At 46.1% G+C, this 57,671-nt stretch carries 43 protein-coding genes and 1 tRNA gene; 29 read left to right on the top strand and 15 right to left on the bottom strand.

Annotated elements, in window-relative coordinates:
* The first annotated feature begins 195 nt into the window (after positions 1-195).
* The gene (gene gltS, locus Xenpb_RS15180; RefSeq protein WP_187655089.1) at positions 196-1,410 is read left to right on the top strand and encodes a sodium/glutamate symporter; all 1,215 of its coding nucleotides are present in this window, start codon (positions 196-198) and stop codon (positions 1,408-1,410) included.
* Between the two features lie 101 nt (positions 1,411-1,511).
* Here the strand turns inward: gltS and recG are convergent, their stop codons facing one another.
* The 5 genes from recG to gmk form a co-directional block, all read right to left on the bottom strand.
* The gene (gene recG, locus Xenpb_RS15175) at positions 1,512-3,593 is read right to left on the bottom strand and encodes an ATP-dependent DNA helicase RecG (protein ID WP_187655088.1); all 2,082 of its coding nucleotides are present in this window, start codon (positions 3,591-3,593) and stop codon (positions 1,512-1,514) included.
* A gap of 210 nt (positions 3,594-3,803) precedes the next feature.
* The gene (gene trmH / locus Xenpb_RS15170) at positions 3,804-4,517 is read right to left on the bottom strand and encodes a tRNA (guanosine(18)-2'-O)-methyltransferase TrmH (RefSeq protein ID WP_187655087.1); all 714 of its coding nucleotides are present in this window, start codon (positions 4,515-4,517) and stop codon (positions 3,804-3,806) included.
* Positions 4,518-4,522: 5 nt separating this feature from the next.
* A complete protein-coding gene (gene spoT, locus Xenpb_RS15165; protein ID WP_099112922.1) occupies positions 4,523-6,637 on the bottom strand; it encodes a bifunctional GTP diphosphokinase/guanosine-3',5'-bis pyrophosphate 3'-pyrophosphohydrolase in 2,115 nt (704 codons plus the stop codon).
* Positions 6,638-6,655: 18 nt separating this feature from the next.
* Positions 6,656-6,931: a DNA-directed RNA polymerase subunit omega gene (gene rpoZ, locus Xenpb_RS15160; protein WP_074020086.1), complete on the bottom strand. Its 276-nt coding sequence runs from the start codon at positions 6,929-6,931 to the stop codon at positions 6,656-6,658.
* Between the two features lie 54 nt (positions 6,932-6,985).
* Complete coding sequence (gene gmk, locus Xenpb_RS15155) at positions 6,986-7,609, bottom strand: guanylate kinase (RefSeq protein ID WP_047963910.1); 624 nt, start codon at positions 7,607-7,609, stop codon at positions 6,986-6,988.
* A 359-nt stretch (positions 7,610-7,968) separates the two neighbouring features.
* On the opposite strand from gmk, the gene ligB reads away from it, so the two are divergent.
* Positions 7,969-9,681, top strand: coding sequence for an NAD-dependent DNA ligase LigB (ligB, locus tag Xenpb_RS15150; protein ID WP_255523155.1), 1,713 nt, complete (start codon positions 7,969-7,971; stop codon positions 9,679-9,681).
* 75 nt (positions 9,682-9,756) lie between these two features.
* On the opposite strand, the gene Xenpb_RS15145 is transcribed toward ligB, so the two are convergent.
* A complete protein-coding gene (locus tag Xenpb_RS15145) occupies positions 9,757-10,374 on the bottom strand; it encodes a trimeric intracellular cation channel family protein (protein WP_187655085.1) in 618 nt (205 codons plus the stop codon).
* Between the two features lie 133 nt (positions 10,375-10,507).
* On the opposite strand from Xenpb_RS15145, the gene Xenpb_RS15140 reads away from it, so the two are divergent.
* Positions 10,508-11,797, top strand: coding sequence for a DUF3748 domain-containing protein (locus Xenpb_RS15140; protein ID WP_187655084.1), 1,290 nt, complete (start codon positions 10,508-10,510; stop codon positions 11,795-11,797).
* Between the two features lie 59 nt (positions 11,798-11,856).
* On the opposite strand, the gene Xenpb_RS15135 is transcribed toward Xenpb_RS15140, so the two are convergent.
* Entirely contained in the window at positions 11,857-12,204 is a 348-nt protein-coding gene (locus Xenpb_RS15135) for a YceK/YidQ family lipoprotein (RefSeq protein WP_187655083.1), read from the bottom strand.
* A 501-nt stretch (positions 12,205-12,705) separates the two neighbouring features.
* Between Xenpb_RS15135 and Xenpb_RS15130 the strand changes: the two genes are divergently transcribed.
* Positions 12,706-14,364, top strand: coding sequence for a putative transporter (locus Xenpb_RS15130; protein WP_187655082.1), 1,659 nt, complete (start codon positions 12,706-12,708; stop codon positions 14,362-14,364).
* A gap of 358 nt (positions 14,365-14,722) precedes the next feature.
* Here Xenpb_RS15130 and Xenpb_RS15125 read toward each other — a convergent pair whose 3' ends face one another.
* Both Xenpb_RS15125 and Xenpb_RS15120 read right to left on the bottom strand, forming a co-directional pair.
* The gene (locus tag Xenpb_RS15125) at positions 14,723-15,979 is read right to left on the bottom strand and encodes a valine--pyruvate transaminase (protein ID WP_187655081.1); all 1,257 of its coding nucleotides are present in this window, start codon (positions 15,977-15,979) and stop codon (positions 14,723-14,725) included.
* A gap of 104 nt (positions 15,980-16,083) precedes the next feature.
* Positions 16,084-16,650 carry a DNA-3-methyladenine glycosylase I gene (locus Xenpb_RS15120; protein WP_187655099.1) on the bottom strand — a complete coding sequence of 189 codons (567 nt, stop codon included), beginning with the start codon at positions 16,648-16,650 and terminating at the stop codon, positions 16,084-16,086.
* Between the two features lie 207 nt (positions 16,651-16,857).
* Here Xenpb_RS15120 and glyQ point away from each other — a divergent pair, with 207 nt between their 5' ends.
* The 4 genes from glyQ to Xenpb_RS15100 all read left to right on the top strand — a co-directional run bounded on the left by glyQ (position 16,858) and on the right by Xenpb_RS15100 (position 20,909).
* Positions 16,858-17,766 carry a glycine--tRNA ligase subunit alpha gene (gene glyQ, locus Xenpb_RS15115; protein WP_047963903.1) on the top strand — a complete coding sequence of 303 codons (909 nt, stop codon included), beginning with the start codon at positions 16,858-16,860 and terminating at the stop codon, positions 17,764-17,766.
* A 9-nt stretch (positions 17,767-17,775) separates the two neighbouring features.
* Positions 17,776-19,845: a glycine--tRNA ligase subunit beta gene (gene glyS / locus Xenpb_RS15110; RefSeq protein ID WP_187655080.1), complete on the top strand. Its 2,070-nt coding sequence runs from the start codon at positions 17,776-17,778 to the stop codon at positions 19,843-19,845.
* A gap of 182 nt (positions 19,846-20,027) precedes the next feature.
* Positions 20,028-20,104, top strand: a tRNA-Pro gene (locus tag Xenpb_RS15105).
* A 430-nt stretch (positions 20,105-20,534) separates the two neighbouring features.
* Entirely contained in the window at positions 20,535-20,909 is a 375-nt protein-coding gene (locus Xenpb_RS15100; RefSeq protein ID WP_187655079.1) for a hypothetical protein, read from the top strand.
* 77 nt (positions 20,910-20,986) lie between these two features.
* Here the strand turns inward: Xenpb_RS15100 and Xenpb_RS15095 are convergent, their stop codons facing one another.
* Complete coding sequence (locus Xenpb_RS15095) at positions 20,987-21,265, bottom strand: colicin Z C-terminal domain-related protein (protein WP_187655078.1); 279 nt, start codon at positions 21,263-21,265, stop codon at positions 20,987-20,989.
* Between the two features lie 1,084 nt (positions 21,266-22,349).
* On the opposite strand from Xenpb_RS15095, the gene dppA reads away from it, so the two are divergent.
* The 7 genes from dppA (at position 22,350) to Xenpb_RS15060 (ending at position 30,554) form a co-directional block, all read left to right on the top strand.
* Positions 22,350-23,960 (top strand): dipeptide ABC transporter periplasmic-binding protein DppA, encoded by a 1,611-nt coding sequence (gene dppA, locus Xenpb_RS15090; protein WP_187655077.1) that lies wholly within the window; start codon positions 22,350-22,352, stop codon positions 23,958-23,960.
* Between the two features lie 145 nt (positions 23,961-24,105).
* Positions 24,106-25,125 (top strand): dipeptide ABC transporter permease DppB, encoded by a 1,020-nt coding sequence (dppB, locus tag Xenpb_RS15085; RefSeq protein ID WP_187655076.1) that lies wholly within the window; start codon positions 24,106-24,108, stop codon positions 25,123-25,125.
* 10 nt (positions 25,126-25,135) lie between these two features.
* Entirely contained in the window at positions 25,136-26,038 is a 903-nt protein-coding gene (gene dppC / locus Xenpb_RS15080; RefSeq protein ID WP_187655098.1) for a dipeptide ABC transporter permease DppC, read from the top strand.
* A gap of 12 nt (positions 26,039-26,050) precedes the next feature.
* Positions 26,051-27,031 (top strand): dipeptide ABC transporter ATP-binding protein, encoded by a 981-nt coding sequence (gene dppD, locus Xenpb_RS15075; RefSeq protein WP_187655075.1) that lies wholly within the window; start codon positions 26,051-26,053, stop codon positions 27,029-27,031.
* Entirely contained in the window at positions 27,028-28,104 is a 1,077-nt protein-coding gene (dppF, locus tag Xenpb_RS15070) for a dipeptide ABC transporter ATP-binding subunit DppF (RefSeq protein WP_222943002.1), read from the top strand. Before dppD ends, dppF begins: the two co-directional genes overlap by 4 nt.
* Positions 28,105-28,300: 196 nt before the next feature.
* On the top strand, positions 28,301-29,008 hold the full coding sequence (locus Xenpb_RS15065) for a HAMP domain-containing protein (protein WP_187655074.1): 708 nt from the start codon (positions 28,301-28,303) through the stop codon (positions 29,006-29,008).
* A 106-nt stretch (positions 29,009-29,114) separates the two neighbouring features.
* The gene (locus Xenpb_RS15060; RefSeq protein ID WP_187655073.1) at positions 29,115-30,554 is read left to right on the top strand and encodes a pitrilysin family protein; all 1,440 of its coding nucleotides are present in this window, start codon (positions 29,115-29,117) and stop codon (positions 30,552-30,554) included.
* A 138-nt stretch (positions 30,555-30,692) separates the two neighbouring features.
* Here the strand turns inward: Xenpb_RS15060 and Xenpb_RS15055 are convergent, their stop codons facing one another.
* From Xenpb_RS15055 to Xenpb_RS15035, 5 genes are all read right to left on the bottom strand, one after another.
* Positions 30,693-30,959 carry a 2-hydroxymuconate tautomerase family protein gene (locus Xenpb_RS15055; protein ID WP_187655096.1) on the bottom strand — a complete coding sequence of 89 codons (267 nt, stop codon included), beginning with the start codon at positions 30,957-30,959 and terminating at the stop codon, positions 30,693-30,695.
* A 61-nt stretch (positions 30,960-31,020) separates the two neighbouring features.
* Positions 31,021-32,001 carry an inner membrane protein YhjD gene (gene yhjD, locus Xenpb_RS15050; RefSeq protein WP_187655072.1) on the bottom strand — a complete coding sequence of 327 codons (981 nt, stop codon included), beginning with the start codon at positions 31,999-32,001 and terminating at the stop codon, positions 31,021-31,023.
* 249 nt (positions 32,002-32,250) lie between these two features.
* Positions 32,251-36,708 (bottom strand): hemagglutinin repeat-containing protein, encoded by a 4,458-nt coding sequence (locus Xenpb_RS15045; RefSeq protein ID WP_187655071.1) that lies wholly within the window; start codon positions 36,706-36,708, stop codon positions 32,251-32,253.
* 103 nt (positions 36,709-36,811) lie between these two features.
* Complete coding sequence (locus tag Xenpb_RS15040) at positions 36,812-38,503, bottom strand: ShlB/FhaC/HecB family hemolysin secretion/activation protein (RefSeq protein WP_187655070.1); 1,692 nt, start codon at positions 38,501-38,503, stop codon at positions 36,812-36,814.
* A gap of 599 nt (positions 38,504-39,102) precedes the next feature.
* Positions 39,103-39,621 (bottom strand): Hcp family type VI secretion system effector, encoded by a 519-nt coding sequence (locus Xenpb_RS15035; protein WP_092519770.1) that lies wholly within the window; start codon positions 39,619-39,621, stop codon positions 39,103-39,105.
* 918 nt (positions 39,622-40,539) lie between these two features.
* On the opposite strand from Xenpb_RS15035, the gene tssB reads away from it, so the two are divergent.
* From tssB to tssM, 14 genes are all read left to right on the top strand, one after another.
* On the top strand, positions 40,540-41,037 hold the full coding sequence (tssB, locus tag Xenpb_RS15030; RefSeq protein WP_047964027.1) for a type VI secretion system contractile sheath small subunit: 498 nt from the start codon (positions 40,540-40,542) through the stop codon (positions 41,035-41,037).
* A gap of 20 nt (positions 41,038-41,057) precedes the next feature.
* A complete protein-coding gene (tssC, locus tag Xenpb_RS15025) occupies positions 41,058-42,536 on the top strand; it encodes a type VI secretion system contractile sheath large subunit (RefSeq protein ID WP_187655069.1) in 1,479 nt (492 codons plus the stop codon).
* A gap of 2 nt (positions 42,537-42,538) precedes the next feature.
* Positions 42,539-42,979, top strand: a complete 441-nt coding sequence (gene tssE, locus Xenpb_RS15020; protein ID WP_187655068.1) for a type VI secretion system baseplate subunit TssE — start codon at positions 42,539-42,541, stop codon at positions 42,977-42,979.
* A complete protein-coding gene (gene tssF / locus Xenpb_RS15015; RefSeq protein WP_187655067.1) occupies positions 42,980-44,812 on the top strand; it encodes a type VI secretion system baseplate subunit TssF in 1,833 nt (610 codons plus the stop codon).
* The gene (tssG, locus tag Xenpb_RS15010) at positions 44,776-45,828 is read left to right on the top strand and encodes a type VI secretion system baseplate subunit TssG (protein ID WP_187655066.1); all 1,053 of its coding nucleotides are present in this window, start codon (positions 44,776-44,778) and stop codon (positions 45,826-45,828) included. The genes tssF and tssG overlap by 37 nt, the downstream gene beginning before the upstream one ends.
* A 5-nt stretch (positions 45,829-45,833) precedes the next feature.
* Positions 45,834-47,129: a type VI secretion system-associated FHA domain protein TagH gene (tagH, locus tag Xenpb_RS15005; RefSeq protein ID WP_099112950.1), complete on the top strand. Its 1,296-nt coding sequence runs from the start codon at positions 45,834-45,836 to the stop codon at positions 47,127-47,129.
* Positions 47,113-47,667, top strand: a complete 555-nt coding sequence (gene tssJ / locus Xenpb_RS15000; RefSeq protein ID WP_187655065.1) for a type VI secretion system lipoprotein TssJ — start codon at positions 47,113-47,115, stop codon at positions 47,665-47,667. Before tagH ends, tssJ begins: the two co-directional genes overlap by 17 nt.
* Positions 47,668-47,669: 2 nt before the next feature.
* Positions 47,670-49,022 (top strand): type VI secretion system baseplate subunit TssK, encoded by a 1,353-nt coding sequence (gene tssK, locus Xenpb_RS14995; RefSeq protein WP_099112952.1) that lies wholly within the window; start codon positions 47,670-47,672, stop codon positions 49,020-49,022.
* A 2-nt stretch (positions 49,023-49,024) separates the two neighbouring features.
* Complete coding sequence (gene icmH, locus Xenpb_RS14990; protein WP_255523154.1) at positions 49,025-49,792, top strand: type IVB secretion system protein IcmH/DotU; 768 nt, start codon at positions 49,025-49,027, stop codon at positions 49,790-49,792.
* A gap of 9 nt (positions 49,793-49,801) precedes the next feature.
* Positions 49,802-52,540 carry a type VI secretion system ATPase TssH gene (gene tssH / locus Xenpb_RS14985; protein ID WP_187655064.1) on the top strand — a complete coding sequence of 913 codons (2,739 nt, stop codon included), beginning with the start codon at positions 49,802-49,804 and terminating at the stop codon, positions 52,538-52,540.
* Positions 52,540-53,346, top strand: a complete 807-nt coding sequence (locus Xenpb_RS14980; protein WP_099112954.1) for a Fis family transcriptional regulator — start codon at positions 52,540-52,542, stop codon at positions 53,344-53,346. Before tssH ends, Xenpb_RS14980 begins: the two co-directional genes overlap by 1 nt.
* On the top strand, positions 53,343-54,011 hold the full coding sequence (gene vasI, locus Xenpb_RS14975) for a type VI secretion system-associated protein VasI (protein WP_187655063.1): 669 nt from the start codon (positions 53,343-53,345) through the stop codon (positions 54,009-54,011). Before Xenpb_RS14980 ends, vasI begins: the two co-directional genes overlap by 4 nt.
* A 5-nt stretch (positions 54,012-54,016) precedes the next feature.
* Positions 54,017-55,462, top strand: coding sequence for a type VI secretion system protein TssA (tssA, locus tag Xenpb_RS14970; protein ID WP_187655062.1), 1,446 nt, complete (start codon positions 54,017-54,019; stop codon positions 55,460-55,462).
* An 89-nt stretch (positions 55,463-55,551) separates the two neighbouring features.
* A partial coding sequence (gene tssM / locus Xenpb_RS14965) for a type VI secretion system membrane subunit TssM (RefSeq protein WP_255523156.1) occupies positions 55,552-57,671 on the top strand: 2,120 nt, incomplete at its 3' end.

The raw sequence follows: 57,671 nt of genomic DNA, 5'->3' as shown, positions 1-57,671 counted from the left end.
CTATGAAAGCAATCGTTTGCCTAAAGTTTTCATTGTGAGATACGGCTTAATTTCGTCACATTTTTAAATATTTTAACTTGTGTTTATTAATAATTTTCTTTCTAATCCAACCCTTACCTGCTCTTGGCGTTTTTATAGGATGATTATAACGTCACATTAAGTTCACATAATTTTAACAATAGATGGGGTACATAAATGTATCATCTGGATATTTATGGCACGCTCGTTGCTGCCACACTTGTTTTGTTACTAGGAAGAAAACTCGTACAATCAGTCTCATTCCTTGAGAAATATACAATCCCTGAACCTGTCGCAGGTGGGTTATTGGTCGCTTTAGTATTACTGGCGGTTAAACAAACCACGGGTTGGGAAGTCGGTTTTGATTTATCACTCCAAGAACCCCTCATGTTGACGTTCTTTGCCACAATCGGCTTGAACGCTAACCTTGCCAGCCTGAGAGCGGGCGGAAAACTTTTGATCCTTTTTATCTTCGTAGTTGTTGGCCTGTTATTGGTACAAAACACGGTGGGTATCGTATTGGCGAAAATGCTTGGCCTTGATCCACTCATGGGATTGCTGGCGGGATCTATTACGCTTTCCGGCGGGCACGGAACGGGTGCTGCGTGGGGTAAAGTCTTCACAGAACGCTACGGCTTTGAGAATGCGACTGAAGTCGCTATGGCCTGTGCGACATTCGGCCTGGTTTTGGGCGGTTTGATCGGTGGCCCGGTTGCTCGTTTTTTGGTGAGAAATACCAAAACGCCGGGTTTGGGTACAGAAGATACAGAGCTTCCGACGGCATTTGAGAAACCCTATACGGGTCGGCTTATCACGCCATTAGTGATGGTGGAAACCATTGCCATGATTTCCATTTGCTTATTGGCAGGCAGTTTTATTGAAAAGCAATTGCAAGGTACGGCCTTTGAATTGCCAACATTTGTATGTGTACTGTTTATTGGGGTTATTCTCAGTAATGGCCTGTCTTGGCTTGGTTTTTATCGGGTATTTGACCGAGCGGTTTCAGTATTGGGTAACGTGAGTTTGTCACTGTTCCTTGCAATGGCGCTGATGAGCCTGAAATTGTGGCAGTTGGCTTCCCTTGCGCTACCGATGCTGGTTATTCTCGCTGTACAGACAGTCGTAATGGCTCTGTATGCTGTTTTCGTCACTTATCGTGTGATGGGCAAAAATTATGATGCAGCAATATTATCAGCGGGTCATTGTGGTTTTGGTTTGGGCGCAACGCCAACGGCTATCGCGAATATGCAGGCGATTACTGACCGCTTTGGGCCATCACATGTGGCATTCTTGCTTGTGCCGATGGCAGGGGCATTCTTTATTGATATCGTTAATGCTGCTGTTATCAAACTGTATCTGTTGTTACCGGTGTTCCCATCTGTTGCAGGTTAATTTGACACGTTTGTGATATGGCCTGGTATTTTGGCTAAAATATGCCGCTGAAATATATTCAGCGGCATTTTTTTACTGTTTATTGGATAGAATAGATTACGTTAGGCATGGCTGTATTGTGAGCGATCCGGCAGCCAGCGTTCAATTAACGCTTTGGCATGTTCAGGGTGGTGCTGGTGGATGTAACGGGCAATGCGTTGAACTTCAGGCAACATATTTTGGTCCCGCAATAAATCTGCGATCCTGAATTCAGCATTACCCGTTTGGCGCGTACCGAGTAATTCACCCGGCCCCCGAATCTCTAAGTCTTTCTGGGCAATCACAAAACCATCATTACTATCCCGTAAAACTTGCAGGCGTATTTTAGCTGTGTTGGTCAGTGGGGTTTTATAGAGCAGAACACAGTGTGAAGCAACGGCTCCACGCCCGACACGCCCACGAAGCTGATGTAATTGAGCCAAGCCCAAACGTTCGGGGTTGTCGATGATCATCAGGCTGGCATTCGGCACATCAACACCGACTTCAATGACGGTAGTGGCAACCAGCAATTGCAATTCCCCCTGTTTGAAAGATTCCATGATGCTTTGTTTTTCTGCGGGTTTCATTCGCCCATGCACTAAGCCAATTTTCAGTTCCGGTAATGCCTGTGCCAGTTCTTCACTGGTTGCTTGTGCTGCTTGTGCTTCCAAAACGTCAGAATCTTCAATCAGCGTACATACCCAGTAGGCTTGGCGTCCTTCATCCAGGCAGGCGCTTTTTATGCGTTGGATAATGTCGTTTCGGCGGGTATCAGGAATGGCAACTGTTGTTACAGGCGTTCGCCCTGGCGGGAGTTCGTCAATAATGGATGTATCCAGATCCGCATAGGCAGTCATTGCCAACGTGCGTGGAATAGGGGTTGCGGTCATGATCAACTGATGAGGGTGGAAGCCTTGCTCGCGGCCTTTTTCCCATAATGCAAGGCGTTGATGAACGCCAAACCGGTGCTGTTCATCAATGATAACCAGTGCCAATCCCGCGAATTTAACTTGCTCCTGAAACATTGCGTGAGTACCAACAACCATGCTGACTTGACCACTTGCAATCGCCTCTTGCTGTGCCTGACGAGCCTTGCCTTTCTGCTTGCCCGCCAGCCAGCCGACTTGAATACCGAGGGGTTCAAGCCATTGGCGGAAAGTATTGGCATGTTGTTCTGCTAACAGTTCTGTGGGAGCCATTAACGCAACCTGCTTGCCGTGAACAATGGCGCGAACGGCCGCCAGTGCCGCCACCAGCGTTTTCCCCGATCCTACATCGCCTTGTATCAAACGCATCATAGGGACGTTTTTTTCCAGATCGTATTCTATCTCTGCAACGACACGGGTTTGTGCCCCTGTGGGTGAGAACGGCAATTGGCTGAGAAGCTGTTGTTTCAGTGAATTATCCGCTGTGAGCGGCTGGGCGTGAAAGCGCTGAGTTCCCGCCCTGACTGCCAGCATACTTAAATGATGTGCCAGCAATTCTTCCAGAATTAACCGACGTTGAGCCGGATGTCGGCCATTTTCCAAATCAGTCAGGGAGATATCCGGTGGAGGACGATGCAACGTATACAACGCATCGGGCAGGCTGATCATCTTCCGGCTGAATTCTTCCGGCAGCAATTCATTAATGGCACAGGTCTTCAATATCTCTAATGCCTGATCGATCAACTTGCGCAGTGCTGTTTGGCGCACTCCCTCTGTTGTGGGATAGATAGGCGTTAATGTATCTTGCAACTGGACACGATTGGCGTGTTGCTGAACTTTATATTCAGGATGAATGATCTCCGGCCCTTGATTCCCACGACGGATTTCACCATAGGCAACCACGTGCTTTCCTTCGGCCAGATTATTTTTCATGGCGGCGGTGAAATTGAAGAAACGCAGGGTCAATATGCCGGTGCCATCACTGATTTGGCAGGTCATGATGCGCCGGCGTCCAAAAACGACATTGGTATGCAATACTTTACCCGTTACCGTAGCATAAATGCCAGGTAGTAACTCATTAATAGTGTACAGACGGGTTTGATCTTCATAACGTAGGGGGAGGTGCAGCAGTAAATCCTGTAGATTGACCAACCCTAATTTGGCGAGCTTAGTGACCTGATTGGCTCCAACACCATGTAAAGTGGTTAAGGGGATGGCATCAAGTAGTTGGCCTTTCATGTGATGTCTCCGTCGGTGTGAGTTATTTCCTTGTATACCTGTCGTCTTTCACGTTGCCGCTTTGTTGGCGGCGTTCATTCACCCCAGTTACATAGTGAGCTATGCTCCTGGGGATGACTGAAAGGCTCCTGCCTCTCACCGGAGGCCAGCCTTTGGCTGGGCAAATTCGTTCCCGACGAATTTGTCATTTCCCTGCCGCCGTGCTGCATCTCAAAATCCATTGGGTATAGATGATGCAGCCGTTGCCTGCATTGCTGCCCACCACGATTCACTTGCGATGATTTGCCCTTGTTTATCAATCAATGGTTGTTCCAGGCCCTTGCGCCGGGAAACCGCAGCCAAAACGGGATATCCTCCTTCGAACAGCAGTTTTTGCTGTTCCTCTTCGGGCAGAGTGCTTTCTTCTCTCTGATACATGCCAGCCAGTTGGCGTTGCCGTTGTGCTTCATACAGGATCAGGGCAGATGCGACGGAAACATTCAGTGATTGCACCATGCCTGCCATCGGGATGATAATGTCATGATCTGCCAACGCGATAGCTTGTTTTGAAATACCTTTCTTTTCCTGCCCCATAATAATGCAGGTAGGTTTAGTGTAATCAATTTGGCGGAAATCGACGGCTTTATCAGAAAGATGAGTTGCCAGCACCTGCATGCCATCGGATTTAAATTGCTGAATGGCTTGCTCGACAGTGGAATGTGTCTTGACTTGAACCCAACTGTTGCTGCCCGCCGCAGAAGCGAGCTGAGTTCTTAATTGCTCTGTGGGCCAAATGGCATGGATTTGGTGGATGCCAACCGCATCCGCAGTACGGATGACGGCGGATACGTTATGGGGTTTGTGAACTTCTTCTAAACAAATCGTCAGGTCAGGTTGACGCATTGCCATCATCTGGCAAATGCGAGCGTAACGTTTAGGATTCATAACCTCTAGTTTCGATTACGGCTGACTCGCATTACATCTGGCATTACACGTATCTTACGCATGATATTCGCCAACTGGATACGGTCTTTGGTCGTCAGCCTGATGAAAGCACAATAAACGCGGCCATCTTTTTCCTCCGTATTCATGCTTTGAATGCTGGAGTTTGCATCATTGATAGCAGCGGTCAGATTTGCCAAAGCGCCTTGATGGTTAAACATATCAACTTTAATTTCGGCAATAAAATCGCTATTGATATCTTTATCCCACTCCACGTGCATGAATTTTTCCGGTTCTTTCTGATATCCACGGATATTGCGGCAGGATTCGTGATGGATTACTAACCCTTTTCCCGGGCTGATGTGAGCGATAATCGGATCACCCGGAATTGGGCGGCAACATTTAGCAAAGGTAATCAGGATGCCATCAGCGCCTTTGATAGGTAGCTTACGAGCTGTATTGCCGTTGTTGTTTGACTCTTTATCCGATGTACCGAGTAATAAATTACGAGCGACAACCACACTCATGGCATTGCCTAACCCGATCTCCGCCAGTAAATCATCCAAAGTCGCAAGCTTCATTCTTGCCAGCTCTTTGTCGATATTTTCCTGTGGTATATCGGTGATTTTTGTTCCGTTACCCAGTGCATGGTTGAGCAAACGGCGACCCAACCCAACAGAATCATCCCGTTTCAGATTTTTCAATAACTGACGGATCTTGGCGCGCGCCTTGGAACTGACGACAAAGTTCAGCCATGCAGCATTAGGACGTGCACCGGGTGCTGTGATGATTTCGACAGTTTGCCCACTGCTCAGCGTCTGTGAAAGAGGATATGGCAGACGATCAACACGTGCGCCTACGCAGGCATGGCCGATATCTGTATGGACGGCATAGGCAAAATCGACAGGGGTCGCTCCCGCAGGTAATTCAACAATTCGCCCTTCAGGGGTAAAAACGTAAATCTCATCGGGGAACAAATCAGATTTCACGCTTTCAATAAATTCAAAAGAACTGCCGGCACTTTGTTGAAGCTCCAACAAGCTTTGCATCCAGCGTTGAGCACGAACTTGTGCGGTTGTACCGGATTCTCCCTGTTCTTTATAAGCCCAGTGTGCCGCAACCCCCATTTCCGCCATTTGATCCATATCTTCAGTACGAATCTGGACTTCAACAGGAACCCCATGCGGGCCAATAAGGGAAGTATGCAGAGATTGGTAGCCGTTGGCCTTAGGGATTGCAATATAATCTTTTACTCTGCCGGGGCGGGGCTTATATAAGCTGTGCATTTGCCCCAGTACGCGGTAGCAGGTATCAAGATTATTGACGATGACCCGAAAAGCGTAAATATCCATGATGGAATGGAAACGCTGTTCTTTCAGGTGCATCTTACGATAGATAGAGTAGAGATGTTTCTCGCGACCACTGACAGTACACTCAATGCCAGCATCCGTTAACCTGCCTTCAATTTCCGACAAGATTTTTTGGATCATCTCCTTACGATTACCGCGGGCGGCTTTGACGACCTCTTTAATGACGCGGTAACGATTGGGATACAGGGCTTCAAACCCAAGCTCTTCCAGTTCCGTTTTCAGGTGATGGATACCCAGACGGTGGGCCAAAGGGCTATAAATTTCCAGCGTTTCCCTCGCAATGCGCCGCCGTTTATCGGGGCGCAGGGAGCCAAGGGTTCGCATATTGTGTGTGCGGTCTGCCAGCTTGATCAAAATGACGCGGATGTCCTGCACCATTGCCATGATCATTTTGCGGAAGTTTTCGGCCTGAGCTTCCTTTTTGTCTCGGAAGTTCAGTTTATCCAGTTTGGATACCCCTTCCACCAATCCGGCGACGGCCGTGCCAAATAACTGTTCTATATCCTGAAACGTCGTTGGCGTATCTTCAATAACATCGTGCAGAAGTGCTGCCATGAGTGTTTCATGGTCAAGGCGCATTTCGGCCAAAATACAGGAAACAGCGACAGGATGAGTAATGTATGGCTCACCGCTGGAACGGGTTTGCCCTTCGTGGGCATCCCGTGCAACAACATAGGCCTGTTTTAGCAGATCGATTTGATCTTCAGGCAAATATTTCAGAACCAGCTGATTCAGGCTTTCAAACAGATACAAGGCAGACCTACCGTAAAATTAACGACGACCTTCAGCGATGGCAGAAACGGCTTTGATTTCTGCGGCTTCTTGTTCTTGCTGTTCCTGACGCTCACGAACATCAAGAATTTTATTGTTGATAAGGCCTTGCTCGATTTCACGCAGAGCGATAACAGTCATCTTATCGTTTTCTTCTGGAACGAGAGGATCTTTGCCGCCTACTTGCAATTGGCGTGCTCGGCGAGCAGCGACCAACACCAGGTCAAAACGGTTACCAATTTTTTCTACTGCGTCTTGAACAGTTACGCGTGCCATATGTGTGCTACTCCACAGATAAATAAATGACTGGGCATCATACTGAAACTTGGTTCAGTCTGCCAATAATTTGCTGATTAAGGCATCATGCCGCTGCGCCTGACGATCTAATCGTAGACGCTCAGAACGAATAACAGATTGTAAATCGGCGAGTGCCGTATTGAAATCATCGTTGATGATGACGTAATCATATTCGTTGTAATGTTCCATTTCCGCGACAGCTTGAGCCATTCGCTTGGCAATAACTTCTTCGCTGTCCTGGCCACGCCCCCGTAAGCGACGGAGCAACTCTTCCTTAGAAGGTGGAAGAATGAAAACGCTGCGGGCGGCGGGCATTTTCTGACGGATTTGCTGTGCACCTTGCCAGTCAATATCAAGAAAAACATCAACCCCGCTGGCGAGCGTTTCTTCGATAACTTTCCGGGATGTACCGTAATAGTTACCGAAAACACAGGCATATTCCAAAAATTCATCATGCGTGATCATATTTTGGAATTCATCTACTGCGACGAAAAAATAATGTTCACCATGATTTTCGCCTGAACGAGCCTGGCGCGTCGTATGTGAAACAGAAACCTGAGTGTCATACAAAGGCTGAGTTTTTAATAAAGCCTGAATAAGGCTTGATTTGCCTGCTCCACTCGGCGCAGAAACAATATACAACGTTCCTTGGTTCATGATGAATTCTTGACTGATTGGGTATAAATAAATGCAAGCGCAGGAATATAAAATCCCACATAGTATACACGGATACGTCAATCCATGCAGCGTTACAATACATGCCAACGGACATTTCAACAAAATTTTTTCTTAACAAACTGATGTTACGAGTTAATTTTGCGGAACAATTTCAGAAAAAATAAATGGTTGCAGAAATTAGATATTTATTTTTCGAAATGCTTCGCAAACCTGTCTTTTCCATCTTGGTAAAAATCGTCCTGTTTTTTATTCTTTGCTCGTTTTCAGGAACCTATGGAGCAAGGATGCTTAACTTTCTTATCAATTTTTTCATAACAGTAGGGATACTACTATTTAGCATGCCTATGGCATTTGCCAATCAGGCAGATTGCGCGATATGGGCACAGGAAAAAAGGTGGTCACAAGAAAAGCTGCAACTTGAAATAGAACATCTGACACAGCAGGTGGCGAAATGGGATTATCTCTATCGCCAAAAGGGTGTGAGCGAAATAGATGATGAAATTTATGATCAATTACTGGAAACCCTCGCGTTTTGGCAGGGTTGTTTAAATCAGGTAACGGACAACTCTCTTACTGTTTCTGCTTTTAGTACTTCCACGGCCAGAACTTCCACGGTTGCCGATTTACAAGAGGAAAAACAGTCTCATCCTGTCCAGCACACAGGTTTAAATAAGCTGAAAGAATTACACAAGATTCGCCAGTGGTTGCAGGGGAGAGAGGGGGTTTGGCTGCAACCCAAAGTCGATGGGGTTGCGGTTACTCTGGTTTACGAAAAAGGCGACTTAGTGCGATTAATCAGCCGTGGGGATGGCATAGAAGGAACAGACTGGATGGATAAAAGCCCATTTATTTCCAGTATCCCTAAGCAGATAAAAAATGCACCAGAACGCGTGGTATTGCAAGGTGAGCTTTTTTGGCAGCAGGTGCAGCACCAGCAATCTGTTGCGGGCAGCCAAGGAGCACGCAGCAAAGTTGCGGGGTTAATGATGCGAAAGACACCGACACCGGAACTTGAGCAAATAGGCGTCTTTATCTGGGGCTGGCCGGACGGGCCAAATGAAATGCCGGTCAAGCTGGAACGATTGGCAGCAATGGGATTTCCCCTTACACAACAATATAGCCACCCCGTTGCTACCGCAGAAGAGGCCGAAAGGCGGTGGAAAGATTATTTTGTGCAGCCTCTCCCTTTTGCTACCGATGGCGTTGTCTTGCGACAGGAAGTTGAACCTACAGGCCGACAATGGCGAGCAGGTTCAAGTAGCTGGGCTATTGCATGGAAATACCCACTAAGGCAGCAAATGACAACGGTAAAAAATGTTGATTTCACAATAGGCCGGACAGGAAGAATCTCCGTTGTATTAGAGTTGGAGACAGTCAGGTTAGATGATCGGCAAGTCAGCCGTGTCAATATCGGATCTGTCAGGCGTTGGAAACAGTGGAATGTTCATCCGGGCGACAAAATCACGGTGGCGCTGGCCGGGCATGGTATCCCAAAACTCGATAAGGTGGTGTGGCGCATTGCGGAACACTCTGATATCCAACCGCCTGATGAGCAAAATTACCATTCTCTCAGTTGCCTTGCGTTAAACCAGACGAACGATACGAATGATATGAACCAACAATATTGTCAACAACAGTTTATTGCCCGTCTGACATGGCTTGGGGAAAAGTTGAAAATGAAAGGTATTGGACAAGGAACGTGGTCTGCTTTGGTAAAAAGTGGATTGGTGACGAACTTATCGGATTGGTTGGTGCTGGATAGAAAACAACTTGAGGACGTGCCGAATATTGGCGTTAAGCGTGCGGAATTGCTCTTCTCCCAATTCCAGCAGGCAAAATTACAGCCACTTTCATTATGGCGTGAAGCCATCGGTCTGCCTTATGCTAATCGTTTTACGGATAAAATGGGTTGGCAGTGGGAAGAGCCGTTATTACATCCGAATGGGAAAAAATCGTTAACGGCAAAACAAAGAGAAAAGGTCGTGGCTTTTCTACAATACCCAGAGATTAAGGCGCTGATTCACACTTTAGCTTTACAGGGGATTAAATAGAAAGGCGATTAGGTCGGAAAGGGGATTAAGCAGGGGCAAAGGGGTTGCCCCAAACGTGCATGACGCTATTTATTACTAGTGGTCTGTCCCATCATAATTGAAGATAGGTAAACCAAGGCGATAACGAATAGCAACTAACCGGGCCGTTAATCCTGCAATCAGTGTAATCAGGATCACGCTATTCGGATGCAGTGGAGTATGCAATAAGGCGATATAGAGCCAGGCAGCGGCAAAAGAGACGCCTGCGTAGATCTCTTTTTGAAATACCAACGGAATGGTATTGCAAAACATGTCGCGCAGTACACCGCCGAAAACTCCGGTAATTACGGCAGCAATGGCGGCGATAATAGGGCTGTAGTGCATCTCCAACGCAATTTGTGCACCAATGATGGAGAAGACAATTAAACCAATCGCATCAAGAATGAGAAATAAACGGCGTAGGTGTTTCATCATGGGCGCAACCCAGATAGTCAAAACAGCAGCACAAGCAACGGTCACAATATACTCTGGATTTTTTACCCAGCCGAGAGGGTAATGGCCCAGAATAATATCGCGAACGGTACCACCACCGATGGCCGTCACAGAAGCAATAATGATAACGCCGAATACATCCATCTTTCGACGACCTGCGGCTAATGCGCCTGTCATGGCTTCAGCCGTAATACCAATGATATAAAGGACACTTAGTAGCATAAATTTAATCAACTGGAATAACGTAGAGGTAAAGAGTACTGTTGAAACAATAACGTCTCGACTGAAATTTTTTAGTCGAATCTGAATAAAATTAGTTTTTATTATCCGAAACCTCGCAAGATAAGGCAGGAAAATGGTCTTAAAGGAACGTCAGATTACATTCGACAATCGTAGCCATCAGATAACTAATATAAATATCTGGACTCCTGATAGCCAATGGCTGGTATATGATGTTCGCCCTGATGGTGCATCTTTTACAGGCTTAACGATAGAAAAAATTCATGTTGATAACGGGCAGACTGAAATTATCTATCAGGCACAGGATGGAGCTCATGTCGGTGTGGTGACTGTAACCCCTCAGGAGCCAACTCGTTATGCTTTTATTCATGGCCCAGAAAAACCTGATGCACATTGGCAGTATGACTTTCACCATCGTCGTGGTGTGATTGTCTCAGATACTCTGCCGAACGTAGCAGTTAACATTGATGCGATGGACATTACCCCACCTTATACTGCGGGGGCTTTGCGTGGCGGTACGCATGTTCATGTTTTCAGCCCAGATGGCAGCCGTTTGAGTTTCACCTATAACGATCATGTAATGCGTGAATTAGATCCCGCTCTCGATTTGCGTAATGTTGCGGTGGCAGTTCCATTAGGTGCCGTTATTTCAGCAAAAAAACATCCGAGAGAATATGACGGTAACTATTTTTCAGTTGTTGTTAGCCAGACTACCGCGCACCCGCGTCCCGGAAGTGATGACATCAATCGGGCTTATGAAGAGGGATGGATTGGGCAGCAGGGATATCTCAAAGATAATGGTCAACAGCAGCGCTGGGCATTAGCGTTTATTGGGGATACATGCGCCGAAAATGGTGAAAAAATAGCTGAAATTTATCTCGCTGATCTGCCTGAAAATGATGGTGATTACGCCATTGCAGGTCATCAGCCTTTGACCGGAACTGAAACAACATTACCTGCTCCGCCAGCGGGGGTGAAACAGCGACGTTTGACCTTCACGCATGATAAACGTTGGCCGGGTGTTGTGAATGTGCCCCGTCACTGGCTAAGGTCATCGCCGGATGGCAGCAAAATCGGTTTTCTGATGAAAGATGAACAAGGAATTATTCAGCTATGGCATATTTCCCCAAATGGTGGCGAGCCAATGCAGATAACCCACAGTCATAACAGCATACAATCTGCATTTAGCTGGGATAGCCGTGGGCGGTTTATTGCCTGTGTCTGTGACAATAGTGTTATGCTTTGTGATAGTCAGAATGGCGAAATGCGGCGTTTGACGGAGCGTACTGACGAAGCTCCCTCCGCAGATGCAATAGTGATATCACCGAATGATCGCTATGTTGCTTTTATGCGTGATATTGATGGTTACCGGCAAATATTTGTGGTTGAAACCAACATTTGTTGAAACAGATATGGTAGCGATCGCATTGCTGGTTAATGGTTATTAAGGAAAATAAATCGCACCTATGTTCCATTAATCACGATCTTGGGATCTAACAGAATAGAAGTTGAATTTTCCTCCAGTTGCTCGATACGATGCTTAGGCGATTGTTCAGCGCTATTTTGATCGGAACGGGCATAATCATAAGGAAGCAGGAACGTATCCAGAAAGGCCGAAAATGGAAGATCAATCGCGACCAGAGGTTTCATGACCCACCCGCTTTTGTCATCTTTTAACATGTCAATGTTGGCTTTCGCTCCAGAATAATAACCTTGATAGGGGCCACTATGTGTCATAATGCTGGAACAGCCTGTGACAAGCAGTAATCCCAATGTGGTACATAATAATGGAAGCATCTTACGGTTTTTCATCGTTTCCATGATCTCAATGAGTTAATTTGCCAATGTTTAAATACTATTTGCTCTTTAACGCCACTTTTCCAAAGCATGAAGATAAACCTTGAATACTGTTTACCTCTGAATACTATTTACTATAGTCAGGTAATATTCAGTTTGCTATAGCATTTGTCATTAAATTTAATGATTTTTTGTGACGGAAATTTTAATTCTGTTTTATAACTGCCCTTCAGGGGCGGGAAAATATTTATCTCCTCTAATTTGTCAGCAATAAATAAAAGCTATTTAGTGCAATGTTTATTGAATAATGAGGTCTGAGTGACTCATTGGAAAATAAAAACTCGCCCTGAATGAAACGTGGCCAATAAAGATAAAAAAACATGTAATATGTGGTTTAAGACACATACCTTCCTGTTAATTCATGCCAACATTTAATTGATAATGCTGGTATTTATAAAGCATAAGGGAAAATCGACAAACTTCCCAAATGTTAACCTTTGGTAAAGGAAGCGAGTCATGAGTGATATTGCACTGACAATGAGCTTGTTGGCACTGGCTGCCGCATTAGGGTTGTGGATAGGTAATTGGCGAATATATGGTGTTGGTCTTGGGATTGGCGGCGTTTTGTTTGGTGGGATTATTGTCGGCCATTTTGCCCAGACATATTCGCTGTCACTTAGCAATGATATGCTGCACTTCATTCAGGAATTTGGCTTAATTCTATTTGTTTATACTATTGGTATTCAGGTCGGGCCGGGATTCTTTTCTTCCCTACGGGTTTCTGGCCTTAAATTAAATGGGTTTGCTCTCCTGATTGTCATTATTGGCGGTTTGGTTGCGGCTATTATTCATAAATTGTTTGATGTGCCTTTGCCGATTATTTTAGGGATTTTTTCCGGGGCAGTGACAAATACCCCATCGTTGGGAGCGGGTCAGCAAATTCTGGTGGATTTGGGGTCAGAACCTTCACTTATCAGTCAAATGGGCATGGGCTATGCCATGGCTTATCCAATGGGAATTTGCGGTATTTTATTGGTTATGTGGCTGATACGTCTTTTTTTCAGAATTAGTGTTGAACGGGAAGCCAAAGCATTTGATATCCAAAGCAACCACAGTCGGGAAATGCTCCAGACAATGAATATTGCTGTGCGTAATCCGAATTTGGATGGGTTAATGATGCAGGATATCCCTTTGCTCAACAGTGATGACGTTGTGTGCTCCCGCTTGAAACGCGGTGAATTATTGATGGTGCCTCAGCCGACGACGGTGATCCAGAATGGAGATTTGCTTTATCTGGTAGGGCAGCGGGAAGAATTGAACCAAGTCCGTCTGGTGATTGGGGAAGAAGTTGATGTGTCGTTGTCTACCTCAAACAGCATTCTCCAATCGGTCAGAGTGGTAGTGACGAATGATGAGGTACTGAGTCAACGAATTGGGTCGCTCAATCTAAAACAGAAATATGATGTTGTTGTTACTCGCCTCAATCGTGCAGGTATTGAACTGGTTGCCAGTAATAATGCCAGCTTACAGTTTGGCGATATCCTGAATATTGTCGGGCGTCCTGAATCTGTAGAAGCCGTCACAAGGCTATTGGGTAACTCGCAGCAAAAACTCCAGCAAGTGCAGATGTTGCCCGTATTTATTGGAATAGGGTTGGGAATTTTGCTGGGCTCCATTCCGTTGTTTATTCCTGGTTTCCCCGCCGCCTTACGTCTTGGATTAGCAGGTGGGCCTTTGGTGATTGCACTGATTTTGGGACGGATTGGCACGATTGGTAAACTCTATTGGTTTATGCCTCCCAGTGCGAATTTGGCACTGCGTGAATTGGGGATTGTCATGTTTCTTGCGGTTGTCGGGCTGAAATCCGGTGGCAATTTCATTAATACACTGGTGCATGGAGAAGGGTTGGCATGGATAGGCTATGGGGTCTTGATAACGATAGTTCCCTTATTGATTGTAAGCCTACTGGCACGCGTCGTTGCCAAAATGAATTACCTTAGCTTGTGTGGGATGTTGGCAGGGTCAATGACCGATCCCCCTGCGCTGGCTTTTGCCAATGCCATTCAAAGCAACAGCGGGGCGGCTTCGTTGTCATATGCGACGGTTTATCCACTGGCGATGTTTTTAAGGATTATGTCGCCCCAAATTTTGGCTGTTATTTTCTGGGCACTATGACTTAAATCAATGCCAACGACTTAAGTATACTTACTCAATTCATTAAGTGTGCTTTAGATCACAGAATATGGCCTGACTATTCAAATTTGGCCTTAATTTGAGATAGTAGAGGTGATTTAAAGTAAAAAATCCCTGCTTATTCAAGCCATTATATAAATATTTTTCTGGTTAAATATACTCAGTTCAGGGAAGGTGTATAAACAAGGATTGTTTTCCTTTCCTAATCGTGTGTGAAGAATTCTTTTGGGATTCTAATAACTACTGTCCTGTTCGCAGGTAAAAGTCCTCGTTATCATCTTGCTCCCTCCCCCCTAAATGAGGGAGCTTTTTTTTATTGTATTTCTGTTTCCTGCGTTACTCAGCTTTCAGCTTCTTTATGGGCTATTTCTATCTCTTCGGACAGAATGCGGATACCTTCTTCGATTTTTTCCACGTCAGGCACATAATTCATACGCATACATTGATGAGCATGAGGCCAATGATGTTCCAGCCCCGGAAAGAAGAAATGCCCCGGCACCATCAGTACGTTTCTTTTTTTCAACCGTTGATAAAGCACTTCTGTCGTGATTGGCAGGTTTTTGAACCAGAGCCAGAGGAATATTGCGCCTTCCGGTTTATGGATAAGACAACGATCTTCCGATATATGGCGACGAATGATTTCAATTACGTTGTCAACGCGCTGCTTATAAAACGGTTTAATGACGTTTTGCGACAGGCGAAACAGATCATTGCGCCTAATCATTTCCAGCGCGATAGCCGGCCCAACGCCACCCGGAGCCAGACTGATAATGCCATTCATGTTACTGACTGCATTGATGATTTTCTCATTGGCAATGATGATTCCGCAGCGGGAACCCGGCAGGCCAAGCTTAGACAGGCTCATGCACAGAATGATATTGGGATTCCACAGAGGGGTCGCTTCACTAAAGATAATACCGGGGAATGGCACACCGTAGGCATTGTCGATCAACAGAGGAATTTGATGCTGTTGAGCCAGTCCATCCAAACGCAGTAATTCTTCGTCGGTGATAACGTTGCCCGTTGGGTTCGTCGGGCGGGAAACACAAATCAGGTTGATGTCTTCAGAAATATTAAGGTGGTCGAAATCAACGTGGTATTTGAATTGGCCGTCAGGTAACAGTTCTATATTGGGTTTATTGGCGACAAATAGCCCTTCATCCAGGCCCGAATCAGAGTAACCGATATATTCTGGTGCAAGAGGAAACAAAACTCGCTTCATTGAACCGTCTTCAGCGCGACCAGCCAATAAATTGAACAGATAGAAAAAGGCACTTTGGCTGCCGTTGGTTAGAGCAATATTTTGTGGGTGGATCTCCCAACCAAGTTTTTCTTGTAACTCCAGAGCCAAGGCTGTTATCAGGGTGTTTTTCCCCTGTGGCCCGTCATAGTTGCATAGGGTCTCGTTCAATTGACCGCTCGACGCCATATCAGCCAATATTTGTTGGAAATACTCATCCATTTCAGGAATATGTGCTGGATTACCCCCTCCTAACATAATTGCGCCAGGTGTTCTCAGACCTTGGTTCAAGTCATTCATCAGACGGGTAATTCCCGAATCTTGCGTAAATTTGTTTCCGAATTGCGAAAATTTCATAACGGTGTTTGCGTCTGTTTTTTGTATGAGAAAAAGACACCATACCCCGCCCATTACTAGGGTGCAACGGGAAATATGGGTATTCTATGTTGCTATCTTTGTGGCTATCTTTCGTGCGCTGATTTCCGGCACAGGCAATTGACGAGGTGATCGTTTACCAGACCTGCCGCTTGCATAAAGGCGTAGCAGGTAGTACTGCCAATAAACTTAAATCCCCGTTTTTTCAGGGCCGTGGAAAGTGCGTCGGAAATGACGGTTTTGACAGGAACGTCTGCCAGCGTTTTCCAGTGATTAACTTGGGGAGAATCGTCGACAAAGTGCCAGATAAATGGGCTGAACTCTTCACCTTGTTCGGCCATTTGCAGATAAGCACGGGCATTATGAATAATCGCATTGATTTTGGCACGGTGACGTACAATAGCGGGTTTTTGCATTAGTCGCTCGACATCGGTGTCATCCATTTTGGCTATTTTGACGGGATCAAACTGATGGAAGCACTTTCTATAACCTTCCCGTTTTTTCAGGATAGTGAGCCATGATAACCCCGCCTGTTGCCCTTCAAGGCAAATTAGTTCGAAAAGCTGCTTACTATCTTTCAGTGGGTTGCCCCATTCATTGTCATGATAGGCCAGATATTCAGGATCAGAGGTAACCCAACCGCAGCGAATTATTTCCTTGTTCATGAACCGAACTTTTCCTCAGGTAGTGATTAATAATTGCACCAATAATAACTGGATAAATATACAAGTAAAGTGGCTTGAATAAGATTTTTTTATACTGCGGCAAAATTGAGAGGCGATCAGTGCTGTATATCTTACAGTCAAAGGGTATACTGACTGCTTTCGTTTAAATTCATATGTATCGCGTGCGGATTCAACATGCAAAAGTTTGATACCAAAACCTTCCAGGGAATCATCCTGACATTACAGGATTACTGGGCGCGTCAAGGCTGTACCATTGTCCAACCACTGGATATGGAAGTCGGCGCTGGAACCTCTCATCCTATAACCTGTCTGCGTGCTTTGGGGCCAGAACCTATTGCAGCAGCTTATGTGCAACCTTCCCGTCGTCCAACTGACGGCCGTTATGGCGAAAACCCGAACCGCCTCCAGCACTACTATCAATTTCAGGTTATCATCAAGCCCTCTCCGGAAAATATTCAGGAGCTTTATCTTGGCTCCTTGAGAGAGTTGGGACTTGATCCTACTGTTCACGATATCCGTTTTGTTGAAGATAACTGGGAGAACCCAACCTTAGGTGCTTGGGGATTGGGCTGGGAAGTCTGGCTGAACGGCATGGAAGTGACTCAGTTTACTTACTTCCAGCAGGTTGGCGGTCTTGAGTGTAAGCCAGTGACTGGCGAGATTACTTATGGTCTGGAACGTCTGGCGATGTACATTCAGGGCGTAGACAGTGTTTACGATTTGGTATGGAGCGATGGCCCGCTGGGTAAAACCACGTATGGCGATATTTACCACCAGAACGAAGTTGAGCAGTCTACTTACAACTTTGAACACGCCGATGTTGATTTCCTGTTTACCTGCTTTGAGCAATACGAAAAAGAAGCACAGGAACTGCTGGCACTGGAGACTCCGCTGCCACTGCCGGCTTATGAGCGCATTCTAAAAGCCGGCCATACTTTCAACTTGCTGGATGCCCGTAAAGCAATTTCTGTGACTGAACGTCAGCGCTATATCCTGCGCATCCGTACCCTGACCAAAGCAGTTGCTGAAGCTTATTATGCCTCCCGTGAGGCGCTTGGCTTCCCTATGTGTAACAAAAAATAAGAGGCCATCATGACTCAACAGACTTTCCTTGTGGAAATCGGCACAGAAGAGCTGCCACCAAAGGCGCTGCGTTCACTGGCTGAATCCTTTGCGGCCAATTTTGAAGCAGAACTGAAAAACGCCAATCTGGGTCATGGTGAAGTTAGCTGGTTTGCTGCTCCTCGTCGTTTGGCGTTGAGAGTGGAAAATCTAGCTGCGGCACAGGCTGATCGCGAAGTTGAAAAACGTGGCCCTGCGATTGCTCAGGCGTTTGATGCGGAAGGCAAACCCACCAAAGCGGCGGAAGGTTGGGCGCGTGGTTGTGGTATCACCGTTGATCAGGCTGAACGCATGGTTACGGACAAAGGGGAATGGCTGCTTTATCGCGCTCAGGTCGAAGGCCGTGAAGCAAAAGCGCTGCTGGCGGATATGGTGAGCAGTTCTCTGAGCAAATTGCCGATTCCTAAATTAATGCGTTGGGGTGATAAAGAGACTCAATTTGTTCGTCCGGTGCATACGGTGACTTTGCTGCTGGGCAGCGAAGTGATCGAAGGCGAAATTCTGGGTATCAAATCCGATCGTATTATTCGTGGTCACCGTTTTATGGGTGAAGCGGAATTCTCCATCGAGCAGGCAGAACAATATCCGGCTATTTTGCAGGAGCGTGGCCGGGTTATCGCCGATTACGAAGCCCGTAAGGCGATAATCAGGCGTGATGCAGAACAAGCAGCGATGCAGCTTGGCGGTGTGGCTGATCTGAGTGACAGTTTGCTGGAAGAAGTGGCTTCTCTGGTGGAATGGCCGGTCGTGCTGACCGCGAAATTCGAAGAAAAATTCCTTGAAGTTCCTGCGGAAGCGCTGGTTTATACCATGAAAGGCGACCAGAAATATTTCCCGGTTTATGATAAAGCGGGCAAATTGATGGCGAACTTTATTTTTGTTACCAATATTGAATCTTCTGATCCTCAGCAAATCATTTCAGGTAACGAAAAAGTTGTTCGTCCACGTCTGGCAGACGCAGAGTTTTTCTTCAAGACTGACCGTAAGCAGCGTCTGGAAGATAACCTGCCGCGTTTGGAAACTGTACTGTTCCAGAAGCAACTGGGCACACTGCGTGACAAAACGGATCGTATTCAGGCTCTGGCTGGCTGGATTGCTGAAAAAATCGGTGCTGATGTCAATCATGCGACGCGCGCAGGCTTATTGTCCAAATGTGACCTGATGACCAACATGGTATTCGAGTTCACCGATACGCAGGGCGTCATGGGGATGCACTATGCTCGTCATGACGGAGAAGCCGAAGATGTGGCATTGGCACTGAATGAACAGTATCAGCCACGTTTCTCTGGGGATGAATTGCCATCTACCGGGGTTTCCTGTGCGGTTGCCATTGCAGATAAAATGGATACGTTGGCAGGGATTTTCGGTATTGGTCAGCATCCGAAAGGGGATAAAGATCCGTTTGCTCTGCGCCGTGCGGCACTGGGTGTTCTGCGCATTATCGTTGAGAAAAAACTGCCTCTCGACCTCCAGACTTTGACGGAAGAAGCGGTGCATTTGTACGGTGACAAGCTGACCAACGAAAAAGTGGTGGATGATGTTGTTGAGTTTATGCTCGGTCGTTTCCGCACGTGGTATCAAGAGCAAGGTTATAGTGTAGATACCATTCAAGCGGTACTGGCGCGTCGTCCGACTCAGCCGGCAGATTTTGATGCCCGTATGAAAGCGGTTACGCATTTCCGTACTCTGGATGAAGCGGTTTCTCTCGCGGCTGCCAATAAACGTGTTTCCAACATTCTGGCAAAATCAGAAGAGCAGTTGAATGACGCGGTTCTTGCTTCCGTATTGAAAGCGGCAGAAGAGATCCAACTGGCAACACATCTGGTCGTATTGAAAGAAAAACTGGCTCCTCTGTTTGCAGAAGGCAACTATCAGGATGCGTTAGTTGAATTGGCTTCTCTGCGTGAAGTGGTGGATGCGTTCTTCGACAATGTGATGGTCATGGATGAAGACAGCCAAGTTAGGATCAACCGCTTGACGCTGTTAAGTGAACTGCGTGATCTGTTCCTGCGTGTAGCGGATATTTCATTGCTCCAGTAATTTCTGATTTATTGGTTTAGTGTAATCGCCCTGATGCAAAGCCCTGCTCTAATTGGCGGGGCTTTTTACTGTCTGCAATGGCGATAAAGCGTCTGTTTTGGATGGATTATCATCAACTAATCACTTATCTTTAAAAAGGTATTGACGGTTTGCGGCGCTGGCAGTAAGATGCGCTTCGTTTTCGGCGAGTAGCGCAGCTTGGTAGCGCAACTGGTTTGGGACCAGTGGGTCGGAGGTTCGAATCCTCTCTCGCCGACCAGCATTCTGAAACCCCGCTCTTTTGAGCGGGGTTTTTTCTTATATATCAATTAAATAAAATTGTTTACTATTTTCTTACAAGCCCACAATCAGGCATTAATTATTCGAATGCCATATTCCGACAAGATACTATCAGCAGAAACTTGTGTTAACCCTTCCATTTGAGATTGTACATATCAGAGCAAACGGAATTAATAACATTAGAGATAGTTTCTTCATGATCCTTTATCCTATTTTTACATAAAAATTAACAGTCTAACTTTGTTTAGGAACAGTATTGGATTCAATCAACTACGCTATCTACAAAAAATACAATGAGAAATGTACTAATTTTGGGATAAAGGATATGGATTATAAGGTCAACATGCCTATAATTTTATATATAATATGGTATGTATAAAAAGTTTACTGTGAAAAATGGGAATATAAAGATGAAATTATTATTTAGTATACTATCTGTATTAGTAATAAGTGTTTCAGGTTGTATTTCAACGCAAAAACCTTTCTCTATGGATTATAAGACAGATAGTGAAACCTTTCACTTAACAAAATCATGTATAGAAAGATTTACCCCTGAAGAAAAAAACAATGTTATTTTCATAAAAATAAAAAGAAATACTAATTGCAGTGAATCATTTAATATTTTCTGGAAAAAAAGTGTAGGTAAAAAAGTATCTGTTCTATTTGATAAAAAATTTATACTTAAAGATGTTTACACAAATGCTCCAATAAAAACTGAAAATGGATTTTATCAAGCTGTTGATTCTACCTTATCACTCAAAAAAATAGTTGACTCATTGAACTAATATAAACCTATGGCTTGCTTTCTTATTTACGAAAGAAGCCATAGATTAATTATATTAAAAAATAAAAATAAGGAGTTTTAATATGTTACTTCAATTGACTGCCCTATTGAATGGCTTTTGAAACGAATACGATCTTGACCAGCACCATCATTACCTCTGATTTGATATGAACCTGGGCCCATTGTAGTTACAGTCCTATAACCTCCGTTTGTTGCATATTGAATTTCAACATCAAATGAGGAAGGGGCTTGAGAAATAGTATCGAGTGAAACTGTATATGCGTAAGATCCTACATGATTTTCTAATCCAATCCATGGCCCCCATGTTAATGGAGGAGCCCAAGCTGTTATTCTCATAATAACCTCTCATTTCATTTATAACACATGATAAAATAATAGAATTATAAAGCAAGGTGGAATAAATAGTCATTACTAGAGCGCTCACAAAATTAATATAGCATGAAAAAATAGAATAAAACACAAGTTATTTGTAGGAATGAAAAAACAAAGATATTACAAAAATAATTCCAAGACAAAAAACTTAGGTTAAATAAATAAATAAAGTAATGGAATCCATAAATAGTCTATGTTCTGTAACTTATAAGAATTTCAGGTAGTATTTTAGATTATCTAAATTATCTATTGTTTTTTAATCTACATTTATCGAAGTGGTCTAATTATACTAAAATGGATAGGTGAAAATAACCTATGTAATATAATAATTATCATTTCAGTATTCTATCAATGATAAATTAATAATCCAATGTATTAACTCAATATTTTAATAATTTCATCAATGGACGATAAATGTGAAAACTATTTATATCAATTTAACTTCAAGATGCAGGTTTGTCATGATTTTTTATTCTATAAAATCAGTATAATATGAATTTTTAATCATGTATCTTCAAGTTTGTTGAGTATATCCCTTATTTAATGAGTTGAAAATAATCTAGGGCAGATCAGACGACCTCTTACAAGTGTGTTTTCACCTCGTGCATATTTGCTTGGATAGTCATGCCATTATGATCAATTAATTAAATTAATAGTCATATCTGTTAATTGAATAAGTAATGTTATGGAATTTGCTTTAACTGGTTATATTTAAATCAATTCTCCTGATTAGATCATATTCTTATCTTATATATTCCTGCCTTTTTCATAAGCTATGCTGCTCGTTATTTAAGCATGCAGTCACAAATTCAAAATTATCATCACCAGAGATTAATTCTTTCTGTTTGCTTAATATTTAGTTGATTTGTCTATTTTGTGTGCTTTACGTCATGTTTTTTAACCATCATTGTTAATAATTCTTTTCTTTTATGTTTTCCTTATGTTTCTGGTGTTGTGTGTGATGATGTTGACGTCAGGCATAACAATTGATTAATTGATAAGCGAAAAATAATAAAACAAGCTAAACATCACAAACGGAGTTCAAGTAATGGCAATCTCCAAAAAAAAACAGTCCAGTTTATTGAAACTGGGAATCGCTTTTGTCGCATTGGCTGTCTCAGCCAGTATTCAGGCAAAAACGTTGGTTTACTGTTCTGAAGGCTCTCCTGAAGGCTTCAATCCGCAGTTATTCACCTCAGGCACAACTTATGATGCAACTTCCAGGCAGATCTATAACCGTCTGGTGGATTTTAAAGCTGGTTCAACAGCGATCATTCCGAGCTTATCTGAACGCTGGGATGTAAGTGAAGATGGCAAATCCTATACTTTCTATTTGCGTAAGGGTGTGAAATGGCATGGCAATAAGGCATTTAAACCCACTCGTGATTTTAATGCCGATGATGTGATTTTTACTTTTATGCGCCAGAAGGATAAAAATCACCCGTACCATCAGATCTCTGGCGGCAGCTACGAATATTTCACTGGTATGGATATGGGTAACATCATCAACAAAATAGAAAAAGTCGATGATTATACCGTTCGCTTTGTATTGTCACGTCCTGAAGCGCCTTTCATAGCTAATTTAGCGATGGATTTCGCTTCTATTCTGTCCAAAGAATATGCTGATGTGATGTTGAAAGCGGGAACGCCAGAGAAAGTTGACCTGGACCCAATTGGTACTGGTCCATTCCAGCTTATGCAGTATCAGAAAGATTCACGTATTCTCTATAAGGCATTTAAAGATTACTGGGAAGGAGCAGCGAAAATTGATCGTTTGGTGTTCTCCATTACGCCTGATGCTTCTGTCCGCTATGCAAAATTGCAGAAAAATGAATGCCAGATAATGCCATATCCAAACCCGGCAGATATATCCCGCATGAAGCAGGATAAAAACATTACTGTGATGGAGCAGGCCGGCTTGAACGTGGGATACCTTTCTTTCAATGTCACCAAGCAGCCACTGGATAACCTGAAAGTGCGTCAGGCGCTGACGATGGCAGTGAACAAAGACGCCATCATTGAGGCTGTGTATCAGGGCGCAGGGCAGAAAGCAAAAAACCTGATCCCTCCGACAATGTGGAGCTACGATAAAGATATCAAAGATTACACCTATGATCCCGCCAAGGCTAAGGAACTGTTGAAAGAGGCCGGTTTCCCGAATGGTTTTGAAACTGATCTGTGGGCAATGCCGGTACAGCGCCCATATAACCCAAATGCCCGCCGCATGGCGGAAATGATTCAGGCCGACTGGATGAAAATTGGCGTTAAGGCCAAGATTGTCAGTTATGAATGGGGTGAATACCTGAAACGGGCTAAAGATGGTGAACCGAAAACGGTGATGATGGGATGGACAGGGGATAACGGTGATCCTGATAACTTCTTCGGCACCTTGTTTAGTTGTGCGGCGAAAGAGAAAGGCTCTAACTATTCAAAATGGTGTTACAAGCCATTTGAGGATGTTATTCAGCCAGCGCGCGAAACCGCTGATGTCAATAAGCGCACAGAACTTTATAAGCAGGCGCAGGTTGTGATGCATGAGCAGGCCCCAGCATTAATCATTGCCCACTCTACGGTTTATGAGCCAATCCGTAAAGAGGTGAAAGGATATGAGGTTGATCCGCTCGGCAGACATCTTTTCTACTACGTTGATCTCAAATAATTCTTGCTATTGAGCTGTTGTGATTAACCATCCCCCAGATTTCTCTGCGGGGATGGTTTCGCTTCTCTGATGGGCAAGTAAACACGTGTATTACACCAAGCGGCCTTAAGAGCCGTAACTGGTTTTTAAAAAGAGAATTCAGGATATGCTGCAATTTATCCTCCGACGTTTGGGATTAGTGATCCCGACGTTTATTGGTATTACGCTGCTGACGTTCGCTTTCGTGCATATGATCCCCGGTGATCCCGTGCTGATTATGGCGGGAGAACGGGGTATTTCTGCTGAGCGACACGCCCAATTAATGGCTGAAATGGGGTTGGATAAACCTCTCTGGGAACAATATCTTCATTATATCAATGGCGTGCTGCATGGTGATTTAGGGATTTCCCTAAAAAGTCGTATTCCGGTATGGGACGAATTTGTTCCACGGTTTAAGGCGACTTTCGAATTGGGTATTTGTGCCATGTTATTTGCCATATCCGTGGGTATTCCTGTCGGGGTATTGGCAGCGGTCAAACGTGGCTCGGTTTTTGATCACACAGCGATTGGTTTGTCTCTGACGGGTTACTCCATGCCAATTTTCTGGTGGGGGATCATGTTGATTATGTTGGTTTCCGTCCAGTGGGATCTCACCCCTGTTTCCGGCCGAATAAGCGACAGCGTATTTCTTGATGACAGCAATCCCCTGACGGGATTTATGCTGATTGATACGCTGATTTGGGGAGAAGAGGGGGACTTTGTTGATGCCGTGATGCACATGATTCTGCCAGCGATTGTGCTAGGGACGATCCCGTTGGCGGTGATTGTGCGCATGACCCGTTCTTCCATGCTGGAAGTGTTGGGTGAAGATTATATCCGTACTGCTCGTGCAAAAGGTTTGAGTCGTATCCGTGTCATTATCGTTCATGCGTTGCGTAACGCGTTGTTACCGGTGGTGACAGTAATCGGCCTGCAAGTGGGCATTATGCTGGCGGGGGCAATTCTGACCGAAACTATTTTTTCGTGGCCGGGATTGGGGCGTTGGTTGATTGATGCTTTGCAGCGTCGTGATTATCCGGTGGTGCAGGGTGGGGTATTGCTGGCTGCGACGATGATCATTTTGGTCAACCTGGTGGTTGATTTGCTGTATGGCGTTGTCAATCCGCGTATTCGTCATAATAAATAAGGAGCACATGATGACTCAAACAACTGAGCCAGCGGTATCGGGTGCACCAAAATTGATGACGCCGATGCAGGAGTTCTGGCATTACTTTAAACGTAATAAAGGCGCGGTGATCGGCCTTGTTTATATTGTACTGATGTTGCTGGTTGCATTATTGGCGGGTGTATTGGCGCCACACGGACCGGCAGAACAGTTTCGTGATGCTTTACTGACCCCTCCGGTATGGCAGGAAGGGGGAAGCTGGCAGTTTATCCTCGGTACAGATGATGTTGGTCGCGACATTTTATCCCGCCTGATGTATGGCGCACGGCTCTCATTGCTGGTGGGCTGTCTGGTTGTAGTGATGTCATTGCTGATGGGGATTACGCTGGGAGTGCTGGCGGGTTATGTCGGCGGTATTGTGGATACCACTATCATGCGTATCGTCGATATTATGCTGGCTTTGCCAAGCCTGTTGCTGGCATTAGTATTGGTCGCGATCTTCGGCCCATCCATTGTTAATGCGTCACTGGCTTTGACTTTTGTCGCCTTGCCTCATTATATCCGCTTAACGAGGGCAGCCGTGTTGGTTGAAGTCAACCGCGATTACGTGACGGCCTCTCAAGTGGCTGGCGCGGGAGCCGTGCGACAAATGTTCATCAATATCCTGCCAAACTGCCTTGCACCGTTAATTGTGCAGGCGTCATTAGGGTTTTCAAACGCCATTCTCGATATGGCCGCTTTAGGATTTCTGGGGATGGGGGCACAACCGCCGACGCCAGAATGGGGAACCATGTTGGCGGATGTTTTGCAATTTGCCCAGAGTGCATGGTGGGTTGTGACCTTTCCGGGGCTGACAATTCTATTGACGGTACTGGCGTTTAACCTGATGGGAGACGGGTTGCGTGATGCACTCGATCCTAAGCTCAAGCAGTAGGGGTATTGTGAAATGGCATTGTTGAATGTAGACCAATTATCGGTGCACTTCGGGGATGAAGATGCACCTTTCCGCGCCGTTGACCGTATCAGCTACAGTATCGAGCAGGGAGAGGTTGTCGGGATTGTCGGAGAATCAGGCTCAGGTAAATCAGTTAGTTCATTGGCAATTATGGGGCTGATCGATTATCCGGGCAGAGTTACGGCTAAGAAAATGGAATTCGATGGTCGTGATCTGACTAAAATCTCAGAAAAAGAGCGGCGCCAGTTAGTGGGGGCGGAAGTGGCGATGATTTTTCAGGATCCCATGACCAGCCTTAACCCGTGCTACACCGTCGGCTATCAGATCATGGAAGCGCTGAAAATCCATCAGGGCGGTAATAAAAAAACCCGGCACCAGCGGGCAATCGATCTATTAACACAAGTAGGTATTCCCGATCCGGCTTCCCGTTTGGATGTTTATCCACACCAATTATCGGGTGGGATGAGTCAGCGCGTGATGATAGCCATGGCTATTGCCTGTCGTCCGAAACTCCTGATTGCTGATGAACCTACGACGGCACTGGATGTCACGATTCAGGCACAAATCATCGAATTGCTACTGGAGTTGCAGCAGCAGGAAAACATGGCATTACTCTTGATCACCCATGATTTGGCGTTAGTCGCAGAAGCTGCCCACCATATCATTGTGATGTATGCCGGGCAGGTAGTTGAAATTGGCAAAGCAACAGAAATTTTCCGCGCGCCACGTCATCCTTATACACAGGCATTATTGCGTGCATTGCCAGAATTTGCGGTAGACAAATCCCGTTTAGCGTCGTTGCCCGGTGTTGTCCCCGGAAGATATGATCGTCCGACAGGGTGTCTGCTCAATCCTCGTTGTCCTTATGCCAATGATCATTGCCGTAAGGAGGAACCTCCCCTGAAATCAGTGGGGAGCCGTCAGGTTAAATGCCATATGCCGTTGGATGATGGGGGGAGGCCGACAGTATGAGTGTTCAACAAAACTATATAGATGAAAACCTCGTAGATGAAAACCTTGTAGATGAAAACCATGTACAAGCAAATCATGTACGGGAAACGGTGACAGTGCCTTTGCTGAAAGCCACTGAGCTGAAGAAATATTATCCGGTGAAAACGGGCATATTCTCGCCTGAGCGTATGGTTAAGGCATTGGATGGTGTTTCATTTGAGCTGGAGAAAGGCAAAACGCTGGCCGTTGTCGGGGAATCAGGATGTGGAAAATCCACGCTGGGTCGCTTACTGACCATGATTGAAAAACCGACCGATGGGGAGCTTTATTATCTGGGACAGGATCTATTAGTGCCAAATAAAGAAGCAGAGAAACTGCGTCGCCAGAAAATCCAAATCGTATTCCAAAACCCTTATTCTTCCTTGAATCCCCGTAAAAAAGTTGGGCAGATTCTGGAAGAACCGCTGCTGATTAATACTTCGCTTACGGCATCTGAACGCAAGGAAAAAGTCTTGCAAATGATGGAGAAAGTGGGATTAAAGTACGAACATTATTCGCGTTATCCACACATGTTTTCCGGTGGTCAGCGTCAACGTATTGCTATTGCTCGTGGGTTGATGTTAAACCCTGATGTTGTGATTGCGGATGAACCTGTTTCTGCGTTGGATGTTTCGGTGAGAGCGCAGGTTTTAAACTTGATGATGGACTTGCAGCAGGATTTGGGATTATCTTACGTCTTTATATCCCACGATCTTTCAGTCGTTGAGCATATTGCAGATGAAGTAATGGTCATGTATTTGGGGCGCTGTGTTGAAAAAGGCAGCAAGCATATGATTTTCAATAATCCGCGCCATCCTTATACACAGGCGTTGTTGTCTGCAACTCCTCGCCTGAACCCTGAATTGCGTCGTGAGCGTATTAAGCTGACAGGAGAATTACCAAGCCCGATGAACCCACCTCCGGGGTGTGCGTTTGCGGCCCGTTGCCGTCGTGCATTTAGCTCATGTCACCAATTCCAGCCTAAGTTAAAGCAATATGGCGAACAACTGATCGCGTGTTTCGCGGTCGAACAGGATGAAAAACCATCCACCTAATTGACCTGACCGTGGTATAACAGGTAAACGTAGCAGTACGTTATGTAAGTACGTGAAAGAGTGCAATCGTTATGCCCCGGTCATTTTTCTACTTTGAATTCATCAAAATAAGACGACCGCAAGTAAAATCAAGTATACTCAGTCACATTATTAAGGTGTACTAGCCAGTCTTCTCACAATTATCGGTTTGGATAAGATGAAGTTGCGTGTCAAACGTTCGTTAACTATTAAACAAATGGCCGCAGTGACAGGAGTCACTTTGGTAACTATTGCCATTTTCATCACTATCCAGCTATCTCATCTGTTGCAGCAGCGGAAAGAGGATTACATCAGCCAGCTTAATAACGCGGCTGTGCAAATCCAGACTCCTTTGGCGGAAGCGCTGCTGAGTTCAGATCTCAATAAAGCAAAAGCATTGTTGATTGGGCTAAAGACCTCAGGCATTCTGGGCCGGGCCGATGTGGTATTACCTAATAACGTTCGGGTGATGAGTTTGGATTTTGCAACTCATCGGCCTATACCTGAGTTGGCAAAGCAGGTTTTTGGTATTCCTGTTGAGGTCAATATCCCGCTATATGTTTATGGAGTTTCGCCAAAAACCGCAGAACCTCAGGGACACCTCATTTTGCAGGTCGATTCCAACCGAGTATACCGTTTTGCTTTGAATACACTTGCATTAATGTTGACAACCTATTTATTGCTCGCACTTATTCTTACGGTATCGATAAGCTGGTGTGTGAACCGCATTATCATCCATCCGCTACGCGATATTGCGCGGAAACTGAATGAAGAACAGCCACCAGAGCCTATGTCTTGCCCTAACAGCCATCAGGATGATGAGTTGGGGTTACTGGTAAAAGGCTATAATCGTCAGGTTAATAAGCAGAAAACGCCATCAAAATGAAACCTTACAAGATGAATAATGGTCTAATCCTTGGTGATAATATCTAGATATTTCTGATTGTCTCAGGTTTTGAAGGATAAAACTAAACAGGTAGGGGTAAGTAATAATGCAGGGCAACAAAATCGGGTATCTTATTGGTGGCACAATTCTGGCGACGACTTGCTTGGCTCAAGCAGAAACCTTGCAGCCCGATCCGGCTTGGCAACAAGGCAAACTTGAAAATGGGTTTAGCTGGCAAATCCTGCAAACACCACAGCGGCCCAATGACAGAATACAGTTGCGGTTATTGGTAAAAACGGGTTCACTGGTCGAAAAAAACCATCAACGGGGTTATACCTACCTTATCCCGAAAGTTGTTTTATCCAGCAGTAAAGATTTATCATCGCAAGAACTTGAAAACCTCTGGCATAACGCGATTGACACCAAAAACCCTTTCCCTCCTGCCATTGTTTCATACGATTTCACCCTTTATAGCTTAAGCTTGCCGAATAACCGCCCTGAGTTACTGCAAGATGCGTTGATATGGCTTTCTGATATTGCTGGTGGTGCTGTATTTATACCGGAAACAGTGGCACAGGCCACGAAAGAAGAGGAATATCCTGTTACAACTTTTCCACCTAATGTCCAAGATCCGGTATGGCGTATGCGGTTGCAAGGCTCGACGCTGATAGACCATGATCCCGGGTTGCCGATATCCAAGCCTGTCGATGTGAAGAAAGTCGAAAACTTCTATCATCAGTGGTACACGCCGGATGCGATGACGCTGTACATTGCGGGAAATGTTGACAGGCGGTTATTGTCAGAACGGATTAACCAGACATTTTCGCCATTGGAAGGAAAGCGACAGACACCGGTTCCTGTTCCTACATTATTGCCACTGAAAGCAGCAACGATTGGCGTAGTGAGTGATAAGATCAAACAAGATCGCCTATCTTTAACCTGGAACCTGAATTGGCTGCCTATTAACGATTCACAGACGCTGATTCAGTATTGGCTGAATGATCTGGCACGTGAGGCGCTTTACCGTTATCTGCAATTGGGACTTCAGGAAAAGCAGGATGACATGAAATTGGGGCTGGATTGCCGGGTGATTTACCAGCGTGCGAATTGTTCATTAAATCTGGATACCTCCTCAGACAAACTGATGGAATCCACGCTTTATCTGGCTTCTCAGTTGTCATCATTGCGTGAAAATGGGCTGCCGGAGGGGCAATTTGATGAACTTTATTCCCAGAAGAAAGCTCAGCTCCGGCAACTATTTGCGATGTATGCGCGTACTGATACTGACATCTTGATTAACCAACGCCTGCTGTCACAACAAAATAATGTGATAGATATCGCCCCTGAACAATTCCAGAGATTGAGACAGGTATTTTTATCGTCACTGACACCACAGATCCTGAATAAAAAACTGAAAGAGATGTTGTCTCAGGAAATCTCTTTTATTCTGGTGCAACCAAAAGGCGAAGAAACAGTTGATGTTAATCAACTCAAAAATAGCTTTAACCAGATTATGAGACCGGGGCCATTGCCGGAGAAGCCTTGAGAGGCGACTCTATTAGAAACAGGTGAAATTACGACAGAATGAGGTGGGACCGTGGTCCCACTTGTTTTAAATAGTAAAATTCATTGACTTACCGCCAGGCAGTTTAACACCCAGAGTCATTTATCCTTTTAATTCAATCTATGACTTCTTCTCTGCTTTCGCTGCCGCCCTCAGCTCAGTCACGTTCTTACCCCCAATCCCCCAGTTATCTGTTTCCACTTCATCAATGATCACAAAAGTCGTGGCCGGGTTTTTCCCAAGTACATCCACCAGCAATTGGGTTGCACCTTCAATCAGTTTTTGTTTCTGCTCAGCGGTTGCACCTTCACGGGTAATTCTGATGTTCACAAATGGCATAAAATGACTCCTTTTTTGGTTTGTTATGAAATGCTTCTGATGAAGCATTCCCGCTTTGATACGGGAATGTAGGTACAGCAAAAAAACAGTCTGGCTTTTTGATATGTGGTTATTGCTCTGGTTTCTTCTCTTCTGCGGTCGCAATCCACGCGGCACAAAACAACGTCAGCCGGGCGAAGAAATAGAAGAATGCCATTAAACCAATGACGGAACCAAAAGCAGCGCCAGAAGGAGAGCTGGCAAGGCGTGGCAGCATCATGGTCATAATATATTTGATGACCTCAAATCCAATGGCTGCCATTAACGTACCTTTGAATAGCGCTTTTCTTTCAGGCCGATGGCGCGGCAGGATCCACAGTATCCATAGGAATAACAAATAATTGGCAGAAATGGAAATAGTCATGCCAATTGATGTCCATGCAGGACGGAGCCATTCTATGCCTTCCAATCCGAGGGCATGGACGATGGTGGCTTGGGCGGAGCCTGAAATGGAAGTCAGCGATAGCGTCATTACCAACGCAAAAAGAAGGCCGAATAAAGAGAAAAAATCGCGAATGTATTGAAAGTAAATTTTCTCTTTATCTGCTTGATTGCGTTCCCAAATATCACGGGATTGAGCGAGGATCGCTTCGCGCAAATTTCCCACCCAGTTCACACCCGAATAGAGGGCGATTGCCAGACCAGTCAATCCGACAGTTGTTCTTTGGTTGACCGCGGTGTCTACACTGTTTTTTAACGTGTTGGCGAGGGCGGGATCACTGATGCTATTGGCGATGCCATTGATCAAGCGTGCCAGTAAGTCTGGGTTGGATGCCAACACAAAACCTGCAACGGCAAAAGAGAGCATCAGGATCGGGATCAGGGAGAGAAAGGAAAAATAGGTAATCGCAGCACCAAACTGGCTACCCATGCGATCGTTGAAGCGTTGTGCCGCCCGGATTAAGTGGGCAATAAAAGGAATACGGCGGATAGCGTTGCCAATGCGAATCGTCACGGAAAGCGCTTTTTTACTGCCATGTAACCCTTTCGCTAATGGTGTGGAGATTTTCCCTATACCGGATTGTTCCCTGTTTTTATGGTCAATTGGCATTACATCCTCTTAAATCTGGTTGTGACTATCATTACTCGTTATATATTTCGTGAAATACATTTTTATTGGAATATATAGCTACTGAAACACGTGTCTCTGAAATCCATTCTTTATCTATGTATGGGAATCTATGTATGGGAAAAAAGAGTAACAGGCAAAATGGAAAAGGCAACAAAGGAAGGGAAGCGAAAAAATACGGTAGCCAATCATTTGGCTACCGTATTGAAGGTCAATCGCGGATCATGATAATCAATCTAATTGACGACCTTTAACTTCACTGCGGATAGCTGGCAGTTCAGAGTCGTGGCTTTCATTTTTCACAAAAGGCACTTTGCCAGAGAAAATATCTTTTTGTGCAGTGGTAGCCAGATCGATGATGGAATCGGGTACGTTAACGCCCAAATTTCTGCTCTTATCGTATCCCGTCACAGATTGCTGATTAATCTGTTGGGTATTCACAGTGACAGGCCCCTGTGCACTGTCAATTTTGCTGCCGGCTAAATACGTTGTTCCAGAAACATCCAGATTCACGCTTTGAGTACCGTTCAGCGTTGTTTGTTTACCTACTGTTTCGCGATCGAGCGTATCGTAATGGCCTTTGAGTTTGCCATTGAAGCCCTTGAACGCGGCTGTCAACTGGTCTTTCAAACCCGGTGCCTTACCATTGGCATTATCAGCAGAGGCAGTCTCAGTTGTAGCGGTATTTCCTGATGAACCTTCTGCTGTGGCAGGAACAGCCTGCTTAGACGGGTTATCGCCTTTGACCGTTTTGCTATAACCCAAGCCAGCGTTCAGTTCTGCATCCAATTTGTGGGTACTGTCTTTGAGGCTTTCAACATTGAAATTGCCGCCGACTTTACCGGTGACTTGATCTGCTGTCACATTCGCGCCTTTGAGTGAGGTGTCGCCTGCACTGGTCAACGTAACATTGCTACCAGAAACTTGGGTGTTACGGTGCGTTGTTTTATCCAGATGGTTGACCCCGAATTTCAATTCACCGCCAATGTTGTATTTATTGTCGATGATACGGTCAGTGGCTGCGGTATTGCCTGTTACAGAATTATCGCCGGCAGTGTTGTTTGCTGCGCTGTTACCACCTTCGTTGTTGCGGGCCTTGGAAGAGAACCCTCCTTTAGCTTTAGCACTGGCATTCCAGCCATTGGCATTCTCTGTCTCCTGGGCTGAAGTCAGATCGATTTTCCCGCGTTGTGCCGTTAAGTCTACCTGTTTGCCGGATACATTTGCGCCTTGTAATGCCAGATTATTGCCCGCATTCAGGTTTACACCTTGTCCACCAGTAATCGCACTGGTCTGAGCCGTGGTTTTGTTCTGATTGTTGGTGTTATAACCGCCACCGAGGCTGGCATCGAAATTCTTGCCATCCGGGTTGGTTCCTACTGTCAGGGAAACTTCCCCATTGTAACCGCTGTTTTTTTGCTCGCTACGGTTGGTGGCTTGATTGAACTGGATATTTCCGCCAGCATCAACGTTGGTTGCGCCTTTGCCCGCATTCATTGATGTGCCTTGGTAACGCGCATCTCTGGTTACCTGGATATTAATGCCGTTTTGGGCATTAATGCTGCCAGTGACTGCGTTGGAATTGCTGTTAGATGTTTCATTATGGCTGCCATTGCCTTTACCGTTGACGGAAATATCTGCACCTGTGGTGGTGTAAACACGGAGACGTGCATCGCCAGTGGTATCAGAAGATTGGCTGTTCTGGCTGTTTACAGCCGCTTCACTGGTATGGCTGCCAGCAGTCAGCGATACGCCGCCTTTATTGGCTTGATATTGCGTGCCCTGATCGTAAACGTCGCCATTTGTTGTCACTTTGATATCGCCAGCTTTAACGGAAGTGACCACTGCATCGGATTTATGGTTATTGGTGTAACGGCTGTTGCCATTCATCTCCAGTTCAATACCTACGTTAGGCAAACCTGTTTTCGAAATGGCAGTGTCCAGCTTCTTGTCTGAGGCGGCTTTGGCTGTTTTTTCGATTGGGCGGGTTGTTGCACTGTAATCGGCTGTAGCACTGATTTCACCTCCCACCTGTAATTGATTGGTAGAGCTGGATTCAGTATTGGCCGTCGCCACATTTTTAATGCTGCCAGCATTGGCCTGATAAGTCCCCTTTACTTGATGGTCAGTACCCTGTTGCTTCAATTCACCCATTGCATTCAGGTCAAGGTTGCCAGTGACTTGCGTTTTAGTCACTGTTGCCGTTGTCCGATTCTGGGACTGACCATTGCGGTTATAGGCACCTTCAACACCGCTGCCGAATTTGTCCATACCGCCGGTGAAAAACACGCTGCTATCGACTTTTTCTTGTGACGTTGAGGTTGAAGTGCTCTCTTCACCCACCAGCAGAGAAACGTTGTTTCCGGTGATTTTTGCATCACCTTTTGTTGTCACTAAATTAGCACCCGTGACGGTGACATTTTTGCCGGCCCTTACGGTGAGATTGCCACCGCTCAATTCTGATGGTCGTTGCGTTATATTTTCGTTTTGCTGTTTATCAAGAGTATGTACGAAACCTGCCCCAGCACGGTATTGCTTATCTTTTGCCTCCTTAGCGTAATACTGCCAGTCAAGGTTGGTTTTCTCCTGTTGATACTGATTTTTCTCACCATAATTCAGGATATTGATATTGCCCGATGTGTCCAGTTGCAGTTCACGGGCACTTTGCACCAGACTGCCAATCACATTGATATCTTTATTGCTGAGTAATTTCAGATCCGTATCAGAAACCAAATGACTGCTGGAAGATTTTTGCTGCTTATTCTGTTCTTGATTGGTATTTTTGGTGATGTTGAAGATCGTTCCTTTTCTTTCATCCACCTCTTTATAAGTGTGGCTGACCGCATTGTCGATCGTTAATTGACCATCATTGGCTTTAACATAGGCACCTTTCTCGGCTTTGACTTTACTGCCTGTAATCGTGACACCATTCATGCCAGTCAGCAGTAAATGCCCACCCGCTGTAACTTCGGAAATATGGTGACTTTCTGATTTATCACGATTATCTTTCTTGCTGCCACCAGCAATGCCTCTCCAATAGGTTTTATCCTTCTCAAGGACTTGGTCATCAACCAGGGATTGGACGGTAATATTGGCTTGCTGTCCCGCAGAGACAATCAGATTATTACCGGAATGAATCTGAGTCCCCATAATGTTGGCATTGCCGCCTGCTTCGATGCCTATATTACCACCTGCCTTCAATTCATTGCTGACGCTTCTCTGAGTCGTATTGATCTCGTTCCAGTGACCGGTTTGCAGTGCCGCGGTATGGTTCTTTTTATAACCCTTCTCTGTGGTCACCTCTGATTCCACCAGTCCTGCCAGTTTCACATCCTTTTCGGCAGACACGGTCAGTTTATTACCCGCATTGATTTTACTGCCAAGTACTTCGGCATTACCTTCATTGGCTTTCAGAAGAACGTCTTGACGAGCATTAATGGTGTTGCCTTCATGCTGATATTTTTCACTTTCATTGGTGACATCATATCGCCAGAATACTTTCCGTTGATTATTCGTGCTTCTGTCAAGTTGGTGGAGTTCTTGTCCATCCAATTTAAGATCGGCGCCGGTCAGTGTGACATTATCCCCATCAATATCAGTGGCTACTACACGATTGTGTTGTTTGGCACTCAGTGTAATGTTTTTGCCTTCCAACTGAGTACGGGCAACAGATTCACTGGTTTGTTTTTTTTGGGTATAAGCGCTACTGAAATAACCTTGGTGGTTATCACTGCCGGTGGTATCTGAAATGGATTGATTCAGGCGTCCCCGAGACAGCAAATTATCAGCCTGTAAAGTAATATCACCCCCTTTCAAGGCCGCCGCTTCCAGTTTTATATCGCCGTAGGATTCAATACCAATACCCTCATTGGCGGTCATTTTACCTTGCAGATTAACACCACTGCCTTCGGCGGTATTCAGAATACGAATACGTCCGGCCTGCATACTGCCAAGATAGTAGCTGTCGAGTGCAGCGATATTCTCTTGTTGTGAAGCCAAAACGTGGCCATCGGCTGAAACTTGGTTGTTACCCGTCGTGATATTGATCGCTTTTGAGACAATGACCTGACCATTACTGTCAATTTTAGGCGCAATCAAATTCAGTACGTCATTGTGGGATAGGCCATTGTTTCCGATCTTCAGGGCAATCTGGTTATCAAAAGTGCTGAAACCCTGCAACGTGCTATTTTCGACCAGTGGATTACCAACAACCAGTGATGCCTGATTTGTATTGATAAAACCGCAGCCATTACAGGTAATGCCGTTAGGGTTTGCCAGTACATAGTCGGCGGCCATACCAAATATTTCTTGCTCCCCGAGTAAGAAAGACGGGTTACGGCTAATCACCTCATTTAATATCACGCTGGCAGCCTGCCCGTTCAGATTGCTGTTGGCTGATAATTCACCTGCCAATTGTGATTGCCCATCAACCAATGAGTTATTTAATACCGCCCCCATTTGATTAACGTTGAAATCCTGATATTGGTTATGTGATAACCCTGATTCAGAAGGCGCGACAATATTTATTACTGTCGCACCCGTGTCAGCCTGGGTAACATCCGGGCGATGTGTAGCATCACCTCCCGGAGTAATACCGTTCGCAAAACTGACCGAACAAGTTGCCAGAATAATTGCCATAGATGCGGCGAGTTTTCCTGTGGAAGAGAGTTTGAATATTTTACTTTTCATATAATTACCTTGATTTACTTTCTTTATTGCTATGTGCAGCGCTCTGGGGATGGATAATCCCCAAAACTGTCTGCGTTAAAAAAACGTCAAATGGTGTAATAAACTAAAAAGTGTAAGAAAAGCGGGTTAACAGTTGCATAGGTTCATCCGTGTTCCTATTTTGATGGGAGAGCAATTTGCCTCGGCTTACCTCGATATCGGCAACCAGTTGCTGATAGCGCAGTGTCAGACCAGCACTTAATCCGGCACTGCTTTGCCAGTTATTCTGGTTGCTTTGCCTGTTATTCTGACTGCGATGGCCTTTGGTCTGTCCGATATCCACGCCTGTACGCAGTGACAGTGAGCCATTAGAGATGGGTATTGAGTGGGAAAGCGTATTCCTCAGATACCAGCCGTTATCGCCTGATGACACATTTTTGCTGAAACCTCGTACCGTATTGCGGTCGGTCACATTAACCCACTCAACACCCGGCAGCCCACTTGGGCTGTACTGGGCGTAAAATTGGCTATTAAAATGGTAAGGCTTATCAAAGAGCTTGAAACGCTGCTGCAAATTTGCTGATAATTTACCTTTGGTAAATCGGTTATTCAGACTGGTTATGCCGGTCTGGGCACCAAACCACGGCATTCCCTGTTCAATACTCATATCAAGGGAGATCAACCCTGCGGGAATGATTTGTAAGTGGTTAATTCCTAGCTCTAATATACTCAATGTCTGGCTACTGGTAATAAGTTTGGAGCCCCCGAAATAGTTGCTGTAATTCTTGTAAGCCAATTGGGCGTGTAGGGTATCGATCTGATATTGATTGCGATGGAATACCCAATCGGTACGCATTCCTGTTTGCTTTGAATTTCCGTGTATCTTGAACGAATGCCTCTGAAAGTGCGGATGGCCGGTATATTGGGAATAGCTGTTGAATCCGCTGACAGTAACGGCGCCGTAAGGGATCGAATAAAACAGGGTATAGGCGCGGTTGTACTGGTGATTGGGTTTATCAATCGTGCTGCTGCCACTGAGGCTGGCAAAGTCAGATAATCCCAGTGGGCTGTCTACACTGGCATTAAGCCGCGTAATCCATTTCCCGGTGCTTTTTTGCCCGTAATTATCGGTTGTGGTGGTTATTCTCCACGGGGTGGAATGCCGGTTGTGCAGTTTAACGATGGAGCCACCATTAACTGTACCGGGCAGAATATCGAGAGTTGTTTTGTTTGAGCGCAGACGATTCGCCTGATCCAGACCTTGATCAAGTTGGTTCAGGTTCAGTGGCTTGTTTATCAGGTTCGGGAAGAGCGTCTGGCTATTGATCCAGCGATCACTGCCTTCTACCGCTTCAACAAAACCTTCAACCACATTGATCCCCAGTTCGCCATTTTGGTTGGGGGGAATAAATTGCACTCGCGCTGTAATATAGCCTTTGGCAACATAAAGGTTAGTTATTTCTGCTGATAGCTTATTAATATCATTGCTGGTGATACAACTCTCGGGAAGTGCGCTGAGCGAATTTAAGTCACTCAGCGAAAGTAGAGTAATGCCCTGAAGATAAACGCCGTTGATAGCCAGGCACGGTGGTGCATCCACCAGTACAGGGGAAACTTTTTGTGGTGACACACTATCGGTACGATTGATTAGTCCCTGATGGCGGCGTTCTTCAATTAACTGATCTATTTCCCTTGAGCTATCCTGTAAGGTTCTTCTCGTTTCATCTGTAGGGAGAATAGTGGACATCACATCAGGTGATGCGTTTACCTGAAGTGCAGTACCTAATAAGATGAAAATTGTCGTCCTTTTAATCATGGGAGTACCCAAATGACAATAGTTGATGGGAAAAGTATCGTGTTGGGTTAAGATTAACCTTCCTGGTTTATTAATTAATCATTAGAGCATAGAAAATATTTTATTTTGTACTGATTAATAGTTGCTTTTTGTTCTGAACGATTATTTGTAGTTATAAATTTCTTTTAGTGACTTATAATAACTCGCATTAGTTATTTTCCTTCTAATTATTAAGGATATAAGTCAAATGCAATTTAGCTTTAATTAAAATTCCCGTTTCACTTTGTGCTGTTTATTTGAAAGTTTTGCTTATGTCATATTGATGAAAGGGTTTTTAGGGGAAAGGGGCAAAACATGAGGCAAGGCATTTATTTATCATTAGATGATTTATTGTTCATTAATGACAAATGTAATTATGAATTCATTCATCTTTATTCATTGTGAAAATAATTACTACATAAAAATCTGACAGCGGGAAAGAATCAGAAAAACAAATATAAGAGAGAAAAAAAGGAATTAAATTAAATTGGCAGGTAAATCAAGAAATATCTGATTGAATCAGCCAATGAATAATATTCATTGGCTGAAAGGTTATTACTTAATACTTAATGAAGAAGATATTAAGCAACAATTGGCGCGCGCCAGTCGTCAGCACCAGAAGTACCAGCAGTAGTGTGTTCCCACTCGATCTTACGATAAGAAAGAGAAACACGAACCAACTGAGTGAACTCAGATTTTGCTGGGTCCTGGCAGTGTGGCATTTTGCAGTCGATATCAACGATAGTTGCATCTACCAGTTTAGTAGTGAAGAAATGCTCTTGTTTACCTTCGATAGATGTACGGTACCATTTCAGCTCTACAGTAGTCAGCATTTCGCCAGAAGCTAATGCGTTGTAAAGCAGAGGAACTGCTTTATTCAATGCAACGGTAAAGCGGAATGGCTTGTGCGCACGCTGGCCAGAAGGCTGTCCAGACTGTGGATCAGTTGGAACAGTAACGATGTGGTCAAATTCTTGAACCAGCATTTCGTCTTCGTGACCTTGAACAAAGATATTACCTACGGATTCAGCAGTGAATGCGCCAGCGGTAATATTGCCCTGAGTTTTACCATTGATGGAAATATAACATGGAGTTGGCATATGAATATCCTATAAAAAATTACCAATATTAGTGTAAGTGTTCGTTCCTTGCGTGATTATTCCATTTATGAATCAAATGAAATTATCGTTTGCCAAACACTCGGGGCGAATAATAAAGCTGAAATTGTCTAATGCAAAGTCATTTGGAAAATGCAACTCGCACTCTAATTCAATGACAAATAAAAATTTTATAATCATTGCCGTTGTAAAATTTATGGCTGAGTTTTTATAAACAATAAGCCGGTTAAACTGGTTATAAAATGTTCTCTGATTTTGGTGTCATTTTAACATATTGATATATAATGATATTTTATTTTTAATTTAAATGTTTTTCATGATCATGCAGAAAGTGTTAACTAGATCAAAAAAATGAAAATAATTTGGATTGTAATGATAAATAATTAATCAAAATAGAATAAAAAATGATATTGACGATAATTATGAAATACGACTTTAAGGTTATATTTTATTCAGGTGAAAATGAAAAATATTTCTTTTTATACAATTAACAGGTAATAGGTCTGCATACTCCTGTAGAGAGTAAAACCAAACTTTTCTCTATTGTAAGAGAAAAAATTGTTTATAACTGGCTATGTATTGATATGAATGGATTAAAAGCTTGAATAGAGGCTTTTATCAATTTGTGTTTTGGCTTTACATCAAAAAAATAAAATGTCAAACTCGAACTTGACGATTTTTCATATCGATGTTATTTCCACGATTGGATAGGATATATCTGATTATTTAACTATATGTTGATATAAAACTATTCGTGCCTGCAAATATAGTTATCTTCTTTTGCCTATTTTTTTAGGGAGATCTTCTGTATTTGCTATATAGGTAAACATTGGAATCATTCTCTCACCAATAATGAGTTGTTAGACAGTTCATGGTTGTATTAGCCAAAGGGATTCAAATATGAGTAAGAATAGTCCAGGTAGCGTAGCTCCGAAAGAAAGAATTAATATTAAGTATGTTCCTAATACCGGTGATCAAACCGCAGAAGTTGAATTACCTCTGAATCTTCTGGTTGTTGGTGACTTGAAAGGAAAGAGCGAAGATACGCCAATTGAAGAACGGCAAACAGTTTCTATCAATAAGAACAACTTTAATGCCGTAATGAATGAAGCGAACATCAACCTGACTTTTAATGTTCCTAACCGCCTTGATGAAAAAAGTGAAGAAGATCTATCAGTTAATGTAGATATAAAATCTCTGAGCGATTTTTCACCAGATAATATCGCGAAGAAAGTCCCTGAATTAAATAAACTTCTCGAACTTCGTGAGGCATTAGTTGCGTTAAAAGGCCCATTGGGAAATATCCCGGCATTTCGTTCTCGCTTACAGTCACTGCTGGATGATGAATCCGTTCGTGAGCAACTCCTGAAAGAACTTGAAATCGTCAATAAAAAATAACTGGTTAAAGGAATTTTTAAATGGCTCAGCACGAAGAAAACAGTACAGCTATTGCTTCTGGCGCAACGACCTCCTTGCTTGATGAGATTATGTCCCAAGCGAGAATGACACCGGAAAATGACGGCTACTACATTGCTAAACAAGGTGTTGCCGCGTTTATTGGCAGCATTTTGGACACTGGCTCTAACGAAGAACCTATCAATAAACTGCTTGTTGATAAAATGATCGTTGAGCTGGACAAAAAGCTCAGCGAGCAGATGGATGAAATTATGCATGCCAAGCAATTCCAGGAACTGGAATCTTCTTGGCGTTCACTGAAAATTCTGGTGGATCGCACTGATTTCCGTGAAAACATCAAAATCAACATCATTCATGCCACTAAAGATGAATTGTTGGAAGATTTTGAATTCTCTCCTGAAATTATTCAGTCTGGTTTCTACAAACACGTTTACTCCACAGGCTACGGCCAGTTCGGTGGTGAACCTGTTGCTGCCGTCATCGGTAACTATGCGTTCGGTAACACAACACCTGACATCAAACTGATGCAGTACGTTAGTTCAGTGGGTGCGATGGCTCATGCGCCATTCTTGTCTTCTGTTTCACCTGAGTTCTTCGGTGTTAACAGCTTTACCGATCTGCCTGCCATCAAAGATCTGAAGTCTGTCTTCGAAGGCCCTTCACATACTAAATGGCGTGCACTGCGCGAATCTGAAGATTCACGTTACTTAGGCCTGACGGCTCCTCGCTTCTTACTGCGTCTGCCTTATTCCAGTGTTGAAAACCCAATCAAGAACTTCAACTATCAGGAAAATGTCAGCCGTGACCACGAGCACTTCCTGTGGGGTAACACTGCGTACTTGCTGGCAAGTTGTCTGACTGACAGCTTCGCTAAATACCGTTGGTGTCCAAACATCATTGGCCCACAGAGCGGTGGTGCTGTAAGCGACCTGCCTGTTCACCTGTACGAAGCAATGGGCCAGGTTCAGGCGAAGATCCCAACCGAAGTTCTGATCACTGACCGTCGTGAATTTGAACTGGCAGAAGAAGGTTTCATCACCCTGACCATGCGTAAGGGTAGCGATAACGCCGCATTCTTCTCTGCAAACTCAGTGCAGAAGCCAAAAGTTTTCCCGAATACCCGTGAAGGGAAAATCGCGGAAACCAACTACAAGTTGGGTACGCAGCTTCCGTACATGTTCATCATCAACCGTCTGGCTCACTACATCAAAGTATTGCAGCGTGAACAGATCGGCTCCTGGAAAGAGCGTCAGGATCTGGAGCGTGAACTGAACATGTGGCTGAAACAGTACATTGCTGATCAGGAAAACCCACCCACTGACGTTCGCAGCCGTCGTCCTCTGCGTGCAGCCGAAATCAAGGTCCTGGATGTTGAAGGCGATCCAGGCTGGTATCAGGTTGCGATGCAGGTTCGCCCGCACTTCAAGTACATGGGTGCAAGCTTCGAACTGTCTCTGGTTGGACGTTTGGATAAGGAATAATCATGGCTGCGCTGTACAGTTGGAACAGAGGCAGCTCTGCCAGTCTGTTCGAGCGCATTCAAGGGAAGAGCTCCGGCTCTTCCCGTCAGTCAAGGATGCGTGCACTGCTTGATTCTATCAAGAAGCATTTGAATCAAGTGCTGAATTCCCGTCCCGGTGCGTGCCAAAGCGCCATTGACCTGGGTGTCATTGATCTTAATGACGCGACCGCAACATCGGTGGATTTCAAGCAAAGTATCGAATGGGCGATTGAAGAGTGCATCAGAAATTATGAGCCCAGAATATCAGCGGTTTCTGTCAGCGCTATCAATGATGATTCAGATCCGTTGCTGCTGAACTTTCATATCAGCGCTGAAATTTCTCTGGATGATATCAACGACCTTGTGGAATTTAGCATCCAGTTGGATAACAACCGACGCTACTGCCTGGAGCGAACTCAATAAATGTCATTTGAAAAATATTTCAGAGATGAGTTGAACTATCTGCGACAACTGGGGAAAGAAGCCGCAGTTGAGCGTCCTCATCTTGCTGCATTTCTGTCAGAACAAGGTTCTGACCCCGACGTTGAGCGTTTGCTCGAAGGTTTTGCATTCCTGACAGGCAACCTGCGGGCAAAGATTGATGATCAGTTCCCTGAATTGACCCACGGCCTGCTCAATATGCTTTGGCCGAACTATCTGCGTCCAACCCCAAGCATGACCATCATTGAGTATACCCCTGATGAGAGCGTGGTGACGAAAGCGACACAGGTTAAGCGTGGCACTCAGATTATGAGCCACACGCTGTCGACTCAAGATGATATTTATTCGAACGAAAAATCGGATGGTAAAAAAGACGATCACGGTCGCTGTACCTTCACGCTCTGCCGTGATGTGTGGTTATTTCCCCTTTCCATCCGCGACATTTCCGTCAATAACAGTAATGAGAACGGGATCATCGGCCTGAATTTTGCCTCGAAGACCGAACTGAGCCTGCATGAACTGGAGCTGGACAAACTGCGCTTTTATCTGAGTGGTGATGACTATACCACTTCTCAGCTCTATTTCTGGCTCTGCTATTACTTCAGAAAAGCGGAATTGGTTGTGGGCGATACCGTGATCCCGCTGCCCGATTTTGATTTTGTGCCCGTGGGATTTGAGCGGGAAGATGCGCTGTTGCCTTACCCGAAAAATGCTTACATGGGATATCGCATTTTGCAGGAATATTTCTGTTTCGCGGAAAGCTTCCTGTTTTTTGATGTAAAAGGCTTCCCGAAACTGTCTGAGGATCTTAAAACCAAAGATTTCAAACTGAATTTACATTTTTCTCAGGCACTGCCACCAGAAGCCAAGATCCGCCATGACACTTTTCGTCTGCACTGTACGCCGGCAATCAACCTGTTCCCTATGGACAGTGAAGCCATTGAACTCAATGGCAGTCAGACTGAATATCCATTGAAGGCCAGTTACAGTTTTCCAGATAACTACGACATTTTCTCCATTGACGGCGTAGAAAGCTGGCTGACAGGTGAAAATGGCGAACGCAGCCGCGCCCGTATTGGCGAACGTGTTTATACCCCGTTTGAGAGTTTCAATCACCAGATTGATAACGAAGACGAACGCTCAATGCGTTATTACCGCCTTCGGGTGAAAGAATCGCCTTTCCGCAGGGGGTTGGAACATTTCATCTCTTTTGTGCGGGGAGATGAATCCGATCTGCTCAGACTCAAGCTGAAAGAGAATGTCTCTATCAGATTGACCTGTACCAACCGTGAATTGCCGCTGGAACTGCGTGTTGGCGATATTAATTATCCCTCAATCGGCAGCCCGTCATTTGCGACATTCCGTAATATCACGCGGCCGTCAGTGCCTCTCTATCCTCTGCTGGATGGCGGGTTGCATTGGTCACTGCTGTCAAACATGTCGCTGAACTACATGTCATTGCTAGATAGGGACGCGCTGAAACAGGTACTGCGTACTTACGATTTTCCAAGTATTCACAACCGACAGTCCAAGCGCTCATCGCAGAAACGTCTTGATGCCATTGAAAAGATTGAAACAGAGCCGACAGATCGTCTGTTCCGTGGTCAGCCTGTGCGTGGATTGCGCTCAACGCTCTATATCCGGCAACAGGCATTCAGTTCAGAAGGCGAGCTTTATCTGTTCAGTACGATTCTGTCACGGTTTTTCTCACTGTATGCCAGCGTCAATGCTTTTCATATGTTGAAGGTAATCAATCTAGATAATCAGGAATGTTATGAATGGCCGGTACAGATAGGTCAACACTCGTTGATGTAATCACTGAGCAGGGTTCTGCCACACCGCTGGCATTGGACATCTCACAGTACAACTTTTACCAGTTGGTTGAGCTGCTTAACCAGCTTGCGGTAGCGTGGGAGAAAACCGGAGAGACAGATCGCCCCGATTTGGAATCTGTCCGTTTCCGATCCAGTGCCAGTCTGGCATTTCCGACTCGTGACGTCATCTCACTCACACAATCCAGCAAAGGATACTTCGAATTGGAAGTTTCCTTTATGGGATTGCACGGTAGCCAGTCTCCGATGCCGGGCTACTATCTGGATTCACTGGCATGGGAAGATGCCCAAGGAGAAAACCGACTGACGGATTTTCTCAATATTTTCAACCATCGCTTAATTACGCTCCTGCATCAGATCTGGCGGAAATACCGCTATTACATCTGCTTCAAGAAGAGCGGGGAAGATGGCTTTTCCCAGCGCATGTTCTCTCTTGTCGGTTTAGGCAGTGATGTCAACCGCCGGATGCTGAACATCAACCACAGCAAAATGCTGGCGTATGCCGGATTGCTGGCAAGCCCTGGGCGCTCACCGGAAGTGATATGCAGCCTCGTTTCCCACTGTTTTGATTTGCAGGATGTCACGCTGCACGGCTGGCAATTCAGAAAAGTCACCATCCCGATGGATCAGCAGAATCGTCTGGGGGGAACCAATAAAGGGCAGAAAATCGGTGATACCGAACTGTCTGTATTGGGACATAACTTCACCATCGGTTCATGGGTTGGGGATTACAGCGGAAAATTCCTGCTCAGCATCAATAACCTGACGCGTGATCGGTTTCTGTCATTCCTGCCTGATGGAAAGAACTATTTCCCTTTGGTGATGTTTATCTCCTTCGTCATGCGCAGTCAGTTTGCCTGGGAACTGCGCCTTGGTCTGGCTGAGAATCAGGTTAGCGGCATGGTGTTGGGAGCGAAGCAGAATAACCATCTGGGGTGGACCAGTTTTCTCGGCGAACCGGAAAAGAAACCCTTTGTCACAATTTCAGTTATGGAATAACGACTATGGAAAAACATCAACCAACCCTTTCATTGCGGGTTCTTAATAGTGAACAGTTGGAAAGTGGTAAAGCCGCCAATTGCCAGTTCTCGACACAGGGCGGTACGGTCGGTAGCAGTGAAAGCCACCTTTGGTCTGTGCAGGATCAGCAGGGAAATGTCCGTCCATCACAATTCGCCATTAAGTGGCAGGATGGGGCATTCTGCCTGCAAGTGCTTGCTGAGCCGGTGCAAATCAACAATGCAACCCTGACGCCTCAGTCAAGTCTGATCCGTTTGCAGCAAAGCGATCAAATCAAAGTCGGTAATTTGTCGATCAAGATCCACATCAGTTTTTCTGAATCAGATCGCGTTGATCCTTCAACCGTATCACCGGAATCGTTGGTTTCCAGTTACAGCAACCCGCTGGATGCCATGATGGAAGGCGCGCCGATACAAAAATCCGTGTTTGCCCATGATGAAAGCATTGCGCCGACGGTGATGCACCGTTTCAGTGATGATCCGCTCCGGGTGCTTGACAGTGAAAGCCTGACCACGCTGAAACCGGAAGTTGAGGCCGACGATACGGAACAACTGTTGCCACCGGATCATTATCAATCCCCCCCATTTGCTAACCCTATTTCTGATAACCGAGGCAGTGTTATGGATCAGGAGTTCCTTGATTTACCGGATATCGCTTCCGATCGGCAGTACGAAGATATGGATGTTGATCATGTTGCTATTACCCCTCTTATGCGTGGTCTGGAGGCCCGGCTGCCATTGCACGATAGCCAGCAGGCGAATGACTTTTTGCAAGAGATGGGCAAAACCATGAAAGCCGCAATTGAAGGGTTATTGGCGCTTCAGCGCGAACAACATGGGCTGCGTGATAAACAACTACGTCCTATCGAAGATAACCCGCTGCGCCTGAACATGGATTATGACACGACCATGCAGGTGATGTTTTCAGATCAGAAAAGCCCTGTTCACTTGTCTGCGCCGGCGGCAGTAGCGGAAAGCCTGCAAAACCTGCAACTGCACTATCAGGCCAACCGCGTGGCCATTTCTGCCGCGCTGGACACCATGCTGGAAGCTTTCTCTCCAGAACAACTGCTCCGCCGTTTCTCACATTATCGCCGCAGTAATGAAGTCAAAAATAAAGACGCATCCTGGGCGTGGGAAATGTACACCAATTATTACCGTGAATTAGCTTCCAGCCGCCAACAAGGGTTCGAAAAGTTATTTCGCGAGGTGTATGAGCAGGCGTATGACCGTGCATTGCGTCAGGGCTTGGAGGAATCCAGCAATGACACATTCCGCTAGTCGCCGTCTATGGGCTGTAGGGATTTTATTGCTGTCAGTGATGTTGCTGAACGGCTGTAGCAGTGCATGGAACGCAACAAAAAAAGTTGGTCAGGTTATCTGGGACCCTTCCACGCCGGTAGGTAAACCTGATGATCAGGCTTCTGTTGCCAACATTACATTGCTGGCTGAACCCGACATCAACCCCAATGAAGGTGGTGAAGCGGCTCCTGTTGAAATGAATCTGGTTTATCTCAGTGAAGATTCTCGTTTTCTGGCGGCGGATTACGACCAGCTTGAAAGCGACAAACTCGAAAAGTCACTGGGGAAAAACTACATCGATCATCAGGATTACACCCTGTTGCCGGGGCAATACAAGCCCTTGGAAGCCATCACACTGGAAAAGAAGAACCGTTACATCGGTGTCATCGTTCACTATGCAGATGCAAACCAATCTGAATGGAAAAAGATCATCCGGGTAAAAGACATCGGTCGCCATTACCACATCTTGGTGCATGTCAGAAATAACGACGTCGAACTTAGAAAAGAGGAGGAGTAATCATGCCAGGTAAAAATCGGGTGATTTGGCACGAAGGATTATTCATCAAGCCACAACATTTTCAGCAACAACAAAAACATATTGATTATTTGGCACATAGCCTTGTTTCAGTATTGACACCTTATGCGCATGGTTTCAGCTCTCTGAGCATCAATGATGATCTGCTTAAACTGGGGCGTATTGGGATTACCGAAGCCAGTGGCATTATGCCTGATGGCACCTTATTTTCGGCACCTAGCCAGGATTTGCTGCCAAAACCGCTGGATATTGAAAATATCAATGACCTGAAAAGCAAAGATATTTATCTGGCGTTGCCCATGTCCAGCGATACCATCCGGGAAATTGCTGATCGGGATGCAGAAATTCAGAGTGCGGTGCGTTATCGGGAATTGCCGACGGATATCCGCGACCTGCATACCAAGGGCGGTGACTCCTTCGTTCTTAATCTTGCCCAATTGACGCCTGTCCTGATGCAGGGTTCAGAAGATATGAGTGCGTACACCGCGATCCCGCTGTGCCGCATCAAAGAAAAGCAAAAAGATGGCAACATCGTTCTGGATAACGAATTTATCCCGACGTGTTTGTCAATTTTTGTGGCTGACAAACTCAAGCGTTTCATGGTGGAAATCGATGGCCTGCTGACAGAACGCTCAAGAACATTGGCTAAACGTATCGGCTCGCCAGGTCAGCAAGGTGTTGCGGATGTAGCAGAATTTATGATGCTGCAATTGCTCAACCGTGTTCAGCCGTTGTTCAACCATTATGCAAAACAAACCGTTCTGCACCCGCTGCATTTATATACCGAACTGCTCCAGACGTGTGGTGAGCTGAGAACCTTCACAGATGCAAGCCGCCTGCCGGGGAATGTATTGGCATATGACCACAATAACCTGACAGACACCTTCCAGGATGCAATGCACGCAATCCGTGATGCGTTGAATGTCGTTCTGACACCACGTGCAACGTCGATTGCCCTGAAACAGAACGAAGGCGGTATCCGTGTGGCAACGCTCCACGACAATGATCTGCTGCGCAAAGCCGAATTCGTACTGGCAATCAGTGCCAGCACGCCGCAGGAACAATTGCGTCGTCAGTTCGTCCAGCAAACCAAAGTCACTTCGATGGAAAAAATCCGCGATCTGGTCAGCGTTCAGTTGCCGGGCGTGCCACTGATTGCACTGTCCGCAGCACCTCGCCAGTTGCCATATCACTCTGGATATACCTACTTCCGTCTGGATCAGAAGAGCCCGGCATGGAAAGAAATCCAGCAAGGAAATTCCATCGCATTCCACGTATCAGGGGATTTCCCTGACTTAGATATGCAGCTCTGGGCTATCAGGGGCGGTAAGGAATAATCATGAGTGATATCAATGTTGACAGTCTGTCGCTGGAAAAGTCTGAAACGCTGAAAACATTTCAGCGTCAGTACCAGCTACCGTTGCGGGGTGAAAGCCTCAACCCAATGATCGATGCCGCCACCCCGTTGTTGGGGATGGTTTTACGCTTGCAGGACATGAATGATCAGGCACTGCCAGACAAGCTTTACCAACAGGTTGTGACTGACATTCGGGCTATTGAGCAGTTTCTGCAAACGAAGGGTTATGAACCCGGCGCGATTGTTTCATTTCGTTACGTACTGTGCACCTTCATTGATGAAACCGCGTTGGGGCATGGTTGGAACAGTCAGAATGGCTGGTTGAAGCAATCACTGCTGGTGCACTTCCACAATGAAACTTGGGGGGGTGAGAAAGTTTTCGTGTTGCTTGAACGCTTGATGGGAGAGGCTCAGCGTTACCAGCATCTGCTAGAGTTCATTTACCTCTGTCTCTGTCTGGGATATCGCGGACGTTACAAAGTCAGCACCCAGAAAAGCGATGACTTTGAGCGCCTGTTCCGCCGCTTGCAACAACAGCTTCACTCACTGCGCGGAGACGCTCCACCAACCACGCTGTACGTCAATATCAACGAGAGTGATGCGCGTTATCGCTTGAGCAGACGATGGACTATCAAGCACCTGTTCTGTATCAGCGCAGGTTTGCTGATTGCCATTTACAGCTTCTATGCCATTCGCCTCGGTGATCAGACCCAAGACATATTAAAGCAGCTAAGTAACTTATTGAGATAGGAAGTCGCTATGATTCAGATTGATCTGCCCACTCTTGTAAATCGTTTAAACCCGATGACCCGCCATGCACTGGAAGCGGCGGCGGCATCTTGTGTCAGTCAGCAACAACCTGAAATCACAGTTGCACAACTGCTGCTTCAAATGATCGATACCCCGCTCAGTGATGTGCGACTGATTCTAAATAAAGTAGACATTGATAAAGATCTAGTAAAAGAGCAACTCGATCAAGTGATGACACATCATCAATCGATTGTGCAAACTTACCCCAATTTCTCCCCGATGCTGGTGGAGTGGTTGCAGGATAGTTGGTTACTGGCTTCCACTGAAATGCAGCACAGCGAACTGCGCAGTGGCGTGATGCTGATTGCACTGCTGTTTAGCCCGCTGCGTTATCTGGCACCACAAACGGCGCGTTTGCTAGCGGGTATCAACCGTGAATTGCTCCGCCAGAATTTTGCTGAATGGACGAATGGCTCTGCTGAGCAACCTTTTGCTGCCAGCGATAAAGAGGGACAGGGTGTACACCCGGCAAACAGCGACAGCCTGCTGGCGCGTTTTACCCAAAACATGACCGAACAAGCCCGTCAGGGCAAACTTGATCCGGTTTTGTGCCGTGATAATGAAATCGATCTGATGATCGACATTCTTTGCCGTCGTCGCAAAAACAACCCTATCGTTGTCGGTGAAGCCGGTGTAGGTAAAAGCGCCCTGATTGAAGGTCTGGCATTGCGCATTATTAACGATCGCGTACCGGATAAATTACGCAACAGTGAATTGATGACACTGGATCTTGGGGCATTGCAGGCGGGTGCGGCGGTTAAGGGTGAATTTGAAAAACGTTTCAAAGGCATCATGGCTGAAATTAGCCAATCGTCAAAACCCATCATCCTGTTTATCGATGAAGCCCACACTCTGATTGGTGCCGGTAACCAAGCGGGTGGTCTGGATATCTCCAACCTGCTGAAACCAGCACTGGCACGTGGTGAACTGAAAACCATCGCAGCGACCACATGGAGTGAATACAAAAAATATTTCGAAAAAGACGCGGCCCTGTCCCGTCGTTTCCAACTGGTGAAAGTCTCTGAGCCAACCGCGGACGAAGCCACGGTCATCATGCGTGGCCTGCGTGCCATTTATGAGCAGGCGCATGGTGTTCTGATTGATGATGAAGCGCTGAAAGCCTCTGCGGTATTGAGCGACCGTTATCTTTCCGGCCGTCAACTGCCGGATAAAGCGATTGATGTACTGGATACGGCCTGTGCCCGTGTTGCTATCAACCTGACTTCGCCGCCACGTCAGATCTCTTCGTTAACGACCGAATTGCACCAGATGCAAATGGAAATCGACGTGCTGGAAAGAGAGCAACGTATGGGACTGAACGTCCATGCGGAGCGATTGGAAGAGCTGCAAAACCAGCAGAAAGAGATTCAGGGGCAACTTGCTGAGCTGGAAAGCAATTGGCAACAGCAGCAGGAATTGGTGAAACAGATCATCGACCTGCGCAGTCAGTTGCTGGCTGATGATTCTTTACCGGCTGATGCAGAAAAAACGGCCGAAACCGCCGTGGAAAAAGCGGTTGAAGAGATTGCTGAAAACGCGGAAGAAAATGAAGCGAACGAGCAAGACAAGGCCGTTGAAGAAGCTGAGTCCGCCGAAGAAACTGCCGATGAACAATCCCTGATCGAAAAACTGGCGGTGCTTAACGTACAACTGGCAGAGCTACAGCAGAAGCAAACTCTGGTTTCACCACACGTGGACAAAACCCAGATCGCGTCGGTCATTGCTGAGTGGACAGGCGTTCCACTGAACCGCTTGTCACAGAGCGAGCTGTCCATCGTCACTGAACTGCCAACGCATTTGGGGCAAAGCATCAAAGGGCAGGAAACGGCGATCCAATGCCTGCATAAACATCTGCTGACTGCCCGCGCGGACTTGCGTCGTCCCGGTCGTCCTCTGGGGGCATTCCTGCTGGTGGGGCCAAGCGGAGTCGGTAAAACCGAAACTGTCCTGCAAATTGCGGAACTGATGTTTGGCGGTCGCCAATACCTCACCACCATCAACATGTCTGAGTTTCAGGAGAAACATACGGTTTCCCGCCTGATTGGCTCACCTCCGGGTTACGTCGGTTATGGAGAAGGTGGCGTGCTCACCGAAGCTATCCGCCAGAAACCGTATTCCGTTGTTTTGCTGGATGAAGTGGAAAAAGCGCACCCGGATGTACTGAACCTGTTCTATCAGGCGTTCGACAAAGGGGAACTGGCTGATGGAGAAGGACGCATCATCGACTGTAAAAACGTCGTGTTCTTCCTGACTTCTAATCTGGGCTACCAAACCATCGTAGACCATGCTGAGCAGCCTGATCAGCTCAACGACCTGCTTTATCCAGAATTGGCGGCATTCTTCAAGCCGGCACTGTTGGCACGTATGGAAGTGATTCCTTACCTGCCGTTAGGCCATGAAACACTGAAAACCATCATTCAGAGCAAACTGGCCCGACTGGATACGCTGCTGACTCAACGTTTCAACGCCGAAGTCACTATCAGTGATGAAGTATCAGAAGAGATCCTGCAACGCGCTACCCGTGCAGAAAACGGCGCCCGTATGTTGGAGTCCATCATTGATGGCGCATTGTTACCGCCGGTTTCGTTACTGCTGTTACAGAAAATGGCTGCGGGTACACAAATCAGCGCGATTCGCTTAACCGTAGCAGAGCACGAGTTTCAGGCAGAGGTTGAGGAGGCAGAATAATGAAACAGCGGCTGAAAAGCGCGTTAGCGTTATTGGAATATGACACTATAGAACAACTGGTTGACCATTTTTTGCAGGTTTTGCAGGTCAGCCATAGCTCGCGTTTTGATGCCCTGTTGGTTTTCCTGCTCAACATCACTGAAAACAGGCTGGAAAGTTACAACCTGCCGGAACCTCAGCAGACCAATTCACGTCGGCTGCATGTGGCTATCGATGACGTCAATAATCCGTTGATACAAGTATTGCGCAAGGGAACCCCAACGATCTGGGATTCCCTTAATCACGGGGCGCGTATTGATGATCCCTACTTCCGTACATTTATTGCAGAGTTACCGCATAACTGTGGGTTGTACGGCATTCCCCTGTTTGACTGCAACGGACAGGCTTGCGGTGTAATCGCCATATTTGCCGAAAATGTCAACCATTTCACCAACAATGAAAACATGTTCGGCATTTATTGCCATGTTATGCAGCATCGCCTGAAAAAATTGCAGGAACTCGAACAACTGCGTGGACAGTTACGCCAAATTCGTCAGGTATTTCAGGTTCAACGCCAGAAAGAAAAACAATTGGATGAACTGCTTGCTTCCCTGAGTGAATCGAAAAACCCAGCGGCAGTCAGCAGTATCTCCGTGGATTACAGTCATATCGATAATCTGCCAAAGGCCATAGAAGAATTTGAAAGCGCCGTGTTGGTTCAACGTCAGCGTCAGTTTGGTAACGACACCCGATTGATTGCGCAAAGCTTAGGCATTGCCCAGCGGACGTTGGTTTACAAACTGGCTAAATACGGGTGTAGATTATGAATATTGTTTTAATTATCAGTTCATTACTCGCGTCATTGGCAGGGAACCCAAAGCTTGCGGCGGTGGTAGAACCAAAGGAAGCCGTCGCGGTAAAGGAAGAACAAAATTTAGATGAACTGTATAACTGCCGTTTTGAGCCGTCTCCTCTTATTCGGCTGGCATGTTATGACAGTGCGTTGAATAACCTCAAGTTCAAAACTGTACAAATTCCTATCGAAAATATGGGATTTTTATGGCGGCAGGCGATGGAACAGGAGATGAAACGTACCGATTACTCCACTGATTTCATTGTAAAGCAGGGAGAGAACGGCGAGGCACCGATTATTCTGACCACGCCCGCGATTGGGGTAGCACCTCCACGTCCTGTATTAATGCTGAGCTGTATTGACAGTATCACCCGTTTGCAGGTGGCACTGCCTAAAGCCGCGGAATCCGGAGTTGTCACGGTGACAACAGATAAAACCGAGTACCGAACTGAATGGTTTGTACGCGAACACGGTTACTTATGGGAATCCAGCCGTGGCTTACCGGGCATTGAGGAAATCAAGCGCCTGATGAACAGCGAACGGATGACCATTACGGGCAGTAATGGTCATCAGATCACCTTTAACATTTCTCAGTTGGAGCAGGCAGCGAAGCCATTGCGTGCTGCTTGCCGTTGGTAATCGACATGGACATCAGAACACAATTTGACTGGTTCGGCTCTCTGTTGGCGCCTTTGTCCGATGAACAGATTGGCAAAGCGCTGGGAGATGGTGAACCTTCATGGGAATACATTGACGGCGAAATGATCAAATTTGGCTCGCTGTCGCACAGTTCGTTGGATATTGAAGAGATCCAGCGGCAGGCATTGCAACTGCTGAGTGAAAACTGCAAGGATTTTCGGTTGATGGTGCATCTGTTGCGTACTTTGCAACATGCCGGCAATGCTGCTGAGTTGATCCTCGCCCTGGAATTATTGGCCGAATATGTCAAAAACTACTGGGAAAAGGCGTGGCCAGCCAAGCCGCTGATAAAGCGTCGGTTGGCGCAGCAGGTACTCAAGCGTTTTGAGTCCGCGCAAGGCAGTTTCATTGAACAGGCGAGCAAAAATGAACGGGATGATGCACAAGGTGCGTTTGCACACTTGGCTCAATGCTGGCATGCCAATGAACCGGAACTTGCTAAAGAAGTTGATCAACTGCGTATTCGTTATAACCGTCAGCCGGAAACCGTACCTACTGCACCCAAATCGGCTCCGGTAGCGACTACGCCGGCATCCACAGTGGAATCTGGGGAACCCGCATCCCAGACCTACGAAGCGGCGCCGATGCCAGAAGTGGACGTCAACAGCTCAAGCGAAAAAGCGTGGAAGCAGACCCTGCTGACGGTAGCCGACTTACTGTGTGAACGGCACCCCGAATCGCCCATTGGTTACTCCCTGCGTCGCCACGCTGTTTGGCACACCATTACCACGGCGCCCATGGCGAATGCGACAGGCAAAACCCCGTTGGCACCGACCTCTGCGGATCGCACAGCCGATTATCTGGCGCGATTGCCGACGGCGGACAACAAATTGCTCCGGCAAATTGAGCAAAGCCTGACGCTGGCACCTTATTGGCTGGATGGGCATGTCATTGCTGCACAGGCGGCAGCACAATTGGGTTATGTGAACGTCGCGCTGGCCATTCGTGACGAACTGAACGCTTTTCTGGAACGGTTACCTGTGTTGAAAACCTTAAGTTTTTCCGACATGAGTCCGTTTATTTCTCCAGAAACCCTCAACTGGCTCACACCTGAACCAACGACAACGGGCAACGGTTCCGTTTCTGCTGATCAGGAAGCTATCTGGCAGTGTTTCCAGCAACAGGGATTAGAAGCGGCCCTGAAAATGTTGGAAGAACACCAGCAACAGCTTACCGAGCCACGGGATCAATTCTACGGCCAATTGCTCAATGCCCAATTGCTTGAAGAAGCAGGCATGACAGCGCTGGCTCAACAGCATTACCGGAACTTGTTACACACTGGACAACACATGTTACTCACTCAATGGGAACCCGGCCTACTGGCTTCACTGGCTGAAAAACTTCCTTCCTTCTCTAAGGATACAGCTTCAAACAGGAGCGTTAACCCATGAAATGGCCCTCTTTGTCATCTTTGGCACCTTTGAAATCGGCCTTACCGGCGCTGTCGAAGTTTAAGTCGTTGCCACGTCTCAAGGCTACGATGGCACTGATTCTGGCGCTTATCCCCTGCCTGCTCCTGATAGCAGTTTGGTGGTGGGGGCCTGAATGGCAAATCCGCAATGACTATCCGCTGGAAAGCCTCGCGGCCCGCTGGCTGGCAACCGCCATCATCATCATGATGGTGCTGTTCTGGATTGGCATGAAAGCGTGGCGTCGCTTGCGGACACTGGAAAAACTCAATCTTGACGTTGAACTGAAAGTGGTAGATCCGGTTCGGGTAGATATTGAACATCAGGATCGCTACCTCGACCACTGGAAATCCCAATTGCAACGCCACCTGGATTCGTACAATTACTTGTACGAACGTCCGTGGTACATGGTGGTCGGTAGCCAGAAGAGCGGTAAAACCTCACTGATTAAGGAAGGCTATAAGCTATCCGAAATCGCGGCACCGGAATATCTGCGTCAGGATGGAGACATTCCTCTGATGCTGCGTTGCTGGTTGGGAGAAAAAGCGGTCATCATCGATCCGAAAGGCCAGTTGATTGACCAGCCCGTCCCGCTTAACAGCGACAAGCCACAAATCAACAGCCGCCTGTGGGAAGCGTTGCTGAACTGGCTGACCGAAAACCGTCAGCGCCAGCCACTCAACGGGATTATTCTGACCGTCGATACCCTGCGCCTGCTGACGGACAGCCGCGAGCAGCGTGAACGTTACGTGCGGGAAATTCACCAGCGTTTACAAGACATTCGCCTGACTTTCCACAGTCAGTTGCCGCTCTATCTGGTCATGACCAAAATTGACCTGCTGTACGGCTTTGAAGCGATGTACCAGTCACTGGATCGCAAGCTGCGTGACGAGATTCTCGGTGTGACATTCAGCCTGAATAACCGTGATGAAAAAGCGTGGCGCAGTGAGCTGGAACAGTTCTGGAAGCAGTGGATGAACAACCTGAACACGGCCATGCCAGACATGATGCTGAACAATGTGGATGCCAACCAGCGCAGCGCCCTGTTCAGTTTCACCCGTCAGATTCAGGGCTTATACAGCTATATCGTCCAGATGTTGGATGACATTTTGTATAACGACGAACACCATCGCCCGACCCTGCGCGGGGTTTATCTGACCTCGGCGCATCAGGTAGGACAGATGGACGACCTGTTCACCCAATCCGCTTCGGCTCAGTATCATCTGGGCTCGCAGGCATTCCCTACCTGGCCGGCGGGCGACACCCTGCCGTACTTTACCCAATCCTTGTTTGAAGATGTTTTACTGGCAGAGCCGAATCTGGCGGCTGAAAACCGTATCTGGCTGAGCCGTAACCGCCGCCAGTTGTATACCTTCTCCACCGTGAGCGCACTGGTCATCATGGCGATGTGGGGCGGCTGGCATTATTTCTACCAGAAAAACTACCGGGCGGGTGAAGAAGTCTTGGCACAGGCGAAAAACTTCCTGTCCATTCCCCCGCCGCAAGGCGATGACCGCTACGGTAACCTCCAGTTGTCACAGTTGAACCCGATCCGTGACGCAACTCTGGCTTACGGCAACCACCGTGAAAACAAATCTTTCCTGACTGACATGGCGTTGTATCAGGGCAGCAGCGTTGGGCAACGGGTGGAAAGCACTTACGTGGAACTGCTGGAACAGCGTTTCCTGCCATCCCTGATGAAAGGGTTGCTGGATGATCTGAATAACGCACCGGCAGGCAGTGAGGAAAAACTCGAAATCCTGCGGGTGATGCGCATGATGGAAGATAAAAGCAAACGTAATAATGGGCTGGTAGAGCAGTACATGCGTGAGCGCTGGAGTAAAGCGTTCCATGGCCAGCGTAATGTACAGGAAGCGTTGCTGACTCATCTGGATTACGCCCTGGATACGACCGACTGGAAAGAGAAGAGGGATAAAGGCGATCAGGGCGCCATCGATCGTTTCGCCCCGTTTGTTAAGCCGATGCGGCAGGCCCAGCAGGAGCTGAAAGCCCTCTCCGTCAAACAACGGGTTTACCAGAACCTGCGTATCAGGGCACAGGATATCCTGTCCGCGCCGATCAACCTGCGTGACCAGATTGGCCCGAGCTTTGATGACGTGTTTATTGCCAGCAACGAAAAACGGTTGGTGATCCCGCAGTTACTGACCCGTCACGGCCTGATGGATTATTT

The sequence above is a fragment of the Xenorhabdus sp. PB62.4 genome, from assembly GCF_014467285.1.
Taxonomy (GTDB): Bacteria; Pseudomonadota; Gammaproteobacteria; order Enterobacterales; family Enterobacteriaceae; genus Xenorhabdus.
The sequence above is the reverse complement of the archived record's forward strand: the minus strand, read 5'-3'. Positions and strand labels throughout refer to the sequence as shown.

Bases quoted from the DNA above. Each gene is read 5' to 3' on its own strand.
- gltS (WP_187655089.1), top strand. From the start codon at position 196: ATGTATCATCTGGATATTTATGGCACGCTCGTTGCTGCCACACTTGTT.
- recG (WP_187655088.1), bottom strand. From the start codon at position 3,593: ATGAAAGGCCAACTACTTGATGCCATCCCCTTAACCACTTTACATGGT.
- trmH (WP_187655087.1), bottom strand. From the start codon at position 4,517: ATGAATCCTAAACGTTACGCTCGCATTTGCCAGATGATGGCAATGCGT.
- rpoZ (WP_074020086.1), bottom strand. From the start codon at position 6,931: ATGGCACGCGTAACTGTTCAAGACGCAGTAGAAAAAATTGGTAACCGT.
- gmk (WP_047963910.1), bottom strand. From the start codon at position 7,609: ATGAACCAAGGAACGTTGTATATTGTTTCTGCGCCGAGTGGAGCAGGC.
- ligB (WP_255523155.1), top strand. From the start codon at position 7,969: ATGCCTATGGCATTTGCCAATCAGGCAGATTGCGCGATATGGGCACAG.
- Xenpb_RS15145 (WP_187655085.1), bottom strand. From the start codon at position 10,374: ATGCTACTAAGTGTCCTTTATATCATTGGTATTACGGCTGAAGCCATG.
- Xenpb_RS15140 (WP_187655084.1), top strand. From the start codon at position 10,508: ATGGTCTTAAAGGAACGTCAGATTACATTCGACAATCGTAGCCATCAG.
- Xenpb_RS15135 (WP_187655083.1), bottom strand. From the start codon at position 12,204: ATGAAAAACCGTAAGATGCTTCCATTATTATGTACCACATTGGGATTA.
- Xenpb_RS15130 (WP_187655082.1), top strand. From the start codon at position 12,706: ATGAGTGATATTGCACTGACAATGAGCTTGTTGGCACTGGCTGCCGCA.
- Xenpb_RS15125 (WP_187655081.1), bottom strand. From the start codon at position 15,979: ATGAAATTTTCGCAATTCGGAAACAAATTTACGCAAGATTCGGGAATT.
- glyQ (WP_047963903.1), top strand. From the start codon at position 16,858: ATGCAAAAGTTTGATACCAAAACCTTCCAGGGAATCATCCTGACATTA.
- glyS (WP_187655080.1), top strand. From the start codon at position 17,776: ATGACTCAACAGACTTTCCTTGTGGAAATCGGCACAGAAGAGCTGCCA.
- Xenpb_RS15100 (WP_187655079.1), top strand. From the start codon at position 20,535: ATGAAATTATTATTTAGTATACTATCTGTATTAGTAATAAGTGTTTCA.
- Xenpb_RS15095 (WP_187655078.1), bottom strand. From the start codon at position 21,265: ATGAGAATAACAGCTTGGGCTCCTCCATTAACATGGGGGCCATGGATT.
- dppA (WP_187655077.1), top strand. From the start codon at position 22,350: ATGGCAATCTCCAAAAAAAAACAGTCCAGTTTATTGAAACTGGGAATC.
- dppB (WP_187655076.1), top strand. From the start codon at position 24,106: ATGCTGCAATTTATCCTCCGACGTTTGGGATTAGTGATCCCGACGTTT.
- dppC (WP_187655098.1), top strand. From the start codon at position 25,136: ATGACTCAAACAACTGAGCCAGCGGTATCGGGTGCACCAAAATTGATG.
- dppD (WP_187655075.1), top strand. From the start codon at position 26,051: ATGGCATTGTTGAATGTAGACCAATTATCGGTGCACTTCGGGGATGAA.
- dppF (WP_222943002.1), top strand. From the start codon at position 27,028: ATGAGTGTTCAACAAAACTATATAGATGAAAACCTCGTAGATGAAAAC.
- Xenpb_RS15065 (WP_187655074.1), top strand. From the start codon at position 28,301: ATGAAGTTGCGTGTCAAACGTTCGTTAACTATTAAACAAATGGCCGCA.
- Xenpb_RS15060 (WP_187655073.1), top strand. From the start codon at position 29,115: ATGCAGGGCAACAAAATCGGGTATCTTATTGGTGGCACAATTCTGGCG.
- Xenpb_RS15055 (WP_187655096.1), bottom strand. From the start codon at position 30,959: ATGCTTCATCAGAAGCATTTCATAACAAACCAAAAAAGGAGTCATTTT.
- yhjD (WP_187655072.1), bottom strand. From the start codon at position 32,001: ATGCCAATTGACCATAAAAACAGGGAACAATCCGGTATAGGGAAAATC.
- Xenpb_RS15045 (WP_187655071.1), bottom strand. From the start codon at position 36,708: ATGAAAAGTAAAATATTCAAACTCTCTTCCACAGGAAAACTCGCCGCA.
- Xenpb_RS15040 (WP_187655070.1), bottom strand. From the start codon at position 38,503: ATGATTAAAAGGACGACAATTTTCATCTTATTAGGTACTGCACTTCAG.
- Xenpb_RS15035 (WP_092519770.1), bottom strand. From the start codon at position 39,621: ATGCCAACTCCATGTTATATTTCCATCAATGGTAAAACTCAGGGCAAT.
- tssB (WP_047964027.1), top strand. From the start codon at position 40,540: ATGAGTAAGAATAGTCCAGGTAGCGTAGCTCCGAAAGAAAGAATTAAT.
- tssC (WP_187655069.1), top strand. From the start codon at position 41,058: ATGGCTCAGCACGAAGAAAACAGTACAGCTATTGCTTCTGGCGCAACG.
- tssE (WP_187655068.1), top strand. From the start codon at position 42,539: ATGGCTGCGCTGTACAGTTGGAACAGAGGCAGCTCTGCCAGTCTGTTC.
- tssF (WP_187655067.1), top strand. From the start codon at position 42,980: ATGTCATTTGAAAAATATTTCAGAGATGAGTTGAACTATCTGCGACAA.
- tssG (WP_187655066.1), top strand. From the start codon at position 44,776: ATGGCCGGTACAGATAGGTCAACACTCGTTGATGTAATCACTGAGCAG.
- tagH (WP_099112950.1), top strand. From the start codon at position 45,834: ATGGAAAAACATCAACCAACCCTTTCATTGCGGGTTCTTAATAGTGAA.
- tssJ (WP_187655065.1), top strand. From the start codon at position 47,113: ATGACACATTCCGCTAGTCGCCGTCTATGGGCTGTAGGGATTTTATTG.
- tssK (WP_099112952.1), top strand. From the start codon at position 47,670: ATGCCAGGTAAAAATCGGGTGATTTGGCACGAAGGATTATTCATCAAG.
- icmH (WP_255523154.1), top strand. From the start codon at position 49,025: ATGAGTGATATCAATGTTGACAGTCTGTCGCTGGAAAAGTCTGAAACG.
- tssH (WP_187655064.1), top strand. From the start codon at position 49,802: ATGATTCAGATTGATCTGCCCACTCTTGTAAATCGTTTAAACCCGATG.
- Xenpb_RS14980 (WP_099112954.1), top strand. From the start codon at position 52,540: ATGAAACAGCGGCTGAAAAGCGCGTTAGCGTTATTGGAATATGACACT.
- vasI (WP_187655063.1), top strand. From the start codon at position 53,343: ATGAATATTGTTTTAATTATCAGTTCATTACTCGCGTCATTGGCAGGG.
- tssA (WP_187655062.1), top strand. From the start codon at position 54,017: ATGGACATCAGAACACAATTTGACTGGTTCGGCTCTCTGTTGGCGCCT.